46 protein-coding genes and 1 tRNA gene are annotated in these 52,591 nt (G+C 52.7%); 22 read left to right on the top strand and 25 right to left on the bottom strand.

Going from position 1 to position 52,591, the window contains the following annotated elements; translation table 11 throughout:
- Window positions 1–681: 681 nt before the first annotated feature.
- The 8 genes from ACQ4N8_RS19335 to rpsF form a co-directional block, all read right to left on the bottom strand.
- Complete coding sequence (locus ACQ4N8_RS19335) at window positions 682–1,644, bottom strand: ABC transporter ATP-binding protein (protein ID WP_430705989.1); 963 nt, start codon at window positions 1,642–1,644, stop codon at window positions 682–684.
- Window positions 1,641–2,633 (bottom strand): ABC transporter ATP-binding protein, encoded by a 993-nt coding sequence (locus ACQ4N8_RS19340; RefSeq protein WP_430705990.1) that lies wholly within the window; start codon window positions 2,631–2,633, stop codon window positions 1,641–1,643. Before ACQ4N8_RS19340 ends, ACQ4N8_RS19335 begins: the two co-directional genes overlap by 4 nt.
- 29 nt (window positions 2,634–2,662) lie before the next feature.
- Complete coding sequence (gene opp4C / locus ACQ4N8_RS19345) at window positions 2,663–3,586, bottom strand: oligopeptide ABC transporter permease (protein ID WP_430705991.1); 924 nt, start codon at window positions 3,584–3,586, stop codon at window positions 2,663–2,665.
- A gap of 11 nt (window positions 3,587–3,597) precedes the next feature.
- Window positions 3,598–4,560: an ABC transporter permease gene (locus tag ACQ4N8_RS19350; protein ID WP_430705992.1), complete on the bottom strand. Its 963-nt coding sequence runs from the start codon at window positions 4,558–4,560 to the stop codon at window positions 3,598–3,600.
- 82 nt (window positions 4,561–4,642) lie between these two features.
- Window positions 4,643–6,412: an ABC transporter substrate-binding protein gene (locus ACQ4N8_RS19355; RefSeq protein ID WP_430705993.1), complete on the bottom strand. Its 1,770-nt coding sequence runs from the start codon at window positions 6,410–6,412 to the stop codon at window positions 4,643–4,645.
- A 774-nt stretch (window positions 6,413–7,186) separates the two neighbouring features.
- Entirely contained in the window at window positions 7,187–7,456 is a 270-nt protein-coding gene (gene rpsR / locus ACQ4N8_RS19360) for a 30S ribosomal protein S18 (protein ID WP_018750422.1), read from the bottom strand.
- Window positions 7,457–7,477: 21 nt separating this feature from the next.
- Window positions 7,478–7,969 (bottom strand): single-stranded DNA-binding protein, encoded by a 492-nt coding sequence (gene ssb / locus ACQ4N8_RS19365; RefSeq protein ID WP_430705994.1) that lies wholly within the window; start codon window positions 7,967–7,969, stop codon window positions 7,478–7,480.
- 41 nt (window positions 7,970–8,010) lie between these two features.
- Window positions 8,011–8,295 carry a 30S ribosomal protein S6 gene (rpsF, locus tag ACQ4N8_RS19370; RefSeq protein ID WP_430705995.1) on the bottom strand — a complete coding sequence of 95 codons (285 nt, stop codon included), beginning with the start codon at window positions 8,293–8,295 and terminating at the stop codon, window positions 8,011–8,013.
- A gap of 261 nt (window positions 8,296–8,556) precedes the next feature.
- Here rpsF and ACQ4N8_RS19375 point away from each other — a divergent pair, with 261 nt between their 5' ends.
- On the top strand, window positions 8,557–8,754 hold the full coding sequence (locus ACQ4N8_RS19375; RefSeq protein WP_430705996.1) for a YjzC family protein: 198 nt from the start codon (window positions 8,557–8,559) through the stop codon (window positions 8,752–8,754).
- A gap of 389 nt (window positions 8,755–9,143) precedes the next feature.
- Here the strand turns inward: ACQ4N8_RS19375 and ACQ4N8_RS19380 are convergent.
- The 4 genes from ACQ4N8_RS19380 to ACQ4N8_RS19395 all read right to left on the bottom strand — a co-directional run bounded on the left by ACQ4N8_RS19380 (window position 9,144) and on the right by ACQ4N8_RS19395 (window position 10,799).
- Window positions 9,144–9,234 (bottom strand) — tRNA-Ser (locus tag ACQ4N8_RS19380).
- A 69-nt stretch (window positions 9,235–9,303) separates the two neighbouring features.
- On the bottom strand, window positions 9,304–9,546 hold the full coding sequence (locus ACQ4N8_RS19385) for a DUF951 domain-containing protein (RefSeq protein ID WP_430705997.1): 243 nt from the start codon (window positions 9,544–9,546) through the stop codon (window positions 9,304–9,306).
- 114 nt (window positions 9,547–9,660) lie between these two features.
- Window positions 9,661–10,542, bottom strand: a complete 882-nt coding sequence (locus ACQ4N8_RS19390; protein WP_430705998.1) for a mechanosensitive ion channel family protein — start codon at window positions 10,540–10,542, stop codon at window positions 9,661–9,663.
- A 23-nt stretch (window positions 10,543–10,565) separates the two neighbouring features.
- Window positions 10,566–10,799: a DUF3343 domain-containing protein gene (locus tag ACQ4N8_RS19395; RefSeq protein WP_430706029.1), complete on the bottom strand. Its 234-nt coding sequence runs from the start codon at window positions 10,797–10,799 to the stop codon at window positions 10,566–10,568.
- Between the two features lie 149 nt (window positions 10,800–10,948).
- On the opposite strand from ACQ4N8_RS19395, the gene yyaC reads away from it, so the two are divergent.
- On the top strand, window positions 10,949–11,557 hold the full coding sequence (gene yyaC, locus ACQ4N8_RS19400) for a spore protease YyaC (RefSeq protein ID WP_430705999.1): 609 nt from the start codon (window positions 10,949–10,951) through the stop codon (window positions 11,555–11,557).
- Here the strand turns inward: yyaC and ACQ4N8_RS19405 are convergent.
- The 12 genes from ACQ4N8_RS19405 to rpmH all read right to left on the bottom strand — a co-directional run bounded on the left by ACQ4N8_RS19405 (window position 11,529) and on the right by rpmH (window position 23,641).
- Window positions 11,529–12,029, bottom strand: coding sequence for a DUF4446 family protein (locus ACQ4N8_RS19405; RefSeq protein ID WP_430706000.1), 501 nt, complete (start codon window positions 12,027–12,029; stop codon window positions 11,529–11,531). The genes yyaC and ACQ4N8_RS19405 overlap by 29 nt on opposite strands.
- Window positions 12,030–12,057: 28 nt before the next feature.
- Window positions 12,058–13,215: an aminotransferase class V-fold PLP-dependent enzyme gene (locus ACQ4N8_RS19410; RefSeq protein ID WP_430706001.1), complete on the bottom strand. Its 1,158-nt coding sequence runs from the start codon at window positions 13,213–13,215 to the stop codon at window positions 12,058–12,060.
- A 134-nt stretch (window positions 13,216–13,349) separates the two neighbouring features.
- Window positions 13,350–14,189, bottom strand: coding sequence for a ParB/RepB/Spo0J family partition protein (locus tag ACQ4N8_RS19415; protein ID WP_430706002.1), 840 nt, complete (start codon window positions 14,187–14,189; stop codon window positions 13,350–13,352).
- The gene (locus ACQ4N8_RS19420) at window positions 14,182–14,943 is read right to left on the bottom strand and encodes a ParA family protein (RefSeq protein ID WP_430706003.1); all 762 of its coding nucleotides are present in this window, start codon (window positions 14,941–14,943) and stop codon (window positions 14,182–14,184) included. Before ACQ4N8_RS19420 ends, ACQ4N8_RS19415 begins: the two co-directional genes overlap by 8 nt.
- 213 nt (window positions 14,944–15,156) lie before the next feature.
- Window positions 15,157–15,981 carry a nucleoid occlusion protein gene (gene noc, locus ACQ4N8_RS19425; protein WP_430706004.1) on the bottom strand — a complete coding sequence of 275 codons (825 nt, stop codon included), beginning with the start codon at window positions 15,979–15,981 and terminating at the stop codon, window positions 15,157–15,159.
- 343 nt (window positions 15,982–16,324) lie between these two features.
- Window positions 16,325–17,047, bottom strand: a complete 723-nt coding sequence (gene rsmG / locus ACQ4N8_RS19430) for a 16S rRNA (guanine(527)-N(7))-methyltransferase RsmG (RefSeq protein WP_430706005.1) — start codon at window positions 17,045–17,047, stop codon at window positions 16,325–16,327.
- A 3-nt stretch (window positions 17,048–17,050) separates the two neighbouring features.
- Window positions 17,051–18,937, bottom strand: a complete 1,887-nt coding sequence (gene mnmG / locus ACQ4N8_RS19435; RefSeq protein ID WP_430706030.1) for a tRNA uridine-5-carboxymethylaminomethyl(34) synthesis enzyme MnmG — start codon at window positions 18,935–18,937, stop codon at window positions 17,051–17,053.
- Window positions 18,938–19,023: 86 nt separating this feature from the next.
- A complete protein-coding gene (gene mnmE / locus ACQ4N8_RS19440) occupies window positions 19,024–20,403 on the bottom strand; it encodes a tRNA uridine-5-carboxymethylaminomethyl(34) synthesis GTPase MnmE (RefSeq protein ID WP_430706006.1) in 1,380 nt (459 codons plus the stop codon).
- A gap of 974 nt (window positions 20,404–21,377) precedes the next feature.
- A complete protein-coding gene (jag, locus tag ACQ4N8_RS19445) occupies window positions 21,378–22,094 on the bottom strand; it encodes an RNA-binding cell elongation regulator Jag/EloR (protein WP_430706007.1) in 717 nt (238 codons plus the stop codon).
- The gene (locus tag ACQ4N8_RS19450; RefSeq protein WP_430706008.1) at window positions 22,091–22,975 is read right to left on the bottom strand and encodes a YidC/Oxa1 family membrane protein insertase; all 885 of its coding nucleotides are present in this window, start codon (window positions 22,973–22,975) and stop codon (window positions 22,091–22,093) included. Before ACQ4N8_RS19450 ends, jag begins: the two co-directional genes overlap by 4 nt.
- Before the next feature lie 75 nt (window positions 22,976–23,050).
- The gene (gene rnpA, locus ACQ4N8_RS19455; protein ID WP_430706009.1) at window positions 23,051–23,401 is read right to left on the bottom strand and encodes a ribonuclease P protein component; all 351 of its coding nucleotides are present in this window, start codon (window positions 23,399–23,401) and stop codon (window positions 23,051–23,053) included.
- 105 nt (window positions 23,402–23,506) lie between these two features.
- A complete protein-coding gene (gene rpmH / locus ACQ4N8_RS19460; RefSeq protein ID WP_009223341.1) occupies window positions 23,507–23,641 on the bottom strand; it encodes a 50S ribosomal protein L34 in 135 nt (44 codons plus the stop codon).
- Between the two features lie 365 nt (window positions 23,642–24,006).
- On the opposite strand from rpmH, the gene gnd reads away from it, so the two are divergent.
- The 18 genes from gnd (at window position 24,007) to ACQ4N8_RS19550 (ending at window position 48,473) form a co-directional block, all read left to right on the top strand.
- Complete coding sequence (gene gnd / locus ACQ4N8_RS19465; protein ID WP_430706010.1) at window positions 24,007–24,906, top strand: phosphogluconate dehydrogenase (NAD(+)-dependent, decarboxylating); 900 nt, start codon at window positions 24,007–24,009, stop codon at window positions 24,904–24,906.
- 126 nt (window positions 24,907–25,032) lie between these two features.
- Window positions 25,033–25,707, top strand: a complete 675-nt coding sequence (locus ACQ4N8_RS19470; protein ID WP_430706011.1) for a GntR family transcriptional regulator — start codon at window positions 25,033–25,035, stop codon at window positions 25,705–25,707.
- Window positions 25,708–25,914: 207 nt separating this feature from the next.
- Complete coding sequence (locus ACQ4N8_RS19475; RefSeq protein ID WP_430706012.1) at window positions 25,915–27,276, top strand: GntP family permease; 1,362 nt, start codon at window positions 25,915–25,917, stop codon at window positions 27,274–27,276.
- 56 nt (window positions 27,277–27,332) lie between these two features.
- The gene (gntK, locus tag ACQ4N8_RS19480; RefSeq protein WP_430706013.1) at window positions 27,333–28,880 is read left to right on the top strand and encodes a gluconokinase; all 1,548 of its coding nucleotides are present in this window, start codon (window positions 27,333–27,335) and stop codon (window positions 28,878–28,880) included.
- Between the two features lie 758 nt (window positions 28,881–29,638).
- Window positions 29,639–30,985, top strand: a complete 1,347-nt coding sequence (dnaA, locus tag ACQ4N8_RS19485) for a chromosomal replication initiator protein DnaA (protein ID WP_430706014.1) — start codon at window positions 29,639–29,641, stop codon at window positions 30,983–30,985.
- A 302-nt stretch (window positions 30,986–31,287) separates the two neighbouring features.
- On the top strand, window positions 31,288–32,430 hold the full coding sequence (gene dnaN, locus ACQ4N8_RS19490; protein ID WP_430706015.1) for a DNA polymerase III subunit beta: 1,143 nt from the start codon (window positions 31,288–31,290) through the stop codon (window positions 32,428–32,430).
- A gap of 28 nt (window positions 32,431–32,458) precedes the next feature.
- On the top strand, window positions 32,459–32,683 hold the full coding sequence (yaaA, locus tag ACQ4N8_RS19495) for a S4 domain-containing protein YaaA (protein WP_248553972.1): 225 nt from the start codon (window positions 32,459–32,461) through the stop codon (window positions 32,681–32,683).
- A gap of 60 nt (window positions 32,684–32,743) precedes the next feature.
- The gene (gene recF / locus ACQ4N8_RS19500; RefSeq protein WP_430706016.1) at window positions 32,744–33,856 is read left to right on the top strand and encodes a DNA replication/repair protein RecF; all 1,113 of its coding nucleotides are present in this window, start codon (window positions 32,744–32,746) and stop codon (window positions 33,854–33,856) included.
- Between the two features lie 14 nt (window positions 33,857–33,870).
- Window positions 33,871–34,119, top strand: a complete 249-nt coding sequence (remB, locus tag ACQ4N8_RS19505) for an extracellular matrix regulator RemB (protein ID WP_430706017.1) — start codon at window positions 33,871–33,873, stop codon at window positions 34,117–34,119.
- Window positions 34,120–34,181: 62 nt separating this feature from the next.
- Complete coding sequence (gyrB, locus tag ACQ4N8_RS19510) at window positions 34,182–36,086, top strand: DNA topoisomerase (ATP-hydrolyzing) subunit B (protein ID WP_430706018.1); 1,905 nt, start codon at window positions 34,182–34,184, stop codon at window positions 36,084–36,086.
- Between the two features lie 488 nt (window positions 36,087–36,574).
- Entirely contained in the window at window positions 36,575–37,516 is a 942-nt protein-coding gene (locus ACQ4N8_RS19515) for a carbohydrate ABC transporter permease (RefSeq protein ID WP_430706019.1), read from the top strand.
- Window positions 37,517–37,534: 18 nt separating this feature from the next.
- On the top strand, window positions 37,535–38,374 hold the full coding sequence (locus ACQ4N8_RS19520; RefSeq protein ID WP_430706020.1) for a carbohydrate ABC transporter permease: 840 nt from the start codon (window positions 37,535–37,537) through the stop codon (window positions 38,372–38,374).
- Between the two features lie 117 nt (window positions 38,375–38,491).
- A complete protein-coding gene (locus ACQ4N8_RS19525) occupies window positions 38,492–39,919 on the top strand; it encodes an extracellular solute-binding protein (RefSeq protein WP_430706021.1) in 1,428 nt (475 codons plus the stop codon).
- Window positions 39,920–39,981: 62 nt separating this feature from the next.
- Window positions 39,982–41,799, top strand: coding sequence for a cache domain-containing sensor histidine kinase (locus ACQ4N8_RS19530; protein ID WP_430706022.1), 1,818 nt, complete (start codon window positions 39,982–39,984; stop codon window positions 41,797–41,799).
- The gene (locus ACQ4N8_RS19535; RefSeq protein ID WP_430706023.1) at window positions 41,792–43,408 is read left to right on the top strand and encodes a response regulator transcription factor; all 1,617 of its coding nucleotides are present in this window, start codon (window positions 41,792–41,794) and stop codon (window positions 43,406–43,408) included. Before ACQ4N8_RS19530 ends, ACQ4N8_RS19535 begins: the two co-directional genes overlap by 8 nt.
- A gap of 33 nt (window positions 43,409–43,441) precedes the next feature.
- The gene (locus tag ACQ4N8_RS19540; protein ID WP_430706024.1) at window positions 43,442–45,277 is read left to right on the top strand and encodes a hypothetical protein; all 1,836 of its coding nucleotides are present in this window, start codon (window positions 43,442–43,444) and stop codon (window positions 45,275–45,277) included.
- 56 nt (window positions 45,278–45,333) lie between these two features.
- The gene (locus tag ACQ4N8_RS19545; protein ID WP_430706025.1) at window positions 45,334–46,470 is read left to right on the top strand and encodes a glycoside hydrolase family 88 protein; all 1,137 of its coding nucleotides are present in this window, start codon (window positions 45,334–45,336) and stop codon (window positions 46,468–46,470) included.
- Between the two features lie 29 nt (window positions 46,471–46,499).
- Window positions 46,500–48,473, top strand: coding sequence for a DUF2264 domain-containing protein (locus ACQ4N8_RS19550; RefSeq protein ID WP_430706026.1), 1,974 nt, complete (start codon window positions 46,500–46,502; stop codon window positions 48,471–48,473).
- A gap of 66 nt (window positions 48,474–48,539) precedes the next feature.
- Here the strand turns inward: ACQ4N8_RS19550 and ACQ4N8_RS19555 are convergent, their stop codons facing one another.
- Complete coding sequence (locus ACQ4N8_RS19555) at window positions 48,540–49,325, bottom strand: YheC/YheD family protein (RefSeq protein ID WP_430706027.1); 786 nt, start codon at window positions 49,323–49,325, stop codon at window positions 48,540–48,542.
- A gap of 336 nt (window positions 49,326–49,661) precedes the next feature.
- Here ACQ4N8_RS19555 and gyrA point away from each other — a divergent pair, with 336 nt between their 5' ends.
- Window positions 49,662–52,166, top strand: coding sequence for a DNA gyrase subunit A (gene gyrA / locus ACQ4N8_RS19560; protein ID WP_430706028.1), 2,505 nt, complete (start codon window positions 49,662–49,664; stop codon window positions 52,164–52,166).
- 139 nt (window positions 52,167–52,305) lie between these two features.
- Window positions 52,306–52,591: transposase (locus ACQ4N8_RS19565; protein WP_430706031.1), on the top strand; the 286-nt coding region annotated here is incomplete at its 3' end.

Here is a 52,591-nt window from a genome sequence, read left to right on the forward strand (position 1 = left end):
ATCCGCTCCTATTCACGTATTACAGAGCAGTATTGACTACTTTCCTTTGATTCAGACTTTAAGCCACTAAGTATAGCGACGAAGCAATAATTGAAAATTCCTATAATGGAATATTCTATCAATAGAATACTGTAATTATACTTATTTGGCAATATATGAAAATAAAATGAGTGTCTTTTAATGGTGCAAGTTCTTGCCTTACTGTCGGGGGACAAAGACAAAGTCTTATAAGAACTTGCGCCTAGCACGGTTTTCTGTTTTAAGGGTCCGAGTTCTTGTCTTTTTCTACTTACTCGCAGTTTGCTATTGGTTTGCAGAACCCAACCATACTGCTAGAAAGTTTACGTCCAAAGTCGCAAACGGTATCATGGAAGCCATAAACGACCTTATTTAGAGTGCCAAACGACGAGCACGCGGCTATAGGTCGATTAAGAATCTGAGTACGATGATTTATTTGATCGCGGGCGGACTGAAGCTTAAAACGGTCGAAATCTAAAACACAAAAGAACCGTGATCAGACAATGGAATCGTATTCGGTGAGATGAGCGGGTTGCAGCCAAGAGCCATAACTATATTACCGATAATCATAAAAATATGTGAGCTACGTAATATCCGGTAATAGTAAACACTTCCTTTAAGTAGTTTTATTTGAATATTTAGAATAAACAATTGTTATTACCACTAAACCAAATGGCAAGCAACAAAATGACCTTGCCCCATGTTCCTATATTCCGGCACCTTCTGCTTGCAAATGTCCGAAGCGATAGGACAGCGAGTATGAAACTTGCATCCGGAAGGGGGATTCGCCGGGCTGGGAATGTCCCCTTGCAACACGATTCGCTCTCTTTTCAAAGTAGGATCCGGAATGGGAATCGCCGACATTAGCGCCTTTGTGTACGGATGCAGCGGATTTCGGAACAGCTCCTCTTTGCCGGCCAACTCGACCATAGAGCCTAGATACATTACCCCGACGCGGTTGCATAGATGCTCTACCACGCTGAGATCATGCGAGATAAATAAATAGGTGATTTGTTTTTCCTTTCGCAAATCACTTAATAAATTGATAATTTGGGCCTGGATCGAAACGTCGAGTGCCGAGACCGGCTCGTCTGCTACGATAAAGTCCGGGTCCATGATCAAGGCGCGCGCAATGCCGATGCGCTGCCGTTGCCCGCCGGAGAACTCATGCGGATACCGCTCATAGTGGTATTTCGCCAACCCGCAAATTTCCATGGTTTCAATGACCCGCTTCTTGACTTCCTGGCGGTCGGTCAGCCCATGATCGAACAAGGCTTCCCCGATGGCATCGCCCACCTTGATTCGCGGATTCAGCGAACTGAACGGATCCTGGAAGACGATTTGCATCTTGGGTCTTAATTTGCGCAGTTCCTCTTTGGATAGTTCGTATATTTCTTGGCCGCGATATTTCACCCGTCCGCTGGTCTTATCATTGAGCCGTAACAATGTCCGGCCGATCGTGCTTTTGCCGCATCCGGATTCGCCGACGAGGCCGAAGGACTCACCGCGTTCGATATGGAACGAAACGTCGTCCACCGCTTTCACATGTCCCACGGTTCGTTGAAAAACGCCGCCGGTGATGGGGAAATATTTCTTTAGCTGCTCCACCTCGATTAAAGCGCTCATAAGGCTTCCCTCACTTCTTCCTCATATAACCAGCAAGCGGTCTTGTGCATTTTATCCCCATGGTCTCTAAAAGGAGGAGACTGCTGTTTGCAAATTTCCATGCAAAACTCGCATCGATCATGAAAATGGCAATTATTCCCGAGCTCGATCGGATTAGGGACCTGACCCGGAATGGAATACAATTTCTCTTGGTTTTGCCCTAACACCGGTTTTGCTTTCAGCAGCCCCTTCGTGTAGGGATGCTGAGGATCTTTAAACAACTCCAGGACAGGGGCTTCTTCGATGACCTTGCCGGCATACATAACGACTACGTAATCGGCCATTTCCGCGACAACGCCAAGGTCATGCGTAATCAGCATGATGGCGGTCCCCAATTTCTGTTTGATTTCCCTCATCAGGTCCAGGATTTGGGCCTGAATCGTCACATCCAGTGCCGTCGTCGGCTCATCCGCGATCAGCAACTTTGGATTGCAGCTTAAAGCGATGGCGATCATAATGCGTTGCCGCATCCCTCCGCTCAATTCGTGCGGATAGGCATCAAAAATTTGCTCCGCCCGAGGGATGCCGACGAGATTGATCAGTTCGATCGCCCTTTTTTTCGCTTCTTTTCGATCCAACAGCAAGTGCATCGCTAACGGTTCCGTGATTTGATCCCCAATCGTAAGTACCGGATTTAACGAGGACATCGGCTCTTGGAAAATGATGGAGATCTCCTTGCCCCGAATGCGTCCCATCTCGCGTTTGCTTAATTTCAATAAGTCCTTGTCTTGGTACATGATTTCGCCACCGGCGATCACCCCATGCGGTCCTTCCACCAATCGCATCAACGACATTGCAGTCACGCTTTTCCCGCAGCCGGATTCTCCTACAACTCCCACCGTTTCCCCCTCGCGAATGGAAAAGCTAACGTTATCGACGGCTTTGACAACGCCTGCCGAAGTATGGAAATGGGTCTCCAGATTACGGAATTGCACAAGATCTTTAGCCATACTCGCATCTCCTTATCTTGCGTTTGGATCTATCTCTTCATCTTAGGGTCTAGGGCATCGCGCAACCCGTCGCCGATTAGATTAATCGCCACTGTCGTAATCAAAATGCACATGCCTGGCGGTATCCACAGCCAAGGCCGTTTACGAAAATCGATCAGGTTGTTGGCATCGGCGATCAAGTTGCCCCAGGATGGCGTTGGCGGCACGACCCCCAATCCAAGGAAGCTCATGGACGACTCGTAAAGAATCGCACCGGCTACGCTTAGAGTGGCAGTAACGATGATAATCGGGATCGTATTGGGCAACAGGTGACGGAAGATCTTCCGGCGATCCTTCAGGCCAAGGGCCTCCGTGGCCAACATAAACTCCTGCTCCCGCAGCGTTAAGATCTGCCCTCGCACCAACCGGGCCAGCGATGTCCAACTCAAAAGACCAATGATAAACATTAAATAATAAATCCTCGAAGACGGAGGAACTTTCAAATCGGACATGACCGCTCCCAAAATAATCAGGATCGGCAAAGTGGGCAACGACATGAATATATCGGTAATTCGCATGATAGTCGTGTCTACGCTCTTGCGATAAAATCCAGCCAAGGCACCGAGTATGCCCCCGATAATTACCGTAACCCCAGTAGCGACAATACCGACCAGAAGCGATATTCTGCCGGCAAGCATCACCCGCAGCAAAATATCGCGGCCCAATTTATCCGTCCCCAGCCAATGACGAGACGAGGGTGCCAAGTTTTTATCCGCTAAAGAATAGTCGTAGAGGTTGTAAGGTGAAAATAACGGTCCAATAAAACAGATTAAAAACATAAGGGCCAAGATAACCAGTCCGCCCACAGCCAGCCTATTGCGACCGAAACGCCGCACCGCCATTCGCCAAGGCGACTCCGATACCACGGCCGATGCTGGTGCTTTTGGGGTCATTGCAGCTACTTCAGTGGCCATTCGATCTCCTCCTATTTCAAGCGAATTCGCGGATCGGCCAAACCATAAAGGACGTCCGACAGTAAATTTCCAAGCAAGGTCAGTACAGCTAAAAATATGGTAAAGCCAAGCATAAACGGATAATCCCGGATGCTAATGGCATTCAGATAAATGTGTCCGATACCGGGCCAAACAAATATTTGTTCGGTGATCATCGCGCCGCCGAATAATGCCGGCAGTTCAAAACCCATCAACGTAATAGCCGGAATCATCGCGTTTCGCAAAGCATGTTTGAATATGACCTTTCTTTCCTTCAGGCCTTTGGCGCGTGCGGTGCGAATATAGTCCTGACGGATGACTTCGAGCATGCTAGTACGAAAATAGCGTGTTAAGCTCCCCGTACTCAACATGGTCAGCACCAATATGGGAAGAAAACTATGCTTCACGACATCCATGATATGTTCCAGCCCCATGGCCTTCGATCCGGCGGTAACCATCCCGCCAACCGGGAACCAGCCTAGCGATAATGAGAATAATCGAATCAGAAGTAGCCCGAGAAAAAATGATGGCAAGGACATGCATATAAATACGATTAAGGTGATGACTTTATCGAAGAATGAATATTGGAATTTGGCCGAAAACACCCCTGTGAATACGGCGATGGTCCAGCTCAAAATCAATGTGGCGAACGCGATGATAACAGAGTTCCATACATAGTCGTTTACGACTTCCATGACTGGCTTTTTATGTTGGAAAGAGTCGCCCATGTCACCAACCAACATATTTTTAGCCCAGGTAAAGTACCGTAGATACTCTGGCTGATCCAGGCCATAAATAGCTCTTAACTGAGCAGCCCTCTCTTCCGTCATGTTCGGATTGTTCAAAGCTGTAATATAATCACCCGGAACCAAAGCCGAGATTGCATACACGATTATAGAAATACCGATCAGCGTGGGGATCATTTGTAAAAGTCTTCGGACAATATACGTTCTCATCGTATTTCCCCCTGGTTAATGGATGCAGGTGTACCCGGATCAACTCGCCGGGTACACCTGACTTTGTTTGCATTAGCTCATCTTATTGCGCAATTTGCACTTGGTACAAGCTGAATGGAAAGTCCTTATACGGGGAGACGTCAAATCCGTCGAGGCGACCATTGATCGCCAGCATGTTTTTTCTTTGGTACATCAGAATGACCGGTACGTCTTTGTTCATTTCTTGGTACATTTCTTTATAGATTTGTTTCCGTTCTTCGATATCGAGCGTTTTCTTGCCTTTGGCCATCAATTCATCGACTTTAGGGTTCGAATAACCATAGTCGTTTTGGGATCCGTCCGTGATATATACCGTATTATCCGGATCAGGCGTCAACCCCCAAGCCGCAAAGTACATATCAAAATCTCCCGTGTTCGATTTGTCCATAATTGCGTTAAAGTCTAGCGTCTCAGCAACGATTTCGATCCCCAATTCCTTATAGTTTTGCGTCATGATCGGCAGCAAGGCGTCTACTACCGGATTATCCGCAGTCGCGGAGAAGTTGATTTTAAAGATCTCGCCGTCCTTCTCGCGTAACCCTTTGCTGTTCAATTTCCAGCCGGCTTCATCCAGCATTTGTTTTGCTTTTTCCAGATCAAAATCATACGTTTCGATATTTTCTGTCGTATAGGCCCAGGACACGGTGGATTCCGGGATATTAATGACGTCCGCGTACGGTCCGTAGATCCCTTCTACGATCTCTTTACGGTTTAACCCGTATACCAAAGCTTGGCGCACCTTGACATCCTGGAATTTCGGCAATTTGTGGTTAAAGGCGATGTAGCCGTAACCGTTGTTCGGAAGTAAGCTAATATCAAGGAAGCCCAGCTCTTTCAACGCATCTACGTTATCTACCGATACCGACATGCCATCCTGCATATCAGTTTCCCCTTGTTGGAGCATCGGTAAGTTTGTCGTATCCGTGGTTGTTTTAAATATCAGGTTCTTCACTTTTGGCGCGCCGCGGAAATAAGTTTCATTCGCTTCAAACACGACTTCTTGCCCCGGGCTGTACTTAACCAACTTGTATTGCCCGCTGCCCAACGGTTTATCGTTCAATTTCTTCACGCCGTCCAACTTGCCTTGAGTATAATCCTTTCCATAATAACTCTCTGGAAGAATATAAACCCCGCCAAGCTCAACGGGAGTTAGTGCCGTATATTCAGTCAAACTGACTTCCACGGTTTGGTCGTCAATGATTTTCACGCCGGAGATTTCTTTCGCCTTGCCTTCGTTGTATTCCTTGGCTCCTACGATATTCCAGCTAAGCGGGTCGGACTGGCCATCGTAGCTTGCGTCCATGTACAACTTAAGCGTAAAATAATAGTCCTTGACGGTCATCGGCGTTCCATCGCTGAACGTGACGCCCGGTTTTAAGTGGTACGTATACTTCAGTCCGTCTTCGGATACATCGACTTTGTCGGCCAGGCTGTTCGTGTACGTTCCGTCGGGTTTGACCTCAATAAATGAATCAAATAATGTATAATTTACGTAAAAGTCATAAGCAGTCTCCATAAATAGAGGGTTGAATACCCCCTTGGGGTCCGTCATCCCAATGATCATCGCATCCGTACGGCTTGTGGCTGCCGGCGGATTCAACGACATGTCGGCCGCTTCAATATAACCGTCCGTCGGTTCCGCATCCGTTGGAGTTGCCGGATCTTCCCCTGTCGGCTCCTCCGTAGTCGCATTGTTTTCCGTATTGTTTGTCGTCGTCGGCTCCGCTGCGTTATTCCCTCCTCCAGAGCAAGCGCTGATTACCAGAGAGAACACTAGCACTAAAGCCATAAACCCCCACCATGTTTTTCTCATTTTTTACTCCTCCTCATGATTAATCGTCCACTTATCGCGCATTGAAATTCTGCAGACCTCTAGAAGCAAAAACGAAACAACATTTCTTTCAAGCTCTTCTTGGGAGTTTATATGTAGACTTAAAATGAAAACCAATACGTCTACCCCTTTTATCTTCTTGTCTATCGCCCCCAATAATGTGCTGCAATCGATAATTGCAGTTTTCTCTGTCATCCTGTTTTTCCCTTTAGCGATACACGAAATGATGCGGTCATGCGGATTAGCCGAAGTCTCATGAACCAACTGGCTGAGGTAGAATTACGCGGTGAAGTAAGGCAAATTTCACTGCAAAGGTATAACGCGTCAAAGCTGTAGTATAAACCAGTGGTTAAATAAGAACTTACGTCAATCCTTAGCTGAAAGGGGAAATAATAACATTTGAATTATTGTCATAATACATGTGAAAATATCTCACGTCAATATCTTTTTTAATCGATTGTTGGTTCCTTTTTTACCCTTTATTACTAATATTTTAGAGGGTTTAAGATTATGTGATCGCTTACATGAAATTGTGCGTTATGTTTCTTTACCTCTATTTAACGTCATGTGTAATCATTTTTTGACATTTTTCTATAAAAGCTGACATCATTCGAGTTTGTCAATCTGGAAAAATATCTCTATTTGTCGGTCCCTGCGCAGATTCGTCAATGCCAGTCATCCCTTAAATGCTCTCCGCCGCAGAACAAAAAACAGCCGGACCCATAGGATCCGGCTGTCGTTTCAGCGTGATGCTGCTTATTCCGTTGTGTAAGGAAGCAATGCGATTTGACGGGAGCGTTTGATGGCAATCGTCAAAAGGCGTTGGTATTTCGCGCTGGTGCCTGTGACACGACGAGGCAAAATTTTGCCGCGTTCGCTGATGAATTTCTTCAGCAGCTCGGTATCTTTATAATCAATGTGAGTAATTTTGTTCACAGTGAAGAAGCACACTTTACGACGTTTGTTGCGGCCGCCGCGGCGAGCCGGTCTTTTGTCGTCTCCGCCTTCTCTTTGTTTGAAGCTCATGCTTTTCAGTCCTTTCCGTAATTAAAATGGCAAATCGTCATCCGAAATATCGATCGGTTTCCCGTCGTCGGAGAAAGGATCATCTTGATTGCCGCGTGAGAAGTTGCCGCTGCGGTTGCCGTTACCGTTGCTTCCGCCGCCGCCTCCGAATGGAGCTTCTTCCCGCGCACCGCCGCCACCTGCACCGCCTTCGCGGTTCGATTCCAAGAAGCGGACATTATCGGCGATAACTTCGGTCACGTACACACGTTTACCTTCGTTATTTTCGTAATTCCGAACTTGGATACGTCCTTCCACAGCAGTTAACCGGCCTTTACGCAAATAGTTCGCGCAAGTTTCGGCAAGCTGTCTCCAGGTTACGACCGGAATGAAATCCGCTTCGCGTTCTCCCCCCTGCGAGGTAAACGGTCTGTCCACGGCAAGCGTAAACTGGGTCACCGCTACGCCGGCTGGCGTATAACGCAGCTCAGGATCCCGGGTAAGACGTCCGATAAGAATGACACGGTTCAACAATCAAATCCCCTCCTTCGGGCAAATGGTTACTCAAACTTGAATTAGGCTACGTCTTTCGTAATGAGATAACGGATAACCTCGTCGGAAATCTTCAAAATTCGCTCAAGCTCGGCTACGACTTCAGGCGTTGCCGTGAAATTCACGAGTACGTAAATTCCATCACGAATCTTGTTAATCTCATACGCAAGCCGGCGTTTGCCCATCACGTCATGTTTGGAAATTTCTCCGCCGTTTTGGATGATGCCTTGGAATTTTTCGACTGTAGCTTGAACAGCTTCTTGTTCAACGTCAGGACGAATAATGTACATCACTTCATATTTGCGCATCTGATTCACCTCCTCTTGGACTATGGCCCCCAATACGCGAGCGTTTGGGAGCAAGGAGCGAGCGTAAACTCGCACCATAATAATATACCAAATTGGCCAACCGCCTGCAAGTGTAAAACATTTCTCCTTGGGAGCCGCTGTCCGATTCAGTACGATGCGAGCTCCCTCCATTACATGAAATGGTCCCGATCCGCGCACAATAGGAACGTCATTCTGACCAAATAGCCGTATCCATCTTGTTACGGAAAGGGAGGGTTTTCCATGGGTGAACAAACGGAATTCGAAGAAGGCATGCGCGCACCAAACCCCGGGGTTTATGTAGAGGTGGGCGAGGCCCGCAGCTTCCATACGCAAATTCAGAATCCGAAGCGGATTACGCTGAATAAGGGCGACAAGTTCCCTGAAACATCAAACAAAGACCGGAAGTGGAAAAAGGAAGAAAAAGCGCGGGTTCACTAAGCGGACTCCCTAATAAATTTTTCCAATTCGCCATTCGTGAATAAAAACCCGGGGCCTGCACATAATACACTCAGACGGCGTGCAAGAGAGGTGTGGTTCCGTTGGTCCGATTAGAGGTATCATCGAGAAACAAACCGCAAGGAGATCTTGTTCACGACTTGTAGAAGCGTCAGATCACGGATTTAGCGAAGACCCCTCTTCCTGATTCGTGCTTGCTTAGGCAGATATCGAAATGTTTCTTCAGCAGTGAGAAAAGAATTCCAAAAATCAGTACGCCGTCAACCAGAAGAGGACCCTTACGGGTCCTCTTCATTTTGGCCAGACATTAAGAACAACAAAAAACTCCTACGTCGTACGTAGAAGTTTGCGTTTTATTTATGATAAGTAAATGGCGGAGAGGGTGGGATTCGAACCCACGCACGCCTTGCGACGCCTAGTTGATTTCGAGTCAACCCCCTTGGGCCTCTTGGGTACCTCTCCACAGCAAGAATGATTGTATCATGAATCCATTCTTAATGCAATAGCGTATCCCTTAATCCCATAAATTACTTATTCTACAGAGGTTTTCGGCCCGCTCTCATCCGTTCTCTCCGCCCCATCTGCTGCGGATCTGAGTACTTTACGCATGTTTTTTTCGAACTTCGCACGGGGTACCAAGACACTGTGCTTGCACCCAACGCATCTGATGCGGATGTCCATGCCCATGCGGATGATCTCCATCTCGTTGCTGCCGCAGGGATGATTTTTCTTCATTTGTACGATATCACCGAGTTGAAATGACTTCCGCTCCATGACTTTTTCTCCCTTCATTATGGCAGCTTTAATCTTACCCTTCAGTACCTAAGCCTGTTAGCGGCTTAGCAGGGCCCGTTGGCAAGCCCTGCTCCCCTCCTACTCGTCCTAGGCTTAGATCTCTCCAGCTTGCCGCAAAGCCGTCTCAGCCGCCTCTAGCGCTTCCTTGGCATAGGTCTGGATCTGCCGTTCTACGTCAGCCCGGATTGCCGGCGGACACTCGACCGCGATCCGGACGACGTAATCGCTGGCCGAGAGCGACTGAATCCCTAACACGCTGGGTACCTGAGGAATCTGCTCTTCATTTTCTTTCAACCGCTCCATGGCGCGCTTCAAGAGGTCTATGCTCTCCTCCAGCTTCCGGGAGTTGCTGAACGTAAGATCGACCACCGCTAGCGCGGTCCCGACCGAAAAATTCGTGACATTCGTGATCATGCCGTTCGGAACGATATGTACCTCCCCCGTCCAGCTGACCAGCCGAGTCGAACGCAGGCCGATGATTTCCACCGTTCCTTTAAGATTACCGGTTTGGATGACGTCCCCTACGGCAAATTGATCCTCCAGGATAATAAAGAAGCCGGTGATCACGTCTTTAACCAGGCTTTGAGCGCCAAAGCCGATGGCCAACCCTAATACTCCCGCTCCGGCAAGCAGCGGTGCAAGCTCAAAACCCAGCTCGCCAAGCACTAACATTACCATAATGAAATTGCTTGTGATCGAGGTGATGTTCTTCAGCAGCTCGGCCACGGTCACCAACCGGCGGGGATTCATTTGCAGCCGGCTTTTCTCTCGTTTCTGCAGTGAACGATCGATCACCCGGTAAATAAGCTTGACGAACAGCCGGGTCAGCAAAAAAAAGATGATGATTTTGATTCCTGCCATAAAGAATTTGGACCACATATCCATATCTGTAAACCAATTCCAAATATTATCTCTCCAGCTATTCACTGTTTTGGCGGCATCCATCACGATATCCGATTCTGTCGCCTTCAGCATATCTATCATTCCTTTTCATGTATTTACAGCTTGATGCTATCATAGCCTATCCCCCGGCGCGAGTAAATCCCTCGAATCTCTACCGATTCGGAGGCGATGATGTCCTTCACCACAGGCAACGATTCGTGCGGAAAGCGAATGGACAAGGCGCACCCCGCGGTTATTTCCTTTGGCGTGGGAAACAGATCGATCTCCACTTCGGCATACTCCAGCAGCATCTCCGCCCGCAGCGCCTGCTGCGTCGAATCGAATGCCATGACGAGCCACTCTTCCTCCACTTTTGCTCCCCCCTTTTTCCGGATGAGTCTTTAGTACGAGTATATAATGAGCGTTTCTTCCATATACTATCTACTAAATCTATGGACCGCAAGCGATCGAAGTTTATATCTAAGGAAAGGAAGATTCCATGTCACAGATTCAACCGACGATTCCAGGACAAGAAATTCCTTATTTGAAAATCCCCCATACGGAGCCGGGCATCCATTCAGCTATTATCCATCGGTTGCTTCTGCATTTCGGTCAGGTTTCGCCCGGCCAGGATATTGTCATTATTTGCATCGGAACGGACCGTTCAACGGGAGACTGCCTGGGTCCGCTTGTCGGTACTTCCCTGGCCAAGTATAACAGCCCGCATTTTTACCTTTACGGTACGTTGGAAGAACCCGTCCATGCTATGAATTTAAAAGAAACGCTGGTGCAAATCAATCAATCCTTCGTCAACCCCTTTATCATCAGTATCGATGCCTGCTTGGGCCAAACGGCCAGCGTAGGTTCGATTCAAGTCGTGCAAGGTCCTCTACGCCCCGGAGCCGGGGTAAATAAAGAATTGCCGCCGGTCGGCGATATCCATCTTACGGGTATCGTCAATGTCGGCGGCTTCATGGAATACTTCGTATTGCAAAACACGCGTCTTAGTCTTGTCATGCGGCTTTCGGAGATCATCTCCAGCAGTTTGTATACCGCCATCAAAGAATGGAACCGGGGATTTATTTCTCTAGCCCGGCGAGAGCAATAGCCTCCCGTTCCTCGGGGGAGAGCGCATGCGGCGACTCTCCATGCTCCAGCCCTTTGGCATAAACGAAAGATCCGTCCCGGTTATATAAACCGGTGATGACTACGCCATCCTGATGGTCGTTAACGAAGGCGATCGAGAAGCTTAGATCATTGCCTTTTTCGCCGAACGCATTATAGCGCTTAATGCCGATTTTGGCTTTTTGCTTCGGCAGCCGTTTCTGGATGTCCGTGAGTTGCCGTTCTTGCTCCTCCTGGGTATCTTCAATTTTGCCTTGCTGCATCTTTAAGTCGATGAGCAGGCTTTCCAAATCGGAAACGCCGGTACCCTGCATCATCAGCTCGTATCTTTTTCTCATGTTACGCAGCTTGCCGCCTTGAACCAGGTTCCAGATCAGCAGCCAAAGGATCAATAAGGCCATGCCTCCGACAACCCATACCAATTGATCAAAGATGAGATCATTCCATTCCCGCATGCTAACGTCTACTCCCCTATGCCTGAAATCAGTTTATTATTTTGGTTAATGCATCAATCAGCTCTTGAATCTCCTTATCGGTCGTACCATAGCCTACGCTGGCGCGAACCGCCCCGCCTTCCAGCGTACCTGCCGTGCGATGGCCTAGAGGGGTGCAATGGTAACCGGCACGAACAGCAATGCCGTACTCTCTGTCCAATACAAATGCGATTTCGGAAGCATCGCGTCCATCGACCGTAAAGGAAACGATGCCTGTCCTAGGTTTCCCTAGCGCGGGCCCCAGAACGTTCACTCCCGGAATGCATTGAATTTCATCCATCAAACTTTGCGCAAGCTGCCACTCATGACGGTAGATCCGGTCGACTCCCTGTTCCAATACATAGGCCACGCCGGCACCCAGCCCGGCGATCCCCGGTGTATTAGCCGTCCCGGCTTCATACCGGTCCGGTCTTACGGCCGGCTGCTCCGCTTCTTCCGACTGGCTTCCCGTTCCACCCTGGAGCAACGGCTCCAAATCAATCTCGGGACGAATGTACAACCCGCCTGTGCCCTGCGGTCCGAGAAGTCCCTTATGCCCGGGGAAAGCCAACAAATCAATCCCCATCTCCTGAACGTCAAGCGGATAGCAGCCTGCCGTTTGAGCTGCATCAACCAACAAGATAGCCCCATGCTCATGAGCTAGTTGACTTAAAGGTTCCACAGGCAAAATACAACCGAGCAAATTGGAACTATGCGAACATACAAGTAAACGTGTGTTGGGGCGAAAAAGTTTCTTCACCTGGCCCAGATTTATGTTGCCATCACGGTCTACCTCGGCATAATCGACTTGGATTCCGATTGTCCGTTTCAGAAACTCCAACGGCCTTCTTACGGAGTTATGTTCAATCGTCGTGGCGATCACATGGTCCCCCGGCTTCAAACAACCTTTAATGGCCAAGTTTAGGGACGAGGTCGCATTCGAGGTAAATGCAATATCATTAGGGTTCGGGACATGAAACAGCTTGGCAAGCTGGACCCGAGTTTTATACAGCACCCTACCCGCGTGCAGCGCCATCCCGTGATTCCCGCGCCCTGCATTGGCAGCTGGTCCGTTTAGTATTTCCAACATAACTTCTCCTACCCTAGGAGGTTTTGGCCAAGACGTGGCTGCATGATCCAGGTAGATGACCGGCTTTGTTTCCCGCATTGTATTATCCTCCCCGGGTAATTTCCAGCATTTTCATTCAATAGGTCAATCAGACCAAGAATGACATACCCCTCTCTCTGCGATGGCCGTTCATATGACGGCTTATTCAGAAAGTTGGATATGTCATTATTCCGCTAGTTCAACATATCAAGCAATCTTTGCAAATCCTGTTGACTGTAGTAGTTAATTTCGATTTTACCCTTGTCCTTGTTAGCCTTAATCTTAACGGTCGTCTTATATCTTTCCCGCAAGTTCTCTTCAACCTCTTCAATATAAGGATCCCGCTTTTTACCGGCGTTTTTGGGTTTCTCTTGGTTCTTGCGATCCAACTGCTGCAACGCATCCTCCAAATCACGAACGCTCCAATCATGATCGATGCATTGTTTAGCCAACTGCTTGATCGTTGCCGAATCTTTCAATCCTACCAAAGCCCTGGCATGTCCCATCGACAATGTTCCACGTGAAACATATTCTTTTACTTCCTCCGGCAAGGACAATAACCGTAAAAAGTTAGCAATATGAGAACGCGATTTGCCCACCTTCATGGAAAGCTCTTCCTGCGTCAATTGGAACTGATCCATTAAGCCTTGGTATGCCACGGCTACTTCCATCGCATTCAGGTTTTCCCGTTGCAGATTTTCTATGAGCGCAATCTCCATAACCTGCTGATCGGAAAAACTTCTGACTACTGCAGGGATCGTTGCATTTCCGCAAAATTGCGATGCCCGGAAACGGCGTTCCCCGGCGATAATTTCATACCCCTTCAGAACACTGCGTACGATAATCGGTTGGATAACCCCATGCTGCCGAATTGACTCAGCCAATTCCCGTATCGCCTCTTCATCAAACGTCTTGCGCGGTTGATACGGATTGGCACGAAGCTGACTGAGAGGAATTTCAATGACCTTGTCATCGTCCTGTATGGAGAGCGAAGGAATCAGGGCATCCAATCCTTTACCCAATCGTTTACTCATAAGAGACCACTTCCTTTGCCAACTCTAAATAAACTTCCGCACCCTTTGAGCGAGGATCGTAAGTAATGATCGATTGACCGTGGGATGGGGCTTCACTAAGCCGAACATTCCGCGGAATGACCGTCTTGTACACCTTCTGTTGGAAATACTTTTTAACCTCTTCAATGACCTGAATTCCTAAATTCGTTCGGGCGTCAAACATTGTAAGCAACACCCCTTCGATTTGAAGCGATGTATTCAAATGCTTTTGGACCAGCCGTACCGTATTTAAGAGTTGGCTTAATCCTTCCAAAGCGTAATATTCGCATTGAATCGGGATTAGCACAGAATCGGCAGCGGTCAGCGAATTAATCGTAAGAATGCCGAGCGAAGGCGGACAGTCGATCAGGATATAATCGTACAAATGACGAATAGGCTGAAGCGATTTCTTCAATCTTACCTCACGGGAAATAGTCGGTACTAACTCGATTTCCGCCCCGGCCAACTGAATGGTTGCCGGAATAATATGCAGATTTTCGACTTCCGTATGTGCGATGGCATCCTTTGGATTAACCTCGTTGATCAACACATCGTAAATGCAATTCGCCACATCCGCCTTATTAATGCCAACGCCGCTCGTGGTATTGCCCTGCGGGTCAATATCGATGAGCAACACTCTTTTGCCGATTGCAGCAAGTCCCGCTCCCAAGTTAACGGAAGTCGTCGTTTTGCCGACGCCCCCTTTTTGGTTAGCTATGGCTATGATTTTAGACAATCCAGTTCACCTCAATATAATAGAAGAATCTCTTTGTAGATAATCTTGTTCTGAAATCTGAGCTGCAGCTACAAAAAGACCAAAAACGCTCCGCGGTTAGTACCTGCCGGCTGATTCCGTTGTAACGAGCTGTTTGCATAATTGGACGAATGCCCATTTTCCGAAAAATAAGCTGACCTGATAAACCTCGCGGTTAGGGTCAGCGAGCATGTTCTATGAACGTTTAGGAATCTGGATCACAATTTCGTAATGATCCTCATGATCTTTCTCTTCCGTCTTGATTTGCAGTCCGGAGCCTGAAACCATGTCGATCGACTGACGTATCGTATTAAGCGCCAAGCGAACATCCTTCGTAAAGGAAATCCGTTTGGATGAGGCTTTCTTATTTTGGGACACCTCTTTATAAAAAGCGATACGTGCCTCTGTCTGTTTCACATTAAGTTCTTTGCTGACAATTTCTTCGAGCACCTTCAACTGCAGCTCTTCCGAATCCAGAGACAACAAAGCCCGCGCATGACGCTCTGTAATTTTCCGTTCCATCAGCGCATTCTTAACGACTTCCGGAAGTTGGAGCAACCTGATTTTGTTCGCGATCGTGGATTGGCTCTTCCCTAACCGCTGCGCCAGGCTTTCTTGGGTCAACTGGTGCAAATCAATCAGGTTTTGATAAGCCAAAGCTTCTTCGATCGATGTCAGGCCTTCCCGCTGCAGATTCTCAATCAAAGCAATGGAGGCAGCCTGGGAATCGTTGAAATCCCGCAATATTGCCGGTATCGATTCTAAGCCAAGTTTCTTTACCGCCCGCCAGCGACGTTCTCCGGCAATAATCTCATACTTCTCATTCCGGAACCGCACGACAATCGGTTGAATCACCCCATGCGTACGAATCGTTTGGCACAGTTCATCAATCTTCTCGTCGTCAAAAATCGTCCGGGGCTGGTAAGGACTGCCGACAATTTCCCCCACCGGAATTTGTCTTACTTCATCTCCGCCGCTTCGTTCGGTTAACCCAAACAATTTAGAAAATTGTTCTTTCATTCCGTCAATTACCACCTAGTTTCATAGTGACATAAGACCAAGCCTTACGAGTACATCCCTCAGGGATGAAACTGCATAAATAACGAAGTACAATTGTCCATTAGGTCGGTTGATCTCTCATATGGGCGTAATTCAGCCACTACTAGGTTGAAATCCCCTCTTATGGACCCGATATATCTATTCTACCACTTTTTCCTCTATAATCCTATTCTCTTCTTTAGAGAAGTTGAGAAATGAACAGAAAGAAAAAACGCCTTTCGGCGTTTTCATAGTTAACTATGATTCTGGTGTCGTCACTCTATGTTTCACGTGGAACATTTTACTAGGGACTAACCCGTTTTTGTTATATTAAAGGCGCTTTGACCGGAGTTCCCGCCTTGCGCGGGTACTTCTTCGGCGTAGTTCCCGTTTTGTTGATGATCACCAGATGGCGTTCCGAATTCTCCATCGGCAACGAGAACTCCGGCGTACTTACCCATTTCCCTTTGAGCTCGGACAAGCTGCGGGACGCTTCCTTCACCTCATCTTGAGGATTGCTTCCTTTCATGGCCACAAATCTTCCACCGGTCTTGGCAAAAGGCAAACAAAATTCATTCAGCACCGCCAGCCGGGCTACGGCCCGGGCGGTAACCAAATCAAATGAATCGCGGAGCCCCTCTTGCCGGCCCAGATCCTCCGCACGACCATGAAGAAGCCGAACATTTTGCAAACCAAGCTCATCGACCACATGCTGCAAGAAGTGAATCCGCTTATTCAATGAATCGATAATCGTTAACTTCAAATGTGGATAACAAATTTTTAAAGGAATCCCCGGAAAGCCGGCGCCGGAACCAATATCCGCCATCGAAGCGACCTCGACCATCGGGATATGGAAAGCCAAGCTAATTGAATCGTAAAAATGCTTGATATATACCTGTTCCCGATCGGTGATCCCGGTCAGGTTCATTTTTTCGTTCCAGGAAACCAATTCTTCGTAATAACGTTCAAACTGAGCGAATTGCTCTTCCGTAACCTCTATCCCATGACCTTGCAGCAGTGTATGAAATTCGGCTTGTATCAAATCCACGGTTTACCCTCCTGCGGCGGTGACCCGGTTATAATGTTCCAGATACACGAGCAAAATGGAAATATCCGCGGGAGTAACCCCGGAAATCCGCGAAGCTTGGCCAATAGAGATCGGGCGGATTTTCGCCAGCTTTTGGCGAGCTTCGATGGCTAACCCTTGAATATCCTCGTACTTGATATTGTCCGGGATCTTTTTCTTTTCCATTTTCTGTAACTTTTCAACATGCAGCAGCTGTTTCTCGATATATCCGGCATATTTGATTTGAATTTCTACCTGCTCCTGCATCTCTTCGTCCAATTCGACATCGGACGGGGAAATCGAGCTGATCAGTGCATAAGCGACTTCCGGCCGCCGCAAAATAGTCAGCAGGTTGCTGCCGTCTTGAATCGGCGCCGAGCCGATCGATTCGAGCAGCGGGTTGATCTCCGACGGACGTACCTTCGCCAATTTCAAGCGTTCGATTTCTTGCTCCACTTTTTGCTTCTTATCCAAAAACCGCGCATAGCACTCCTCGGAAATCAACCCGATTTCATGGCCGATCGGCGTCAGCCGCAAATCCGCATTGTCATGGCGCAGCAGCAACCGATATTCGGCGCGGGAGGTCAGCAGGCGATACGGTTCATTGGTCCCTTTGGTCACCAGATCATCGATCAGCACGCCGATATACCCTTCCGAACGGTCCAAAATCACCGGTTCCTTACCCTGTACCTTGCGGGCCGCGTTGATGCCGGCCATGATGCCTTGTCCCGCCGCCTCCTCGTACCCGGATGTCCCGTTGATTTGCCCCGCCGTGAACAAGCCCGGCAACCGTTTCGTCTCCAGGGACGGCCAGAGCTGCGTAGGTACCACTGCGTCATACTCGATCGCATAACCGGTACGCATCATTTGTACGTTTTGCAGCCCCGGAATCGAGCGCAGCATTTTCAGCTGGACTTCTTCCGGCATGCTGGTCGAGAAGCCTTGCACATAATACTCCGACGTATTTTTGCCTTCCGGCTCCAGGAAAATCTGATGCTTCGGCTTATCGCTGAAACGCACGACTTTGTCCTCGATGGACGGACAGTATCTAGGTCCTGTCCCTTCAATGACGCCGGAGAACATCGGGGCCCGGTGCAAGTTATCCGTAATGATCCGATGCGTATCTTCCGACGTGTACGTCAGCCAGCAAGGGAGCTGCTCATTATCCGATTCCTTCGTCTCGTAAGAGAAGAACTTCGGCTTCTCGTCGCCCGGCTGAATTTCCGTTTGCGAGAAGTCAATCGTGTCCTTGTGTACGCGCGGCGGCGTACCGGTTTTAAAGCGAACCAGCTCAAAACCGAGCTCCTTCAGGTTTTGCGACAGGCGCACCGAAGGCTGTTGGTTGTTCGGACCGCTTTCGTACATCAGCTCGCCCATGATGATTTTCCCGCGCAAATACGTACCCGTGGTTAGCACCACCGCTTGGGCCCGGTATTCCGCGCCCGTCTTGGTGATCACGCCGACGCACTGGCCGTCCTCGACGATCAGCTCTTCGACCATGCCCTGCAGCATCGTCAAATTCCGCTCTTTCTCCATCGTTTCCTTCATCGTATGCTGGTACGAAAATTTATCCGCCTGCGCCCGCAGCGCATGCACGGCCGGGCCTTTCCCGGTGTTCAACATCCGCATTTGGATGAACGTTTTATCGATATTGCGGCCCATCTCGCCGCCCAGGGCGTCAACCTCGCGCACCACATGCCCTTTTGCCGGACCTCCGATTGAAGGATTGCAAGGCATAAATGCGACCATATCCAGGTTGATCGTGACCATCAGCGTTCGGCAGCCCATCCGCGCAGCAGCCAAAGCCGCCTCGCAGCCCGCATGCCCCGCGCCGACTACGATCACCTCAAAGCTTCCGGCATCGTAACTCATCATGAATAACCTCCTTTACCCCGCAGAAAAAAGAAATCTATCCGTATCATCATACCATGAACGAACCCGGCTGATACGTTAACCGCTTATTTGCCAAGGCAAAATTGCGAAAAAATCTGATCGATCAGCGCATCCGGCGCCGAATCCCCGATCACTTCGCCGAGCTGCTCCCAGGCGAGCCGGACGTCGATCTGCAAAATATCGATCGGTATGCCGCTATCCGCCGCCTCATAAGCATCCGCCAGCGATTGCTTCGCCTTCTTTAGCAGGGAAATATGCCGCACATTGCTCACGTAAGTCAAATCATTCGACTCCAGCTGCCCTCCAAAGAACAAGCGGGCGATGGCTTCCTCCAAATGATCCAGGCCTTCCTCCGTCCGTACCGACAGTTCCACCACCGATTCTTCGGAAAAATAACGCCGGACCACCTCCCGATCCAATTGCTGCGGCAAGTCCATCTTGTTGAGCAATACGATCGTGGATCGGCCTTGGAGCTGATCCATCAAAGCGATCTCGTCCTCGTGCAGCGCTTCGGCGCTGTTGAGCACGAGCAAGATCAAATCGGCTTCGTTCACCGCCGCTTTGGAGCGCTCTACGCCGATCTGCTCGACGACGTCCATCGTCTCGCGGATGCCCGCCGTATCGAGCAGCTTGAGCGGAATATTGTTAATCGTCACATATTCTTCGATCACGTCCCGCGTCGTGCCGGGAATGTCGGTGACGATCGCTTTATTTTCGCGCGCGAGGGCATTCATCAGCGAGGATTTGCCTACGTTCGGCCGTCCAACGATCGCCGTCGTGATGCCCTCCCGCAAAATTTTGCCCTGGCTCGCCGTTTTGAGCAGCGCATCGATGCCTTCCGACACTTCCGCGCACTTCTGCTTGATGAAAGTCATGGTCATCGATTCCACATCGTGCTCCGGATAATCGATGTTCACCTCGATGTGCGCCAGCGTCTCGACCAGCGTATGCCGCAGCGCGTTAATTTTGCGCGACAGGTCGCCTTCGACCTGCTTGAGCGCGACGGAGAAAGCCCGATCCGACTTGGAGCGGATCAGATCAATCACCGCCTCCGCCTGCGACAGGTCGATCCGCCCGTTCAGGAACGCGCGTTTCGTGAACTCGCCCGGCTCGGCGAGGCGAATGTCGCGCTGCTGGAGCAGCAGATCCATCACGCGTTTGACGGAGATGATGCCGCCGTGCGTGCTAATTTCCACCACGTCTTCCGTGGTGAAGGAGCGCGGCGCGCGGAAGACGGTGACGAGCACCTCTTCGAGCTTCTCGTCCGTCTCGGGGTCCACGATGAAGCCATAGTGTACCGTATGGCTGTCCGCCTCCGGCAGCGCCGTCTTGGCGCGGAACAACCGCCCCACTTCGGCGATGGCCTCCGGCCCGCTGACGCGGATGACGGCGATGCCGCTTTCGCCGACGGCCGTCGATATTGCTGCGATCGTATCGGTTAGCATTGTTTCACCTCGCTAGTTGTTTGTTGTATTTCAATGAAGAGTTCGTGCGGATCCGTGGTGAAATTAGACGCAGCGCTGGTCGTATGACCTGCGATCGCTGTAGCCATTGGATTGTCTTCATTTGATAACACCCGACAGGGTTACAATCCAATGGCAAAGGCGACCACAGCGTATGCTTCCGAAGCAGCTTTCTTACAGAAAGCTTTTATTTCTTCGGATGCATACGCCCCGCTCCGCTACCCCAATTCACTCACCCGGCACAGAAGCTAGCACCCTCGTCTGGATCACCCAACCGCTCACCAGTTTTTTCAAATTTCGTCTCGCAAAACTTTCGCTCGACCTACGGCACACGATCCCTTCGAAGCAATCTCCCATACGTCCTTGCTCCACCGTCAGCGCATCCCGTAGGGACAGCGGCCTCCTTGCACGGAGTCACACCTAACCTCTCACCGGACCTCCACAGTCCCCTTCGGAGAATAAGCCCCCACGCCTTGCTCCACCGTCAGCGTATCCCGAAGGGACAGCGGCCTCCTTGCACGTAGACCTATCCAATCTGCCCGCAGTACCTCCACGCTCCCACAAGCAGGAGCGCAAAAGTAGAGGCGGGCCCCGAAGGGGCGAGAAGCGACTCCCACCGCAAAGGTTCTCGGGAGCACCGAAAGCAGCAGTTGTGAGCAATCCGGTTTACCAGGTAACCCGGGTGCTCCCAAAGTAAGACGTCCCCGAAGGGGGAAAAGCGTTCCTCGCACCCAAGTCCAGCGCATCCCCGAAGGGGACAGCGGGCAGGAGCACCTCTCTTCCTCCCACGTTACTCCCCTTTGCGGGATCCCCAAGGGCTGCAAGTCCTTGGGAGCCCTCCCTTACGGTAAGGGAGGGTTTGGGTGGGTTGAGATCCTGGTTTGGGTGGGATGAGAAAAAATAAACGCAACAACGTCCACCAGGCTTCACGCCGAGCAAACGTCATTGCGTCCCATTCATTTACTGTGCTTCAGTGAAATCACGACCCGCCGGTTCGGCTCCTCGCCTTTACTGTAAGTTTTGACCTCCGGGTGATCCTGAAGTTTGGAATGAATCACTTTGCGCTCCTGCGGCGACATCGGTTCGAGCGTAACCTCTTTACGCGTACGAACGACCCGTCCGGCCAATCTGACGGCAAGCTCCTCCAGCGTTTTTCTCCGCCGTTCGCGGAAATTCTCGGCATCGAGGACGATGCGGACAAAGCTGTCGGAATAACGATTAGCGATGATATTCGCCAAATATTGCAGAGCATCGAGAGTTTGCCCCCTCCGCCCGATCAATAAGCCCAAATCATGGCCCGAAATGTTCAGCACGGTACTGTCTTTCCCATGAACAACCTCCACTTTCACGTCGAGGCCCATGTTCTCGCCGACGTCCCGTACAAATGACGCCGCCTCCTCATAGGGATCCTGATTGCCATACGATTCCTTCTCTTCAATAGAGAAAGAAGTACGCGATTCCGCTGCGATCCCTTTCGGTGATGGTACTGATGCGGGTCGTTCCAGCAAGGTTAGTTCTACCTTGGCCTCCCTGACCCCAATCAGTCCCAGGAATCCTTTTGACGGCTGCTCCAACACATTCACGGCGACTTGATCCTCGGTGGTGCCGAGCTTGGCCAATCCTTGTCTTACAGCATCTTCAATGGTTTTTCCCGACGTCACGATTTTATTCATTTCGATTTTTTGGCCTCCTTGGCGCCTTTGCCGGGATGACCGGCTTTGAGATTGGAGCCACCCCGCTTCTTACTGGAAGAAGAACCCGCCGGTACGCCTGCGGTTGCCATGGCAACGGCCGGTTCTTTCTTGCGGTAAATGAAGAAGTTCTGCGCAATCGTGTACAGGTTACTGAAAATCCAGTACAACGGAAGCGCCGCGGCAAAATTGTATGCCATCACAAAAATCAAAATCGGATACACCCACATCATAAACGCCATAGGCCCTTGCATGCCCGACGGGTTCATGCTCGACATCATCTTCGTTTGGATAAACGTCGTAATCGCTGCGATCGCAGGCAAAATGAAGAACTTGTCCGGCTCGCCCAGCTGCAGCCAAAGGAAGGAGTGCTCGCGAATCGCCGAATTGTAGTAAATCGAGTTATATAACGCGATGAACACCGGCATTTGGATAATTAAAGGAAAACAACCGGCCATCGGATTGACTTTGTTCTCCTGGAACAGCTTCATCGTTTCCTGCTGCTGTTTCTCGGGATTATCCTTATATTGTTCCTTGATTTTTTGCAATTCCGGTTGAATCGCCTGCATCGCCTTGGAACTCTTCACTTGTTTGAGCGTCAGCGGCAGGATCAGCGTCCGTACGATCAACACCATAATCAAAATGGCAAGCCCGTATTCGCCGTTAAACCATTTTGCAAACGTATCCAGCGCCAGCGAGAAATAGTAAACCACGTTCGCGGTCCACCATCCCTGTTCCCTCATGTTCTCCGTCGTGGTTGCCAAATGTGCATTCTGCGGAGCGCAACCGGCGAGAACCGCCACCAGCCCGACCGCAAGAAGGAGAAGAAGCCATCTTCTTCTGTTAGTCATCAATCGCGACACTTCAAAACCCCTCTCTTAACCTATCCATTCATCGTAAATCATAACATATTTAAAAGGACAAAGAAACAAGCCTGCTTAACGTCCGGGAGGCCCCACCAGAGAGGCTTTCCGAAGCACATGGAGCACGCTTTTTTCGAGGTCCTTATAGTCCATTCCGACGGCACCGTTCCGCACGATCAGAATCAAATCCACATGGTCGCGAATCTCTGCCTCATGCAGCCGGACGATTTCCTTCAGCATCCGCCGCATTCGGTTCCGGACCACCGCGTTCCCGATCTTTTTGCTGGCCGAGACCCCCAAGCGAAAACGCTCGATATCCGGTTTGTTGGACCAGTAGACGACCAGTTGCCGATTGGCGAAAGACTTGCCGAACCGGTAGATGCGGTTGAAATCGGCCCGGTTTCTTAAACGAAGTTGTTTATGCACGAGTTATCTCCTTGATTCGTAACTTCTAAGTATTATAGACAAATGCCTGCCGTAACTATCGCTCCATACAAAAAAAAGACCACCGCGGTGGTCTTTACGCACGCTTTACGCACTCAGTACTTTTCTGCCTTTGAGACGACGAGCAGCGAGAACCTTGCGGCCGTTTTTCGTGCTCATTCTTTTACGGAAACCGTGAACCTTTTTACGTTTGCTCACATTCGGTTTGAAAGTCGGTTTCATCTATTGCACCCCCTTACAGGAATCATCATCGTTTATATTCACCATTTTCATATCCACAGAAAATGCCTTTTTACATTTAACCATACCGCCTATGAAAAGTCAACCGAACTTCCTGCCGCTCTCCTGCTTTTCGCGCTTCCACTTATACACAATCCACAGCAACGCCAAAAAAATCCGGTTTTCCACAGGAATCTGCGCCAAACCCTTCGTATATAAGTTATGCACATGTGGAAAAGTATTTTTATCCGGATGGAGGATGAGAACAAGCGCTTACAAAAAAGGGTTTACAGCCGTTTCCGATCAGAGTATATTCAAAGTATAAGTTGTATACAAGTATACTTGTATTGAAAAGAGGTGCTTTTTCGATGAAATTGGGCATGATCGGGCTCGGTAAAATGGGCTTTCATCTGGTCAAAAATCTGCTGGAGCACGGGCATGACGTGGTCGCCTACGACATGAATCCGCAATCCGTCGCCGACGCAGCGGACAAAGGGGCCGTTCCCGCCGCCAGCTTGGAGCAACTGGTCGCTTCCCTGGAAACGCCCCGTATCGTTTGGGTGATGGTTCCGGCCGGCGCGCCTTTGCGGTCGGTCGTCGACGCGTTGGCTCCGCTGCTGGCTCCCGGCGATAGGGTCATTGACGGCGGCAACTCGCATTACAAAAATTCGCTGGAGCTCAACGATCGGCTGTCGGCGCTAGGCATCCATTTCTTCGACGTCGGGACTTCCGGCGGCGTTGAAGGCGCGGAACAAGGCGGCTGCTTCATGATCGGCGGCGACGAAGCGGCGTTCCGGCACATCGAACCGATTTTTCGCGATATTGCCGTTGACCAAGGTTATTTATACGCCGGCCAGCCCGGCAGCGGGCATTTTCTCAAAATGGTTCATAACGGGATCGAATACGGCATGATGCAAGCGATTGCCGAAGGCTTCGAACTGCTCGACAAAAGTCCCTACGACTACGATTTTGAGCAAGTAGCCCGGGTATGGTCGAACGGTTCGGTCATCCGCAGCTGGTTGATGGAGCTGGCGCAGTCCGCTTTTTCCAAAGATCCGAAGCTGGAAAGCATTCGCGGAGTCATGAACTCGTCCGGCGAAGGCAAATGGACCGTGGAAACCGCGCTCGAATTGCAGGCCAACGCGCCGGTGATCGCGATGTCGCTGTTCATGCGTTACCGTTCCCTGGAGGAGGACACGTTTCACGGCAAAGTGGTCGCCGCCCTGCGCAATGAATTTGGCGGGCATGCCGTAGAATCGGCGAAATAAACCGCAGCTGCCAGAGAAGAACCGGGCGCGTTTGGTTCCCTATCCGGCGGATTTCATGCTATGATCAAAGTATTTAAGACATGACGATCAAGCGGGATGAATCCCCTTGGATAGGAGATATATCGCATGCAATACCCTTCTTCTTGGTTAAAAGGCGGCTCTTTGGGCGAGGCCATCGCCGCCGAGCTGCGGCTGCAAATCATCAATGGGACGATCAAACCGGGCTCCGTATTATCGGAAAACCGCATCGCCGCGGATTTCGGTACCAGCCGTTCCCCGGTTCGCGAGGCACTGAAAACGCTCTCGGGCGAAGGACTGATCGCCTTGCAGCGCATGGGCGCCGTCGTAAGCGGCCTCAGCCTGCATGATGTCGAAGAACTTTACGATGTCCGTTATTTGATCGAAAGCTTTGCCTGGCAGCGCCTGGCGGCGAATCCCGAAGTGCTGATCGCCCCGCTCGCGCAAATCATCGATAAAATGGAGCTCGCCGGCAAACACCGGGACATCGTGGATTTTGCCTATCAGGATTTATGTTTTCATGAAACGATCATTACGAGCGCCAAGCATACGAGAATTTTGCATTTGTGGACTAGCATCCGCCAAATCGTCATGACGGTGATGTTGATTACGACGCGCGAAGTGCTGTCCCAAGGCGAAGACAAAATCAGTTATGTCATCGGCAAGCATCGCAAGCTGCTGCAAGGCCTGGAATCGCGCGACAGCGACATCATCCAGCGAAACGTCGAGGAGTATTTTGCCGACTCCCACCTGACGCTGCATACGAGTATTCCTAATCGTTGAAAGATGTAGGGCCCCCACGCTCGCCCCGTTCAAATTCGTGCCGAGAAGGCTATGAATGGCAAAGGGTGCGATTTTATGCTTAACGTTGTCGACAAGTATACAGTAATGGATCTATTGTGATCGTCCATAATAAGGACGATTCACGTTATCGATGAAATGAAAGCGCTGCATTTGGTTTTGCGAGCGTTTCAATGAGGAGGAACTACCATGGATACCCTGTTTGGAATGAGCCATAATGCTACCTTGCTCTTTTGGACCCTGCTGACGATCGTTTTCCTGGTCGTGCTGATCTCCAAATACAAGTGGAACCCGTTCGTGACGCTGCTGATCTCCGCCCTGCTGCTCGGCCTGCTGGCCGGCATGAAGCCGCTGGACGTCGTCGGCTCCATTACGGGCGGACTGGGCGGAACGCTGGGCACGATCGCGATCGTCATCGGACTAGGCACGATGCTGGGCAAGATGATGGCCGAGTCCGGCGGAGCCGAACGCATCGCCACGACCCTGGTGGACCGTTTCGGCGAGAAAAGAGTCCATTGGGCGATGATGCTCGTCGGTTTTATCGTGGGGATTCCCGTCTTTTTCGAAGTCGGCGTCATTTTGCTGATTCCGATCGTCTTTACGGTCGCCAAGAAAACGAAAATGTCCCTGCTGCAAATCGGCATTCCGATTCTCGCCGGATTGTCCACCGTACACGGACTCGTCCCGCCGCATCCGGCACCGATGATCGCGATCGATGCTTACGGGGCCGACCTCGGCCGGACGATTTTGTATTCGATCCTGATCGGCCTGCCCGTAGCCATCATTGCCGGTCCGCTGTTCGGAAAATTCATCGGCAAACGGATCGTTTTGGAGCCGCCGGCCGAATTGGCCGAACAATTCGCCGTCAAGGGCGGCCGCAAGCTGCCGGGCTTCGGCATCACGTTGTTTACGATTTTGCTGCCCGTCATCCTGATGCTGATCGGCTCCATCGCCGACATTATCGATCCGGAGGCCACCAGCGCGGTTACTCTGTTCTGCGAATTCATCGGCCATGAAATCATGGCCTTGCTGATCGCCGTCGTATTCTCCTTCTTCTCGCTCGGGTACAGCCGGGGCTTTACTAAACACGAAATATCCAAGTTCACCAGCGAATGCCTGGCGCCGATCGCGACGATCGTCCTGATCATCGGGGCCGGCGGCGCGTTTAAGCAGGTATTGATCAATAGCGGCGTCGGCGGAGCGATCGCCGAAATCGCCACCGGCGCTCATGTGAACATCATCTTTTTCGCCTGGTTCGTGGCGGCGCTTATCCGCGTGGCCACCGGTTCCGCGACCGTCGCCATGACGACGGCGGCCGGCATCGTAGCGCCCGTGCTGGCAATGACGCCGGGGGCCAACGTCGAGCTGGCCGTGCTCGCCACCGGGGCCGGATCGATCGTGCTCTCCCATGTCAATGACGCCGGCTTCTGGATGGTGAAAGAATTTTTCAACATGAGCGTGCCGCAAACCTTGAAATCGTGGACCGTGATGGAAACGCTGCTCTCCGTCGTCGGACTGGCGCTGATCCTCGCGCTCAGCTTTATTTTCTGAGGGAAAACTCATTACAATAGGAGTTATAAAGATTTTACGCAGAGAGAAGGTAAGCTATGGATTCCTTGACGCATATGATTGGCCTGGACATCGGCACGACCAGCACCAAAGCGGTCCTGTTCGAGCGGGACGGCAACGTGGTCGCCACCGCAAACGAAGAATATCCCCTATACACGCCTTCCGCCTCCATCGCCGAGCAGGACCCCGATGAAATCTTCGCCGCGGTGATTGCGGCAATCGGAGGCGTGATGAAAGAGAGCGGAATCGCCCCGGCGCAGATCGGCTTCGTCTCGTTCAGCTCGGCCATGCACAGCGTGATTCCGGTGGACGGGCAAGGCATACCGCTAATGCGCTGTCTCACCTGGGCGGACAACCGGAGCGCGGAATGGTCAGAGAAGCTGAAGAACGAGCTTGGCGGCCACGATATCTATATGCGCACCGGGACGCCGATTCATCCGATGTCCCCGCTAACCAAGCTGTTATGGCTGCGCCATGAGCGGGCGGAACTTTTTCAAAATGCCAGCAAATTCATTTCGATCAAAGAATACGTCTTTCATAAGCTGTTCGGGGAATACGTGGTCGATTATTCCATCGCGTCGGCCACCGGATTGATGAATCTGGAGCGTCTCGACTGGGACGAGGAAGCGCTGCAAGCAGCCGGCATTACGCCGGAGCGCCTGTCGAAGCTTGTACCGACGACCCACGTCATGCAGGGCCTGGCGCAACAATACGCGGACGACATGGGGCTCGCCCCCTCCACCCCATTCGTCATAGGCGCAAGCGACGGCGTATTGTCCAATCTCGGGGTCGATGCCATCGATCCCGGCGTCGTCGCCGTCACGATCGGCACCAGCGGCGCGATCCGCACCGTGGTCGACCGGCCGCGAACCGATCCCAAGGGCCGCATCTTCTGCTACGCGCTGACGGATAAGCATTGGGTGATCGGGGGGCCGGTCAACAACGGCGGCGTCATTTTCCGCTGGGTGCGCGACGAGTTTGCCGCTTCCGAGGTGGAAACGGCGAAACGGCTCGGGATCAGCCCGTACGACGTGCTGACCAAAATCGGCGAGCGCGTCCGTCCGGGCGCGGACGGACTGCTGTTCCACCCGTATCTGGCCGGCGAACGGGCCCCCTTGTGGAATCCGGACGCGCGCGGCTCATTCTTCGGGCTGACGCTGCACCATAAGAAGGAGCACATGATCCGCGCGGTGCTCGAGGGGGTCATTTACAATCTGTACACAGTGCTGCTGGCAATGGAGGAACAAATCGGGCGTCCCCGCAAAATCCAGGCCACCGGCGGCTTTGCCCGTTCCCCGCTGTGGCGGCAGATGATGGCCGATATTTTCGACCAGCAGGTGATCATTCCGGAGAGCTTCGAAAGCTCCTGCCTCGGAGCCGTGGTGCTTGGCTTGTACGCCCTGGGCGAAATCGATTCCTTCGACATCGTCAAGGAAATGGTCGGCGGCACTTACCAGCACGCGCCGATTCCGGAGCATGCGGCGATTTACAAACAGCTTCTGCCGATCTATATTCGAATTTCCCGCAAATTGGAAGAGGACTATGAAGCCATCGCCAAATTCCAACGTCAACTGACGGAAGACTGATTGTGCCGCTCTCCGGACGGGAGATACCCCGTTACCATAAAAACGAGCCTGTTATCCCCAGGGATAACAGGCTCGTTTTTAGTTGCTGTCACAAGTTTTCTCCGGCAAGAAATTGGTCTCAAGACCCTACCACCCAGATGACGCCATGCCAACGGACTCCAGAGACGTTAAGTGCTCAAAAATAGGCGCTCCAACATTTTAACGGACCGAAGAGACGCTATTCCCTGTAAATCTGCAAAAATGACCTCGTTTGGAGCTAATTAACGGCTTTGGAATCCGTTTAACCAGAAAATAACCGGGAAATGAGCAAATAACGTCCTTCCAGTCCGTTACAGTGCGTGGGCCTACCGGAGCGACACAATAAAACGCTTATCGAGCTAGCGTGTAACAACCTGTGCATAATTTTTCCGGGATTTTCGAGTTCACTGTCGAATTTTAAACAAATTATAAACAATATGTAGTGGTGTGAATGAATTTTATGCACAAGTTATTGAATTTGTGGATAAAAGCAGAGAGCTCATTGAAATATAGGCCTTCTTTTGCTATGATTATATTGTTTTCGTTGTGAATATCTAAGTTTAACCGCTTATTTATCAACAACCTGTGGATAACATTGTGAACAATTCGATTCCTTACCTGTTTATAATGATTATACTTTACTTGACAATGGGGATAAAACTCCCCTTTCTTTATGTTTTTTCGACTTCTTTCTGCATGGCTTAAGCCACAATTGGAAGATTTAAAAGGAGTGACAGTCTGTGGACAGCCATACTTCGGAAATATGGCAACATATTTTATCTATCATCAATACGAAACTCAGCAAACCGAGCTTTGACACGTGGTTTAAAGCGACCAAGGTCGTATCTCTGACCGATCAGGCGATCGTGATCTCCGCTCCGACCACCTTTGCCGTCGAATGGCTGGAGAGCCGCTACACCAAGCTGGTCGCCACGACCGTATTCGAATACATCGGGAAGCAGGTCGACGTCTCCTTCGTCATCGAAGAGTCGGCTCCGCCCGAGCAAGCTCAGGTTTACAAGGAACCTCCCGCTCCCGTCCCAAGCGAGGAAAGCGTTTCCCATATGCTTAATCCGAAGTATACGTTCGACACGTTTGTCATCGGATCCGGCAACCGCTTTGCGCATGCCGCTTCCCTGGCGGTCGCCGAGGCGCCGGCAAGAGCCTATAATCCGCTATTCCTGTACGGCGGCGTGGGACTCGGCAAGACGCATCTGATGCATGCGATCGGCCACTACATCCTGGAACATAGCCCCAGCAGCAAAGTCGTATACATTTCCTCCGAGAAATTTACGAACGAATTCATCAATTCCATCCGGGACAACCGCGCGGAAAGCTTCCGCAACAAATACCGCAACATCGATATTTTGCTGATCGACGATATTCAGTTCCTGGCGGGCAAGGAGTCGACCCAGGAGGAATTTTTCCACACGTTTAACGCGCTCCACGAAGAGCGCAAGCAAATCATCATCTCCAGCGACCGGCCGCCGAAGGAAATTCCAACGCTGGAAGAACGCCTGCGATCAAGGTTCGAATGGGGCCTGATCACCGATATCCAGCCGCCGGATCTAGAGACCCGGATCGCGATTTTGCGCAAGAAAGCCAAGGCCGAGAACCTCGATATTCCGAACGAAGCGATGATGTATATCGCCAATCAGATCGATACGAACATCCGTGAACTAGAAGGCGCATTGATTCGCGTGGTCGCCTACTCCTCGCTGATCAATCAGGATATCACCACCCATCTGGCCGCCGAAGCGCTGAAGGACATAATCCCCTCCAGCCGGCCGAAAATGATCACGATCCAGGACATACAGCAGAGGGTCGGCGATTATTACAATTTGAAGCTGGACGACTTCAAGGCGCGCAAACGGACCAAAGCAATCGCCTTCCCGCGGCAAATCGCCATGTATCTGGCCAGGGAGTTAACCGATTTCTCGCTGCCGAAGATCGGCGATGCGTTTGGGGGGCGCGACCATACGACGGTCATCCATGCGCATGAGAAAATCACCCAGCAGCTCAAGAACGATCAGGAGCTATTCAAAATCGTGAACAATATAACCGAAAAGATAAAGAGTGCGACCTGAATAAGGGATAAGCCTATGCACATGATATGCACATGTGGATAGGCTTCATTTCATATTTATTCTGTTGTTATCCACATATTCAGGGCCCCTACTACTTCTTCTAAATATATTAAGATATATACATCTTCACAATACGGCGGATGAGCAGCCTGTTTTCCGGCCTCGAATCGGCGGCGCTTTTCCTAACCGGGGATTAAGCTCAAGACCTATTTTCCGATACATAAAACAAGCTTATGCTTCAAGGGCAGGTTTTATGACTGGAGTTGCCTTGAAGCTTCATAAAACGTTTAGGAGTTGAATTTATGAAAATTCGTATTTTGAAACATGACCTCAACGAATCGATCCAACACGTATCCAAGGCCATTTCCAGCCGGACGACGATCCCGATTTTGACCGGGATTAAACTGGACGTCAATTTTCAAGGCATGACCTTAACGGCCAGCGACACCGACATCTCCATTCAGGCCTTCATTCCGGCCGAGGATCAGAATAAACAAATCGTGCAAGTGGAACGTCCGGGCAGCGTCGTACTTCCGGCGAAGTTTTTTGTCGAGATCATTAAGAAGCTGCCTTCTTCGGAAATCGAGATGGAGGTGCAGGAAGGATTCCAAACCTTGATCCGTTCCGGCTCGACCGATATTCAAATGGTGGGGCTCGATCCCGAAGAATTCCCGGTGCTGCCCAGCATCGAAGAGAACCAGGTCATTTCGATTCCGGGCGATTTGCTGAAAAACATGATCCGCCAAACGGTATTTTCGATTTCCAGCAACGAAACCTCGCCGATTCTGACCGGGGTCTTGTGGAACCTGACCGATAACCAATTCAAATTCGTCGCAACCGACCGCCATCGCTTGGCCAGCCGCATCGCCGGTTTGGACGACGCCGAGGGCGTTCGCTTCAGCAACATCGTCATTGCCGGGAAAACGCTGAACGAGCTCAGCAAAATCATTCCCGACCAAAATACGCGCGTTGAAATTGTCGTGGCCGACAACCAGGTGTTGTTCAAGATCGACCGCGTTTTGTTCTATACCCGCATTCTCGACGGGACTTATCCGGATACTTCCAAGATTATTCCGACCACCTACAAAACAGAACTCGTCCTGGACACCAAAAAATTAAGCGATTCGATCGACCGCGCTTATTTGCTGTCCCGCGAGGAAAAGACGAATATCGTGCGGCTGCAGACGCTGGAGGACGGCACGATCGAAATCTCTTCCAGCTCCTCCGAGCTCGGCAAGGTGACCGAGCAGCTGGAAGTGGCCCAGTTTACGGGCGACCCGCTGCGCATCTCCTTCAACTCGAAGTACATGCTGGACGTGCTTAAAGTCGTGGAAAGCGAGCAGCTTCACCTCGGATTCACGGGGGCGATGAGCCCGATCATCATCAAGCCGGTGGACGACAGTCAGAGCCTGTATTTGATTTTGCCTTACCGCACTACCAACTAACCTAACCTGAAAGGAAAATCAGGAAACGATGAAGATAATTTCCATTTCAAGCGAATATATTAAACTAGATTCATTTTTGAAGCTGGCGGATTGCGTGTCGACCGGCGGCATGGCCAAGGCCATCCTGCAGGAAGGCGCGGTGAAGGTGAATCGCGAGCCTGAGGAACGCCGGGGACGTAAGCTGTATCCGGGCGATATCGTCGAGGTGGAAGGCTGCGGATCCTTTCAAGTGGCCGGAGAGCAAGCTCCCTGAGGCGCTGCCCGTCCGCTTGAATCCGCGAAGGCCGACGGCAAACGAGGGGGATAACTAATCGTGTTCGTGAATCAATTATCGCTGCAGCACTACCGGAATTATGGCACGCTCTCCCTGGACTCTTTTGGCGCGGTGAACCTGATTATCGGGCGGAATGCCCAAGGAAAAACGAATCTGCTGGAGGCTTTGTTCGTACTGGCGCTGACGAAATCGCACCGGACCGGTAAAGACAAAGAGCTGATTTCGTTCGGCAGCGACCATGCCGTGGCGACGGCGGAGGTGGAGAAGAAGTACGGCAAGGTGCAACTGGAGCTGCGCTTGACGCCGCAAGGCAAGAAGGCGAAGCTGAACGGACTGGAGCAGCGCAAGCTGAGCGATTTCATCGGGGCGTTGAACGTCGTGATGTTCGCTCCGGAGGATTTGGAAATCGTCAAGGGAACTCCCGGGGTACGGCGCCGGTTCCTTGACATGGAGATCGGACAGGTGCAGCCCAGCTATCTCTATCATCTCCAGCAGTATCAGAAGGTGCTGATCCAGCGCAACAATTTGCTGAAGCAGGCTTGGGGCGCAGGTCCCGAGCTTACGACCATGCTGGATATTTGGAATGAACAGCTGGTGGAGCACGGTGTTAAAATAATCAAAAAAAGGAAACAATTCATAAGAAAACTGCAAAAATGGGCGGAGCAGATTCACGAAGGCATCACCGGAGGCGGCGAAAAGCTGAAATTGACCTATCTTCCCTCCTTCGGCAATGCCGATGAGGAAGATGAAGCTGTCTTATTACAGCAATTTATGATAAAGTTATCACAAATGAAAGATCAGGAAATCCGCCGTGGCATGACGCTGAGCGGACCGCATCGCGATGATATGTCTTTTTATATCAACGGGAATGAAGCCCAGGTGTACGGTTCCCAGGGACAGCAGCGGACGACGGCTTTATCGTTAAAATTGGCGGAAATCGAGCTGATCCACGAAGAAATCGGAGAATATCCGATTTTGCTGCTGGACGACGTGTTATCCGAACTGGATCCGTACCGCCAAACCCAATTGATCGAAACGTTTCAGAGCAAAGTGCAGACGTTCATAACGGCTACGGGGATCGAAAGCATCAATGCGAGCCGGCTACAGGACGCCAGCATTTTTCATGTTCAGGAAGGACAAGTCCAAGGATAGGGCGGAGGGATAAGATGTATATTCATTTGGGCGGAGAAAAGGTGATTCTCTCTTCGGAATTGATCGCGATCTTCGATATAACGATCGAGAAATCTTCGAAAATATCCAAGCAGTTCATCAGTCATGCGCTGGAGGAGAAAAACGTGGTTCGGATCGGCGAAGAGGAAGCCAAGTCGATCGTCGTGACCCAAAACGAGATTTATTACTCGCCCATATCCTCCGCGACGTTGAAGAAGAAAGCCAACGTGATTCTGGCGGTGTAGCCATTTCATATAGCGTCATCTTGGATAGTTTGATTCTAAAGAAGTAGGTGAAGGCATTGTCAATGAACGAACAAACATATGACGAGAGTAATATTCAGGTGCTTGAAGGCCTGGAAGCGGTACGGAAACGGCCCGGTATGTATATCGGTTCGACCAGCGCCCGCGGTCTGCATCACCTGGTATGGGAAGTCGTAGACAATAGTATCGACGAAGCGCTGGCCGGCTATGCGAACAAAATCGATGTCATCGTTCATCAGGATAACAGCGTCACGGTCATTGATAACGGCCGGGGGATTCCGGTCGGGATGAATGAAAAGCTGCAGAAATCGACGCTTGAAGTCGTGATGACTGTGCTTCATGCGGGGGGGAAATTCGGCGGCGGCGGATATAAAGTGTCCGGCGGTCTGCACGGCGTCGGCGTTTCGGTTGTAAACGCTTTGTCGACGAAAGTGGTCGTGGAAGTCAAGCGGGATGGGCATATTTATCAACAGGAATATCATCGCGGCACGCCTCAATACGACGTGCGCCTCATTGGTGATACCACGGAGACGGGGACCAAAACGAGATTTTATCCGGACCCGGAAATTTTTACGGAAACGACCGTGTTCGATTACAATACGCTATTAACGCGGATTCGGGAGCTGGCTTTTTTAAATAAGGGAATCAACATTTCTTTGACTGATGAACGTACCGATACCAGCGAATCGTTCCACTACGAAGGCGGCATTCTGGAATACGTGAAGTTCCTGAACCATAACCGGGAAGCGCTTCATGAGGAGCCGATTTACGTGGAAGGGCAGCGCGACATGATCCAGGTCGAAGTTTCGCTGCAGTATAACGACAGCTATACGGAGAATATTTTTTCGTTCGCCAACAACATTCATACGCATGAAGGCGGAACGCACGAGTCGGGCTTCAAAAGCGCGTTGACCCGGATCATCAACGATTATGCCCGGAAGAACAGCATGATCAAAGAAAACGATTCGAACCTGACCGGGGATGACGTGCGAGAAGGCTTGACGGCGATCATTTCCGTGAAAATACCCGAACCTCAGTTCGAAGGCCAAACGAAAACCAAGCTCGGCAACAGCGAAGTGCGCGGGATCGTGGAGTCGCTGTTCGCCGAGAAGCTGCAGGAGTTCATGGAGGAGAATCCGTCGGTATCCCGGCGCATTCTGGAGAAATCGCTGCAGGCCTCGCGGGCACGGGAAGCGGCCCGTAAAGCGCGCGAGCTGACGCGGCGCAAGAGTGCGCTGGAAGTCAGCGCCTTGCCGGGCAAGCTGGCCGACTGCTCATCCAAGGACGCCTCGATCAGCGAACTGTACATCGTCGAAGGCGACTCGGCGGGCGGATCGGCGAAGCAGGGACGGGATCGCCATTTCCAGGCGATTTTGCCGCTGCGCGGTAAGATCCTGAACGTCGAGAAGGCGCGGCTCGACCGCATTCTCGGCAACGCTGAGATCCGGGCGATCATTACGGCCCTCGGGACCGGGATCGGGGAAGAGTTCGACATTGCGAGAGCGCGGTACCATAAAGTGATCATCATGACCGATGCCGACGTCGACGGTGCGCATATCCGCACGCTGCTGCTGACGTTCTTTTTCCGCTACATGCGCAAGATCATCGAAGCGGGATTCGTTTATATCGCGCAGCCGCCGCTGTTCAAAATCGAACGCAACAAAGTGGTGCGTTATGCCGGATCCGAGAAAGAGCGCGACGAAATCATCGCCGAATTCGGCGAAGGCGTCAAATTAAACATCCAGCGTTACAAAGGTTTGGGCGAGATGAATGCCGAACAGCTGTGGGAAACGACGATGGACCCGGAAAGCCGCACGATGCAGCAGGTCTCGATTTCCGACGCGATTCAGGCCGACGCGATCTTCGATACGCTGATGGGCGACAACGTCGAGCCGCGGCGCGACTTCATTCACGAGCATGCCAAATACGTGAAGAACCTCGATATCTAAAAGTGCAAAGTATGCGTTCAAAAAGTCAGGTTTGAAGCACCGAGAAGGTTGGATGAAGCTAGGGCATGAGTAGCGGAGCGTAGACAGATCTACGTGAGCAACGGAAGGCCCGGCTGAATTCAAGATTCGACGTCGGATAACCTTCCATGAATAGCTTCGTGATCGAAAGATGATTTTTTGAACTACCGTTTCAATGAAGGTTCAAAAAGTCAGGTTTGGAGCACCGAGAAGGTTGGATGAAGCTAGGGCATGAGTAGCGGAGCGTAGACAGATCTACGTGAGCAACGGAAGGCCCGGCTGAATTCAAGATTCGACGTCGGATAACCTTCCATGAATAGCTTCGTGATCGAAAGATGATTTTTTGAACTACCTTTAAAAAAAGTCAAAATTAGCGTGAAGTTGATCAATATACCGTCACCGGGGTGACGGTATTTTTTTATATACTCGAAGGGACAACAACCACTTTCTACGAGATCGAGGTGATTTCCATGGCTGAGCCTGCCCAAACGATGGCGGAACGGCCGCCCGCCCTAAGCCGGCGGAGGATGAAGTCTTTGCAGCGCAGCGAGACGCTGGCCGGACTGTTGTTCGTCGGTCCGATGCTGATCGGGGTGTCCGTGCTCGTCCTGCTGCCGATCATCGCCACGCTGGTGCTTGGGTTTGCCGACTGGAATTTCGTGCAGGGCTGGGACGGCATCCGTTTTATCGGTTTTGGCAATTTTGAGAAGCTGCTGCAGGATTCCATGTTCCTCCGTTCGCTTCGTAACAATTTGATTTTCCTGCTGACCGTGCCTGCCTATATGCTGATCTCCATGGTGCTGGCCATCCTCATCGACCGCTACGTTTACCTCAAAGGGTATTTCAAGGTCGCGTACTTCATGCCTTACATCTCCAACATCGTTGCCGTCGCCGTGGTCTGGCAGGTGCTGTTCCAGCCTTCGTACGGACCGATCAACGAACTGCTCAAAACGATCGGCATCGCCGATCCGCCGAAATGGATCGCTGATCCGAACTTTGCGTTGGTATCGATCATGATGATCACGATTTGGATTTCGATCGGCTTCAACATGATCATTTATCTCGCCGGGCTGCAATCGATCCCGCGGGATCTGTACGAAGCGGCCGAGATCGACGGCGCGAACGGTTGGGTGAAATTCCGCCGGATTACGTTTCCGCTGCTGTCGCCGACGTCTTTTTTCCTGCTCGTAACGGGGATTATTTCCACATTCAAAGTATTCGACATCATCGCCGTGCTGACCCAAGGGGGACCCATCGGTTCGACGACCATGATGGTATGGTATCTGTACGATACGGCTTTCGTGAATCTGAAGGTCGGGTATGCCTCGTCGATCGCGACCGTCCTGTTCGGCCTCGTCATGCTGATCACGTTTATCCAATGGATTGCCCAGAAAAAATGGGTGAACTACTGAGAAAAGGAGAAAGCCCCGATGAACGCCTATTCCCGAATCCGCTGGCCGCGTGCGGTCATTACGCTCTTGATGTTTGCCGCGAGCCTCCTGTTCCTGCTTCCTTTCTTCTGGATGCTGATGACGTCGTTCAAAATCGAAACCGAGGTGTTCACGTACCCGATCCAGTGGATTCCCCGGACCTGGAACGCCATCGAGAACTACCGGGAGGTTTGGTTCGGTCAATATCCGTTTTACGTGTATTACTGGAACTCGATCAAGGTCAGCCTGGCGACGACGTTCATTTCCAGCCTGATCTCCAGCCTCGCGGCTTACGGCTTCTCGAAAATCAAATTCGCCGCCAGCCAGGGACTGTTCCTGATCGTGCTGGCCACCTACATGATTCCGAGCCAGGCGATCCTGGTGCCGCAATTTATTTTGTACCGCAACATCGGCTTGTTTGACAGCCATCTCGGCTTGATCATCATCAGCAGCTTCAGCGTGTTAGGCACGTTTATGCTCCGGCAGTTTTTCATGGGCGTGCATCAGGATTACATCGAGTCGGCCAAAATCGACGGCGCCGGGCATTTCCGCATCTTCCGTTCCATCGGGCTGCCCCTGGTCAAACCGGCGGTGGCGACGTACGCCATCCTGCGGTTTATCTGGACGTGGAACGATTACCAGAATCCGCTGATTTTCCTGCGGACCGACAAATGGTTTACCCTGCCGCTGGCGATGCAGAAATTCACCTCCATGAGCGGCGAGTTTTATTCCCTGATCATGGCTGGGGCGGTGTCGGCGATTTTCCCGCTCCTGATCATCTTCATCATCGGGCAAAAAAGCGTGATCGAAGGAATTGCTCTCGGCGGCGTAAAAGGATAAGAAGAGCGTCGATCGACGTTCTTTCCAAGGAGGCGGACCGCGCATAGCGGTTGTTCTTCAAGAGCCCCGTTCGTCCCGGAGTGTCCATAAACGATTTCATAAGGAGGGTTATGCAAGATGAACGTATCCAAAAGAGGGTATTGGCCGGTGCTGCTGGCTTCGATGCTCCTGATCGGACTGTTGGCCGGCTGCGGAGGCGGCAACGGGAACAACGCGGCCGTGAACAACGGGGGAGGAAATGAAGCGGCGGCGCCGCAAACCGGGGAAGGGGAGACAACCGGCGACGGCTCAAACCCGGTGAATCTTCGCTTGTACACCTACGGGACCGAGGAGGCCTATAACTGGAAGCATACGCTGCAGGCCTACGAGGAAGCGAACCCGGGCGTGACGATCGAGCTAGTGCAGCTGAGCGAAAAGGGCGATACCCAGGAAGCGTCCAAGAAGCTGGATCTCGAAGCCGCCTCCTCCGCCCAGATGGACATTCTCATGTTCAGCGATGCCGCGGGTTATGCGCAGCGGGTGGCGTTAGGCATGGCCGAGCCGCTCGATGAATTCATCGCCAAGGACGGCTACACCGTGGAGGCCGATTACAAGGTCGACACTCATTTGGACGGCAAAGTGTATGCGCTTCCAGGTAAATTCAATCCTTGGTACGTCCTGCTTAACAAAAACCATCTGGAGGAAGCCGGTCTCGCGGTGCCATCCGATTGGACCTGGGATGAATACGCCGATTACGCCAAGCAGTTGACGATGGGAGAAGGCGCGAACAAACGGTACGGGACATATTTTCACGGCCCGCAAGCGGGGGGATGGATGGAATACGTCAAGCTGATGATGCTGAACCAACCGCAAAATGCCGATTTTCTTAAAGCAGACGGTTCCTCCAATATGGATGACCCGAATTTTCGCAAAACGCTGGAGCTGCGCCTCCGCATGGAGAAGGAAGACGGCTCCTCGGTTCCATATACCGATATGATCTCGCAAAAGTTAGCTTATCGTACGCAGTTCTTCAACGAATCGGCCAGCATGTTGACGATCGGCAGCTGGATGAATACGGAGATCGGCGGGACCGACAAGGTGCCTTTGAATTTCAACGTGGCCGTTGCGCCGTTCCCGAAAAACAATCCGGAGGATGAAACCGGGCTGACCCCGGTAACGACCGACTACGTCGCCGTCGCCGCGAAATCGAAGCATAAGGAAGAGGCCTATCAATTCGTCCGCTGGTACACGACGGAGGGCCAGATCATCCAAGGTAAGAACATTCCGGCATGGAACGGCGTCAAAAGCGAGGAGATCGCCGGGATCATCGATACCATTCTGGCGGGTACGAAAAAACCGGAGAAGGTCGACAAGGATTCGCTGGTGAACACCCTGATGGTGTCCAAGGCGTCGGCGATCATCCCGCCGTCCTCCTATCAGGCCGAAGTGTATAAGGCGATCAACGAGGAATACGAGAAACTGATCTTGGGCAACCAGGACATTGAGGCGACGATTAAAAATAGTCAGGAGCGCGTGGCGCAAATTATTGAATCCAACAAAAAATAAGTGGTAAAATGATCCAAAAAGGGGACGATTTCGTCCCTCTTTTTCGCTAGGGGAGAGGTGAAATGGTCAAGCGGTTCAGCCGTTATATGCCCCGGTCAATCCGAACCAAGCTGATTTTGGCCGCGGTCGTCTGTATTCTTGTTCCTGCCGCCTTTACCTTAAACGTCTATCATGCGTTGACGCAAAAAGCCGTTAAGCAGCAGGCCATCGACAATGCCGAAAATTCGCTGGAGCTGGTGGGCGGTTCCGTCAGCCATATGTTGAAAAACATGCTGAACGTCGCGAACTATATTCAGGTGAACGCCGGATTAAACACGTATTTCAAGCTGGTCGCCTCGGGTCACAAGGAAGCGGACCCTTACCGGAAATTTACCGAGGCCAACCGCGTGCTGGAGCAGCTCGACAGCTTGACCGTGCTGGGCGACAAAAGCTACGTGACGGTGCTGCTCACGGACGGGTCGTATTTCATGAATTATTCCGTAAGCGATTACAATCCGCGCGATTTGCTGCAGGAGCCTTGGTTCGGGCGGTTGAAAGACTTGCGGGGACTGGACTCGTATTGGACCTTGGCGGAGCCGACGAAATTCCGCTACGACAAGTTCGACCATCCGTACCAGGTTTCGGTGGCGCGAACGCTGCGGCTGGCCAACTCGGATATTTACGGCTATGTCGTCGTGACGGTGATGGAGGATCAAATCAGCGGCATTTTTAGCGAGCTGACGGCGGGGCAGGAGGTGCTGCTGGTCGACGAAGAGGGCAGGATCGTCTCGGAGCCTCGGGGAGAACGCATCGGTTCGGTTTTTCCCAGCGAGTGGTCTGTGGGTGCGTCGGGGGGCGAATCGTCCGCTATCCTCCGCCAGGACGGGAAGAAGATGCTGCTCGCCGAGCGGACCATCCCCTTCAACGGGTGGCGGCTGATTTTGCTGCAGCCTTACCAAGAGGCGACGGTCGATATCAGTTCGATTTTCAACCGCGTTTTCTTGTTTCAGATCGTTTCTTTCATCGTGTTCATGATCATGCTGATCATTTTGGTGAGAACGTTTACAAAACCGCTGGTACGTCTGGGCAAGGTCACGTCGGCGGTCCAGCGGGGCCATCTTGACGTCCGTTCCGGGGTGAACGGCAACGACGAAATCGGCCGGCTTGGTTTATTGTTCGATCAGATGCTCGACCGGGTCAAGGAAATGATCGCCGAGGTCTCCGCGACTCAAGCCCGCAAGCGGACGGCGGAGCTGAGGATGCTGCAGGCGCAAATCAACCCTCATTTCCTGTTCAACGTGCTGAACTCGATTCGCATGAAGGTGATGAAACAAGGGGATCAAGAGAGCGGCCGAATGATCGGCTCCTTGTCCACGTTGCTGCGGATGACGATCAGCCGGGAGGAGGACGACATCGCCCTGCATGAGGAAATCGAGCTCATTTCGCATTACGTCCGCTTGATGAATATGCGCCAGAAGCAGGAGGTGAGCTTGATCCTGGACATCGCGCCGGAAGCGTTCCTGGTTCGGGTTCCCCGCTTGTTCCTGCAGCCGCTGGTGGAGAACGCCTTGATCCACGGGTTGCATCAGCAGGCTGGGGAAATCAGGATTACCGCCGTAATCGAGCAGGCGGGAGTGAAGCTGACCGTAGCGGATAACGGTGCCGGCATGGAAGCGGCCCAACTCGAAGCCGCCGTGGGGAAAATGAGCGGTACCCCGCTGCGGGAGGTGGAGAACCCGCCGAAGGGGCATTTTTCCGGCATGGGCCTGCATAATGTCATGGAGCGGATGCGTTTACGGTTCGGAGAACTGTTCCACGTGGAAATACGCAGCGCGCCGGAATCCGGAACGACGGTCGAGATGCATATTCCTAAGCCGAAAGGGGAGGCGGATGATGTATAACGTCATGCTCGTGGATGATGATTATCCCGTGACCCAGCTGTTGTCGGAGACGATCCCTTGGGATGGACTCGGGCTGCGGCTGATGGGGGCGTACGAGAACGGGCAAAGCGCGTGGGAGCAGGCGCAGCTCGAGCTGCCGGATATTCTGATCACGGATATCGGCATGTCGCGGATGGATGGTCTGGAGCTGTCCGCCCGCATTCGCCGGTTGTCTCCCCGCGTGCGGATCGCAATTTTGTCGTGCCATAACGAATTCGAGTTTGCCCAGCAAGCGATGCGGCTGCATGTGCAGGATTATTTACTGAAGGATACGCTGAATCCGGAGGATGTCGAGGCGCTGCTCCGCCGTTTCAAGGACAATATGGACGAGGAAGCGCAAAGCGGCTGGGAAGAATCGCGGCTACGGCGACGGGCGGGGGAGGCCAGCGAGCTCCGCAAGGAGCAGATGATGATCGGATTCATTCAGCAACCGCTGTTTTCGGCGGACCAATGGATTCAGGAAGCACGGGAATACGGAGTGCTCCTGCCCGGACAATCGTGCGTTCCGGTGGTCGGCTATGTGGAAGGCTATCAGACGGTCAAACACCGTTTCGCTTCGGAGCAAACGCTGCATTTCGCCATCGGCAACGTGCTGGACGAGGTTTGGAGCGAGTTAGAGTCGCAGGGATTGCACGCCAGATATAATGCGAAGACGGCGATATTGCTGTTCTCGTATACGCCTTCCTTGAAGCGTAATATCGGCGATGACGTGACCGTTTGGCTGGAGAAAATTCAAGCCACCTTGCTGCAGGTATTGAAAATACGCATGTCCTTTGTGCTCGGAACGGGTTGCGATCGGCCCGAATTCCTAAAGCTGACGCTGAATCGGCTGCTGGAGGCGAATGCGCAAAGGTTTTACCTGGAGCCGGGGACGATCGCCCGGCTTGAACCGGGCTTGGCCTGCGGCGGGGAAGAGCTGAAGCCCCATCTGTTCGCCTGCTACGATCAAGCTAACAATGAGCTGCGGGAAGCATTGCTCGGAAATCAACCGTCTTTTGCGGAGGAGACCGCGGAGAAATGGATGGCCATGATCGGCCAGGAGCAATACCCGCCCGAGCTCGTGAAGGACTGGACGTTGAAGCTGCTGCTTGACCTGAAGCTGAAGCTGCATGCGCTGCACTCGGTGCGCCCGGCTTATTCGGCCGATTCGCTGCATAAGGAGTTGGTCGATATCGACGCCTTGTCCGACTTGCGCGTTTGGCTGGTTGGGCATCTGCGGCGGATAGGCGCTCTGACGTCGGCCGATTCCGGCGCGAGCCGCCGGACGGAAATTGCCGAGGCGTTCAGATACGTCTCGCTCCATCTCCATTCCCGGATCAGTCTCGACGAAGTTGCGACCCATCTCCATTTGAACCCGAGTTATTTCAGCCGGCTGTTCAAGAAAGAAACGGGAACGACCTTGATCGAATACATCACCCGGCAAAAGATGGAGCGGGCCAAGGAACTGCTGGACGGCACGAAGCTGAACGCCCGGGAGATCGGCGAAATGCTGGGTTACGAGAATCAGAGCTATTTTATCAAAACGTTTAAGGGCTATGCCGGCGTCACTCCGGCAGAATACCGAAGATAAGGCGGGTACGCGCCTAGGGAAGGCGGGAGGAGAATGGAGCGCAATGAAAGGCTTGCGGTCGTCCAGCGCATGATTCCGGCCGATTTGGAGCTGTATTATCCGGACGGAGATCAGGAAGCGTTTTGGAGGGGCGTGCGGGAGTCGGAAGACTACGCGGAAGAGCTGGCGGAAATCCGGGCGGAAGGGGAACGGCTGCTTCCAGCGACGATTCCGCCGTTGACCTATTCACTGTTTGCGATTTTCGGAAAGCGAGGCTCGCGGCTGGAATACGAACGGGTGTATTTCGAGCGGAGGAGAAGATTGAACACCTTCGCTTTGCTGGCTATGCTGGAGCCGGAAGACGAAGAGGCGGAGGCGGCGCTGCACGAGATCCTCTGGTCCGTTTGCGACGAGTACACCTGGTGCCTTCCGGCGCATCTGGACGCGGGAGAGCCGGAGTCGCACAGTCAGGCGATCGATTTGTTTGCGGCGGAAACCGGATTTGCCTTGAGCGAAATCGGTTTGCTGCTGGGCGATCGATTGCCTGCGATGCTGCGTCACCGCATCGGGACGGAGGTGGACCGGCGTCTGTTCAAGCCGTTTCTTGAAGGCGGGCCGTATTTCTGGGAGGCGGCGGAGCACAACTGGTCAGCGGTTTGCAGCGGATCCATCGGGGCCGCCGCCTTGATACAGCTGCGGGACGAGGAGAAGCTGACCGACGTGATCGGCCGGGTACAAGCCAGCTTGGCCTGTTATCTGCGCGGTTTCGGCGAGGATGGGGGTTGTATTGAGGGGCTCGGCTACTGGAATTACGGCTTCGGTTACTTCACTTATTTTGCCGATTTGCTTGACCGTCGCACCCGGGGGGAACTCGACTGGTTCGCGGAGGACCGGGTCCGGCGCATCGCCGAATTCCAGCAAAAAAGCTACTTGGGCGGCGATTTGGCCGCCAGCTTCTCCGATACGGTTCCGCGCAGCCGCGTGCATTTAGGGTTGTCGCATTATCTGGCCCGCCGATATGCGAACGTGGAAGCTCCGCCGACATCGCTGCGGGCCGACTACCGCGCCGATCACTGCAGCCGCTGGGCCCCGGCTTTCCGCAATCTGATCTGGAGAAGCGAGTCGTGGGCCGAACGGCGGGAGCCGGTACGGGAATGGAGGGCGGCCGGTTATTATTTGCCCGACGCCCAGTGGCTGATATCCCGTCATCGCAGCCGGGCCGTCATGTTTGGCTTCGCCGCCAAAGGCGGCCATAACGCCGAGCCGCACAACCATAACGATCTGGGCCAGTTTATCGTCGCGGCCGGCGGGGAGGCCTTTGTCGCCGATCTGGGCAGCGGGGAATACACCGCCGATTATTTCGGCGCCGGCCGGTACGGATATGACTGCAACGGCTCGCAGGGCCATGCGGTGCCGATCGTCAACGGCCGCCATCAGGCGGCGGGTGAGGAGCATCGGGCGGTCGTCCTTGAGGCGGTCACCGGCGAAGCAAGGGATGCGCTGCGGCTTGACCTGACCCGGGCGTATGACCGTAGGGCCGGGCTTGAGACGTTTACCCGGTCGCTCGACTGGAGCATAACCGAGCTGCCGTCGCTGGAGTTGACGGACGTCTTCCGGTTTGCCGAGCCGCCGGAGTCGCTGACGGAAAGGATCATTACGCTGATACCGCCGCAGCTTGGGCCACATGGGGAGATTTGGTTGAACGGTCAAGGCGGAGGCGCCGGGTGCAGACTGAGGGTCGCTTATGATGCGCTCAAGCTGGAGCCGGCCGTGCAGCCGCGGATGTTCACGAATCATTACGGCGTGCCGGAGCGTTGGTATGCCCTGGATTTTCTCGTAAAGCGGCCGGAGCGATCGGAACGGGTACGGCTCAAGTTTGAATTTGTCTGACGGCTCCGCGCAGGCGGAGATCAACCATTACGAAGAAACGGACGGTGACCGGTAACATGACAACGGCGGATACATTGAGCTGGGTAGACGAAGCATGGGAGAAGGCGCTGCAAAAAACGCGGCGCAATAGCTTGCGAATCGGGGCCGGGTTTCCTCATGCCAGCCAGAAGGGCATCTATGAGCTCGCAGAGCCGGCCTGGTGGACGGCGGGGTTCTGGCCGGGCTTGTTGTGGCTGTTGTACAACGACAGCCGAGACGAGCATTTAAAGACGTTAGCCGAGCAATGCGAAGAGACGCTGGATGGGGTATTGGACGGATATACCCGTCTCGATCACGATTTGGGCTTCATGTGGTTGTTGACAAGCGTGGCTTCGTATAAGCTGCAGGGCAAGGAGGCGTCACGCATCCGCGCGCTGAAGGCGGCCAACTATTTGGCGGCGCGCTTTAACCTGAAGGGCCGGTATATCCGGGCATGGAATCCCTGGAGCGAAAAAGACGACAATGCCGGCGTGGCGATCATTGATTGCTGCATGAACATGTCGCTGCTGTTTTGGGCGTCCGCCGAAACGGGCGATCCCCGTTACCGCCATATCGCAGAGGCCCATATGGACACCGTGCTGGAGTACTTCGTCCGCCCCGACGGTTCGGTCTACCATATCGTCCGTTTCGATCCGGAAACGGGCGAATTTGCGGAAGGCATCGGCGGGCAGGGACATGCGCCGGAATCCGCTTGGTCCCGAGGCACGGCCTGGGCGGTTTACGGGTTGACGCTGGCCTATCACCATACGCGCAAACAGGCCTTTCTGGACGGAGCCAAACGGGTGGCCCATTTTTTCCTGTCCCAGTTGCCGGAGGACCATGTGCCGTATTGGGATTTCCGGGCGCCGCTGGATATCCGTCATTTCCGCGATTCGTCGGCGGGGGCTTGCGCTGCCAGCGGCCTTCTGCTGCTGGCCGATCAGGTCGATCGTTTGGAGGCTCCCGGTTATCGCGATTCGGCCGTCCGCATCCTCGAGTCGTTATACCGCGGCTACGGAAGCTGGGACAACGAAAACGAAGAAGGACTGATCCTGCACGGCACAAGCCATTATCCCAACGGGCAGAACATCGATGTCCCGCTGATTTACGGCGATTTCTTCTTCGTGGAGGGCCTGGCCCGCCTGCGCGGCAAAGGGCCGTTCTACTGGGAATAGGCCCGGCGGGCCGAAGAGGAGCGTGGGATATGACGGAATCGGAATCGGTTCATTCGGAGGCCGCATGCGTAAGGGCGTCAGATTATGGGACACCATCGATAAAAACATCGGTTGCCAAGGCCTTACGCCGGAATCCCCTGATCACCCGGCGGGACTTGCAGGATGCGTTCCTGCAGCTCGGCGGGCCGCTCAAGGGCCATTACAGCGAAGGGCGCGCCCGCCTGGAGCTGACCGGCGCGGGCGCCGGACACCCGGCAAGCGTCGCGGGGCTTGAGGGATTTTCCCGCGTGTTGTGGGGGATGGTGCCCTTTCTTGCCGGCGGCGGAGAGGACTCGTTATGGGATATCTGCCTGGAGGGAATTCGCCACGGCACCGATCCCGGACACGCGGAATATTGGGGCGAAGTGAACGACTATGACCAGCGGCTGGTTGAGATGGCCGTATTCGGGCTGGCATTGGCGCTGATCCCGGAACGTATATGGGAGCCGCTGACGGAACGGGAACGAAGCCGTCTGTACGAGTGGCTGAATCAGATCAATCGTCGTCCCTGCCACGACTGCAATTGGTTGTTTTTTCACATCCTCGTGAATCTTGGCTTCCGTAAAGCCGGCCTTCCCTATGACGCAGCGCAGGTAGAACGCAATCTTGACCGGATCGACGGGTTCTATCTGGAGGACGGATGGTACAGCGACGGGGCGGGCGGACACAGCGATTATTACGTGCCGCTTGCTTTTCATTACTGCGGCTTGCTGTACGCCAAGCTAATGGGGGACGAGGATCCGGAGCGCGCCGATCGTTTTAAGGAGCGCGCGGCGCGGTTTGCCGGGGACTTCATCCATTGGTTCGGCCCGAACGGCGCCGCGCTTCCTTATGGGCGAAGCTTGACATACCGTTTCGCCCAAGCGGCATTCTGGTGCGCGCTCGCCTATGCCGAGGTACCCGTACTGTCGCCGGGGATCGTCAAAGGGGTGGTGATGCGCCATTTGCGCTGGTGGTTCCGGCAGCCGATCCTGGACGCGGGGGGCCTTCTGACGGTAGGTTACACTTACCCCAACCTGGTGATGGCCGAGAACTACAATGCCCCGGGCTCGCCCTATTGGGCATTCAAAACGTTCCTTCCGCTCGCTTTCCCGGAGGGTCACCCCTTCTGGCAAGCGGAGGAGGAGCCGCTGCCCGAGGCTGCGCCCTTCTCCGTGCAACGGCCGCCGCATCTCGTCGTTTGCCGGCAGGCCGAGACGGGGCACACTGCCGCGTTCAACGCCGGCCATCCCTACTCGAACGAACATACGCATACCTCGGCCAAATACGAAAAGTTCGTATACTCGACCGCATTTGGCTTTAGCGTCCCGCGAGGGGAGTGGGGGCTGGGGCAAGGCGCCTTCGATTCCATGCTGGCGTTGAGCGAAGGCGACAATCTGTACCGGGTTCGCCGCCGCAACGAGGAGACGCGGATCGAGGACAACGTGCTATATGCCCGGTGGAAGCCCTGGCGTGACGTATGCGTCCGGACGTGGCTGGTCGCCGCGTTGCCGTGGCATGTGCGCATTCACCGGATCGCGACGGAGCGTGAGCTGGATGCCGCCGAGGGCGGTTTCGCTTTGGGGCTGGGCGATCCTGGGGCCGAAGCGCATCTAACCTTGCCGGAGGGCGGGGTCGGCGTTTCCAATCGGAACGGCAAATGCGCCGTCGTCAATCTGTTGGGTTACGACCGGTCGGAGTTGATTTACCCGCAGGCAAATACCAATGTTCTGCACCCGCAAACGGTGATTCCGACGCTGCGCGGACACCTCGCGCTGGGACGGCACTGGTTGATCGCCGCCGTCTATGGCGAGCCGGTCCGCGATCCCGGAGGCATGGATAATGAACTTGGTGGCGGCGGGAACGTGCCGCTCTTGGCCAAAAGCTTGCCCGTGACCGTGGATACGTTCCACGGGGAAATCCGCATCACGTCCTGCACAGGCAGCGTCATCGCGATCAAGATGGACGATGCTGAAGCTAAATGAGCGCATGAAGAAAGGCTGTTCGAAACTGATCCGGTAGACACCGGCAGACTTGGAACAGCCTTTCGCCTATTTGGAGGATTTTGCTTTTAAACGCCCGTAGGCGACGGCATAGCGGCGGATCTTCTTATATACCTCTTTCGGATGAAGCAGCTTAAAGGGAAACAGGGCGGGCAGCGTGTTCACTTCCAATATCCAGATTTGATGCTGCTCGTCGATGGCGATATCGAGGCCGATCTCCTTGATCTTGGGATACCGCCGAGCCATTTGGGCGGCGACTTGAACGCCAACTGACTTCATCTCTTTGTATTTTTCGGCGAACTCTTTGGGAGTCATATAAGGCCCTAGCAAATCTTCGATCAGCATCACGTTGCCGCCGCCATGATAGTTGGTGATTACCTTCTGCTGCGCCGCGACCCGGCCGATGAATCCGGTCGTCTCCCAGGTTCTCTGCGGCGTTTGCTGCACCAGGGCGCGGATATCGAATTTGCGGCGGCGGTACGTCAACAGATGGATGCCCTTTTGAATCAAATAGGGTTTCGGACCGATTCTTGCCGTCAATGCCGCATGCAGCTCCTCTATCGTCGGGAACAATGCGGATTCGATCCCGTACCTCAGCTTATACTGGGGCGGACTGCCAGGAGCGAGCTCGTCGATCCAATGCTCCACGCTCATGACCCCGTTTCCGTAAGTTCCTTGATCCGGTTTGACGAAGACATATCCGTACGCTTCCAGCATATCCCGAAGGTGCTCGAAGGCGTATTTTCGCGTATCCGGAATATACGGACGAAGGGATTTCTTTAGGCGAATCGCTTTCGTTTTCTCCCACTTGCTCGCAATACGTTGAATCGTCAAATCGATTCCCTTCCTTTCTTTGAGCGGTCTTGGCCTGTCATGCCCATCACTGCGAAAAACATAGGACAGAAGAGATAAACAATGGTATAATAAGAAGATATGGTGATTTTATAAGTTTTTCAGCGTTTAAAAGAAAATGCCTATATCCGTAGTGTATGAACGTACGTTTCGATGGGAGTGGACACATCCCTATTTTTTGCTGTCTATATGGATCGTGTGCTCGAAACCAGTCATGTTTAATTGAGCTTAATTTGTGAAAGTAATATAATAAAAGTGGCGGTTTTTCGGGCTTTTCCCATACGAAGGCACGTGGATAGATATTGAAGGAGGTCCAGCATGGCGGAAGAAAAATTCTCTCAAATCGTAGATCGGGACATTAATGTGGAAATGCGCGAATCCTTTATGGATTATGCCATGAGCATTATTGTCAGCCGTGCGTTGCCGGATGTGCGTGATGGTCTGAAGCCGGTGCATCGCCGTATCCTGTATGCGATGTCGGAGCTAGGGATGCACCCGGACAAGCCGTTCAAGAAATCAGCGAGAATCGTCGGCGAAGTCATAGGCAAATATCATCCCCACGGGGATTCGGCCGTCTATGAAACGATGGTGCGCATGGCTCAGGATTTCTCCATGAGATACATGCTCGTCGACGGACACGGCAACTTTGGTTCGGTGGACGGCGATATGGCGGCAGCCATGCGTTATACCGAAGCACGGTTATCCAAAATCGCGATGGAAATGCTGCGCGACATTAATAAAGAGACGATCGATTTCATGCCCAACTATGACGGCGAAGAGCAGGAGCCCGTCGTGCTTCCGGCGCGTTTTCCGAATCTGCTGGTCAACGGGGTTTCGGGGATCGCGGTCGGGATGGCGACCAATATTCCGCCGCATAACCTGGGCGAAGTGATCGATGGGGTTCACGCTTTAATCGAGAACCCGGACATTTCATCCTTGGAATTGATGGATTACATTAAAGGTCCGGACTTCCCGACGGCAGGTTACATTCTTGGCCGTTCCGGAATCCGGCAGGCTTACACGACGGGCCGCGGCTCGATTACGATGCGCGCGAAAACGACCATCGAGGAGCACAACAACAAGGCGCGCATCATCGTGGATGAGCTTCCTTATCAGGTGAACAAAGCCCGTCTGGTTGAGAAAATCGCCGAATTGGTGCGGGAGAAAAGAATCGACGGCATCACCGACCTGCGGGACGAGTCGGACCGCAACGGGATGCGCGTGGTCATCGAGCTGCGCCGCGACGTCAATCCGAACGTGGTGCTGAACAATCTGTACAAACACACGGCGCTGCAAAGCTCGTTTGGCATCAATATGCTGGCGATCGTAAACAATGAACCGAAGATCCTGACCCTCAAAGAGGTGCTTAGCCATTATCTGCAGCACCAGGTGGAAGTTGTACGCCGGCGTACGGAATTCGATTTGAAAAAAGCCGAAGCGCGCGCGCATATCCTGGAAGGTTTGCGGATCGCTTTGGATCATATCGACGAGGTCATCGCCCTGATCCGCGCCTCGAACTCCGACGAGGAGGCACGCGAGGGGCTGATGTCCCGATTCGGGTTGAGCTTCGAGCAGGCCCAGGCGATCCTCGATATGAGACTCCGCCGGTTGACCGGTTTGGAACGCGAGAAGATCGAAGGCGAATATAACGAACTGATGCTTAAGATCGCCGAATACCGCGAGATTTTGGCCAACGAATCGCTCGTGCTCAAGATCATTGGAGAAGAGCTTCAGGAAATCCGCGATCGATTTGCCGATCCGCGCCGGACGGAAATTACGGTCGGCGAGGAAAGCATTCTTGACGAAGACCTGATTCCTCAAGAAGAGGTCGTCATCACCATTACGCATACCGGTTATATCAAACGTTTGCCGGTCACGACCTACCGCAGCCAGAAACGCGGCGGGCGCGGCGTCGTCGGGATGGATACCAAGGATAATGACTTCGTGGAGCATCTGTTCGTCACGAACTCCCACCATTATCTGATGTTCTTCACCGACCGCGGCAAAGCGTACCGGCTCAAGGCGTACGAGATTCCGGAGCTCGGCCGTACGGCTCGGGGGACGCCGATCATCAACCTGATTCAAATCGAACAGGGTGAGACGGTTAATGCGGTGATCGAGGTCGAGCGTTTCGATGACGATAAATATTTGTTCTTTGCTACTCGGCAAGGGGTCGTCAAGAAGACGCCGATCGAAGATTACATCAACATCCGCAAAGGCGGGTTGATTGCCGTGAACCTGCGCGAGGACGATACCCTGATCGACGTGAAGCTGACCGACGGCCAGCAGGAAGTGATCATGGGCACGGCGCAGGGCATGTCGATCCGCTTCCCGGAAAGCGACGTTCGCTCCATGGGCAGAGCGGCTACCGGGGTAAAAGGCATCACGCTGGACGATAATGACGAATTGATCGGCATGGACGTTGTCGTGCCGGATCAGGACGTGCTGATCGTGACGGCCAAAGGCTACGGCAAACGGACGCCGGTCTCCGAATACCGTAAGCAAAGCCGTGGCGGTAAAGGGATCAAGACGATCAACGTTACCGAGAAGAACGGCTCCGTCGTCAGCTTGAAAGTCGTTAAGGACGATGAGGACTTGATGATCATTACGAGCAGCGGCACGCTCATCCGTACGAGCATGGAGGGAATCTCCACCATGGGCCGGAATACGCAGGGCGTGAAGCTGATCAATATCCGCGAGGATGACTTCGTGGCAACCGTATGTCGTTCCGACAAGAATGAAGATACGGAAGACCAAGGCGAAGACGGCGGAGAGGGAACAGAGGCCCCGCTGGACGATGCAGTGGATGATACCGAAGAATAACAGCTGAAGAGATTGGATAAATGGATTCCCGTAATGGAGAGCCCTGCAAAACGAATACAGTTTCTGTAAAAAGCAACCCAGTACCACTTCGGTACTGGGTTTGCTGTATACTGGAAGAAAAAGAGAAGCGAGTTGAGCCATTTTGCGGCAGCCAGCCAGACAACTAACCGCGTCATTCCATGCGGAGCTATATCGGCTTGTGCCGAAAGACCATCTGCTTCGCAAGATCGATGCTGCGGTGGATTTCGGATTTGTATATGAATTAGTGGAGAATTCCTACTGCAAGTATTACGGCAGGCCGGCAAACGAGCCGGAACTGCTGTTTCGCTTGCTGTTTTTACAGCTCCTGTACAACCTCTCGGATGAACGAATGATTCAGGAAGCTGAGGTGAATCTGGCTTACAAGTGGTTTATCGGGATCAATC

The organism is Paenibacillus macerans (assembly GCF_050565405.1).
GTDB classification, from domain to species: Bacteria; Bacillota; Bacilli; order Paenibacillales; family Paenibacillaceae; genus Fontibacillus; species Fontibacillus macerans_B.

Bases quoted from the DNA above. Each gene is read 5' to 3' on its own strand.
- gyrB (WP_430706018.1), top strand. From the start codon at position 34,182: ATGAACGAACAAACATATGACGAGAGTAATATTCAGGTGCTTGAAGGC.
- ACQ4N8_RS19525 (WP_430706021.1), top strand. From the start codon at position 38,492: ATGAACGTATCCAAAAGAGGGTATTGGCCGGTGCTGCTGGCTTCGATG.
- opp4C (WP_430705991.1), bottom strand. From the start codon at position 3,586: ATGGCCACTGAAGTAGCTGCAATGACCCCAAAAGCACCAGCATCGGCC.
- ACQ4N8_RS19550 (WP_430706026.1), top strand. From the start codon at position 46,500: ATGACGGAATCGGAATCGGTTCATTCGGAGGCCGCATGCGTAAGGGCG.
- dnaN (WP_430706015.1), top strand. From the start codon at position 31,288: ATGAAAATTCGTATTTTGAAACATGACCTCAACGAATCGATCCAACAC.
- noc (WP_430706004.1), bottom strand. From the start codon at position 15,981: ATGAAAGAACAATTTTCTAAATTGTTTGGGTTAACCGAACGAAGCGGC.
- ACQ4N8_RS19390 (WP_430705998.1), bottom strand. From the start codon at position 10,542: ATGCTGAAGGCGACAGAATCGGATATCGTGATGGATGCCGCCAAAACA.
- ACQ4N8_RS19395 (WP_430706029.1), bottom strand. From the start codon at position 10,799: ATGGCATTCGATTCGACGCAGCAGGCGCTGCGGGCGGAGATGCTGCTG.
- ACQ4N8_RS19340 (WP_430705990.1), bottom strand. From the start codon at position 2,633: ATGGCTAAAGATCTTGTGCAATTCCGTAATCTGGAGACCCATTTCCAT.
- gntK (WP_430706013.1), top strand. From the start codon at position 27,333: ATGGATTCCTTGACGCATATGATTGGCCTGGACATCGGCACGACCAGC.
- ACQ4N8_RS19415 (WP_430706002.1), bottom strand. From the start codon at position 14,189: ATGAGTAAACGATTGGGTAAAGGATTGGATGCCCTGATTCCTTCGCTC.
- ACQ4N8_RS19405 (WP_430706000.1), bottom strand. From the start codon at position 12,029: ATGCGGGAATGGAATGATCTCATCTTTGATCAATTGGTATGGGTTGTC.
- jag (WP_430706007.1), bottom strand. From the start codon at position 22,094: ATGAATAAAATCGTGACGTCGGGAAAAACCATTGAAGATGCTGTAAGA.
- ACQ4N8_RS19520 (WP_430706020.1), top strand. From the start codon at position 37,535: ATGAACGCCTATTCCCGAATCCGCTGGCCGCGTGCGGTCATTACGCTC.
- mnmE (WP_430706006.1), bottom strand. From the start codon at position 20,403: ATGCTAACCGATACGATCGCAGCAATATCGACGGCCGTCGGCGAAAGC.
- rpmH (WP_009223341.1), bottom strand. From the start codon at position 23,641: ATGAAACCGACTTTCAAACCGAATGTGAGCAAACGTAAAAAGGTTCAC.
- ACQ4N8_RS19515 (WP_430706019.1), top strand. From the start codon at position 36,575: ATGGCTGAGCCTGCCCAAACGATGGCGGAACGGCCGCCCGCCCTAAGC.
- ACQ4N8_RS19335 (WP_430705989.1), bottom strand. From the start codon at position 1,644: ATGAGCGCTTTAATCGAGGTGGAGCAGCTAAAGAAATATTTCCCCATC.
- rpsR (WP_018750422.1), bottom strand. From the start codon at position 7,456: ATGAGCTTCAAACAAAGAGAAGGCGGAGACGACAAAAGACCGGCTCGC.
- ACQ4N8_RS19475 (WP_430706012.1), top strand. From the start codon at position 25,915: ATGGATACCCTGTTTGGAATGAGCCATAATGCTACCTTGCTCTTTTGG.
- ACQ4N8_RS19355 (WP_430705993.1), bottom strand. From the start codon at position 6,412: ATGAGAAAAACATGGTGGGGGTTTATGGCTTTAGTGCTAGTGTTCTCT.
- ACQ4N8_RS19535 (WP_430706023.1), top strand. From the start codon at position 41,792: ATGTATAACGTCATGCTCGTGGATGATGATTATCCCGTGACCCAGCTG.
- yaaA (WP_248553972.1), top strand. From the start codon at position 32,459: ATGAAGATAATTTCCATTTCAAGCGAATATATTAAACTAGATTCATTT.
- ACQ4N8_RS19545 (WP_430706025.1), top strand. From the start codon at position 45,334: ATGACAACGGCGGATACATTGAGCTGGGTAGACGAAGCATGGGAGAAG.
- ACQ4N8_RS19470 (WP_430706011.1), top strand. From the start codon at position 25,033: ATGCAATACCCTTCTTCTTGGTTAAAAGGCGGCTCTTTGGGCGAGGCC.
- remB (WP_430706017.1), top strand. From the start codon at position 33,871: ATGTATATTCATTTGGGCGGAGAAAAGGTGATTCTCTCTTCGGAATTG.
- ACQ4N8_RS19350 (WP_430705992.1), bottom strand. From the start codon at position 4,560: ATGAGAACGTATATTGTCCGAAGACTTTTACAAATGATCCCCACGCTG.
- ACQ4N8_RS19530 (WP_430706022.1), top strand. From the start codon at position 39,982: ATGGTCAAGCGGTTCAGCCGTTATATGCCCCGGTCAATCCGAACCAAG.
- ACQ4N8_RS19385 (WP_430705997.1), bottom strand. From the start codon at position 9,546: ATGGAGCGGAAGTCATTTCAACTCGGTGATATCGTACAAATGAAGAAA.
- ACQ4N8_RS19375 (WP_430705996.1), top strand. From the start codon at position 8,557: ATGGGTGAACAAACGGAATTCGAAGAAGGCATGCGCGCACCAAACCCC.
- ACQ4N8_RS19410 (WP_430706001.1), bottom strand. From the start codon at position 13,215: ATGCGGGAAACAAAGCCGGTCATCTACCTGGATCATGCAGCCACGTCT.
- ACQ4N8_RS19540 (WP_430706024.1), top strand. From the start codon at position 43,442: ATGGAGCGCAATGAAAGGCTTGCGGTCGTCCAGCGCATGATTCCGGCC.
- yyaC (WP_430705999.1), top strand. From the start codon at position 10,949: ATGTCACAGATTCAACCGACGATTCCAGGACAAGAAATTCCTTATTTG.
- gnd (WP_430706010.1), top strand. From the start codon at position 24,007: ATGAAATTGGGCATGATCGGGCTCGGTAAAATGGGCTTTCATCTGGTC.
- gyrA (WP_430706028.1), top strand. From the start codon at position 49,662: ATGGCGGAAGAAAAATTCTCTCAAATCGTAGATCGGGACATTAATGTG.
- mnmG (WP_430706030.1), bottom strand. From the start codon at position 18,937: ATGAGTTACGATGCCGGAAGCTTTGAGGTGATCGTAGTCGGCGCGGGG.
- rpsF (WP_430705995.1), bottom strand. From the start codon at position 8,295: ATGCGCAAATATGAAGTGATGTACATTATTCGTCCTGACGTTGAACAA.